This is a genomic window from Dietzia sp. NPDC055340 (genome assembly GCF_053645335.1).
Window position 1 is genome coordinate 57,672 of sequence record NZ_JBSHML010000002.1, and the last position, 57,671, is coordinate 115,342.

Sequence of the window (57,671 nt, forward strand, 5' to 3'; positions counted from 1 at the left end):
CGTGGGTGAGCTGCTGGCTGCGGCCCCTGTCGTCGTCATCGTCCGTCAGTAGGACCGACGGCGCCGAGCCTGCGCCCCCGCAGCGGCTCAGCGCGGCTCGCGGCCCAGCAGCCGGTCGGTCTCGCGCCGCTCCCGCTTGGTCGGCCGGCCGGCGCCCCGATCCCGCCTCGGCTGGGACGCCACGATCTCCCTGGGCGGCGGCGGGGGCGAAAGGTCGATGAAGCAGGTCGCGGCCACCGGCGCCCCCACCCGCTTGCTGACGGTCTCGACCACCTCGAGGATGCGGATCCGCCCCAGCGCGCCCGTGACCTGCACCCGGTCGCCGGGGACCACGCTCTTCGAGGGCTGCACCGCCTCGCCGTTGACCTTGACGTGCCCGCCCCTGCACGCGGCTGCCGCCTTGGTGCGGGACGGGAACAACCGCACCGACCAGGTCCATGCGTCCACCCGAACTCCCATGATCTGAGCGTATCCGTCTGCTCATCACCGGCCCACACGCCGGGCCACCCCCACGTCCCGTCCCGCGTGGGTTTACTCGAGCCAACGCCCTACCCGCGAGACCCATCGGATTGCGGAAAACCTATGGGATCCGATAGGTGCCGAATAACCCGATGGGTGCCGGCTGATGTCGTGGCCAACCGCGGACTCGTAGCAACCTTCAGACGGCACGAGAGCAGGTTCACGAGACGGCGGCGACAGCTCTTGCTCTCACTCGTGGGAGACTGACGTCACAAGTAGCGAACTCCCCTCTGGAGGCCCCGTGTCCGACGCCACCACCAATTTCGAGACCGTCACAGCTCCCGCCATCGACAGCACGACCGACGACGGCGTTGGCTCGGATGCGGCTGCTGTGCTCGAGCGGATCCTCGAGGATCGCCACAGTTGCCGAGCATTCACCCCGGAGCCGGTTCCCGAGGCGACGATCGAGCGGATCCTGCGAATGGCGCAGCGCACCGCGTCGTGGTGTAACTCGCAGGCGTGGCAGATCGACCTGGTGTCAGGTGATGCGACGGCCGCGTTCGGCAAGGCCCTCACGGACTACGTGGTGTCCAGCGACATGCGATCCGATCTCCCGGCACCCGAGCGCTATGACGGCGTGTACGGCGACCGCCGCCGGGCCAGCGGGTACGGGCTCTACTCGGCGCTGGGGATCGAGCGGTCCGATCACGACGCCCGCGCGCGTCAGATGCTCGAGAACTACCGGTTCTTCGGCGCCCCGCACGTCGCCATCATCACGTCCGACGCGGGGCTGGGCACCTACGGCGCGGTGGACTGCGGCGCGTATGTGTCCACGTTCCTGGCGGCGGCGTCATCGCTGGGTGTGGCGACCTGCGCGCAGGCCGCGCTGGCGTTGTACTCGGACGGGGTCCGCGAGCACCTGGGCATTCCGGAGGACCGGCTGATCGTGTGCGGAATCGCGTTCGGCCACGCCGACACCGAGCACCCCGCGAACGCGTTCCGTACCGAGCGTGCCGAGCTCGCGGATGTGGTGCGTCGGCACGACTGAGCCGGGACGGTGACCGGGGCCGTCAGTACCCGATCTGTCCGCGCGGAGAATCCGGCCCCTTGATGCCCTTGCGCACCTTGAGTCCGTAGTAGACGGTGGCGATCCCGGCGAGGATCGCCAGGACGATGAACGAGCTCGCTGCCCAGAAGGCGAGCGGTAGAGACACAACCGTCACGCCCAGCGCGATCGCGGTGTTCCGCGAATTCTTGCGGACCTGCTGCTTCCGGAGCTCGATCGAGTTCGGCTGGTAGGGCTGCATGCTCATGTACTCAGGATTCCATATCCCGGCGCGATACCGCGTTCTCGGTGGTCGCGACCCCTGCGGACTCCCACTCGACGCCCCCGGACGTACGGGCAGCGAGGATCGGTCCGAGCACCTCGAACTCGCCGGCCACGCTCAACCGCACCCGCCGCCCGTAGTCCACATCCAGCACCTGCGCCCCGGCCGCGCGGAGGGCCGACTCGAGTCCACCGGCCACGGCGTGGTCGACCTCGGCGACCCAGGCCGGCGTCTGCACGACCTCCACCACGCGTCCGGCCCGCCACGCCTCGTCCACCGCGTCCGTCACCGCCGCCGCATACGCCCTGGCCAGCCCGCCGGTGCCCAACTTGGTGCCGCCGAACCACCGCACCACCACCGCGCACAGACCGGTCAGCCCGCTGCCACGCAGTACGTCCAGCATGGGGGTTCCCGCGGTCCCGGACGGCTCACCGTCGTCGTTGGACCGCTCGATCCGGCCGGCGCCGTCCACGTCCACCAGGTAGGCGCTGCAGTGATGGCGGGCGGTCGGATACGTGGCCCGGAGCTCGGCGATCACGGCGCGGGCGGCCTCGTCGTCGTCGCACCTGCGCAGTACCGCCACGAACCTGGAGCGTTTCTCCTCGTACTCCCCCGTCACGTCCGATCCGGCGTTGAGGCGGAGAGCGCGGGGCGCGGTCTGGTCCATGCCCCCAGTATCACGGTCCGCACGGAGCCCCGCCCGACCGCCCGCGGCCCCGCACATCCTGCGCGACACTTGCCTACCCTGGGCCGTGTGACCTCCCCGCACCACGCGACCAACTCCCACCGCGATCCCTCGCCCGATCCTCTCGATGACGTCTTCTCGGTCTGGGCGCCGCACGCCCGAGCCGTCGGCCTGGTTCTCGACTCCGCCGACGCCACCCCGATCCCGATGCACCGCACCGACGACGGATGGTGGGCCTCGGACCTGCGCCGCGACGAGGGCAGGGACTACGGGTTCGTGCTGACGGGCGACGACGACGAGGGGAGCCCCGCCCGACCCGACCCGCGATCGACGCGGCAGCCCTCCGGTGTGCACGGGCTGTCACGGGTGCACCGCGTCGACCCGGCGCGCTGGACCGATTCGTCCTGGACGGGGCGGCAGCTGGCCGGGTCGGTGATCTACGAGATGCACGTGGGCACGTTCTCGGCCGGCGGGACCCTGACCAGTGCGATCGAGCATCTGGACGAACTGGTCGCCCTCGGCGTGGACATGGTCGAGGTGATGCCGGTGAACGCCTTCAACGGCGAGCACGGCTGGGGTTACGACGGCGTGGCGTGGTTCGCGGTGCACGAGGCGTACGGCGGGCCGGACGCGTTCCAGGAGTTCGTCGACGCATGTCACGCGCGCGGGCTCGCCGTGTGTCTGGACGTGGTCTACAACCACCTGGGGCCGTCGGGGAACTACCTGCCGGAGTTCGGGCCGTATCTGTCAGCGGCTGACGGACCCTGGGGGTCGGGGCTCAATCTGGACGGCCGGCATTCCGGCGAGGTGCGGCGATACATCATCGACAATGCGCTGCGGTGGTTCGACGAGTTCCATGTGGACGCGTTGCGGCTGGATGCGGTGCATGCCCTGCACGACGGCTCGGCGGTGCACCTGCTCGAAGAGCTGGCAGTGGCGACGGAGTCGCTGTCCACACATCTGGGGCGGCCGTTGTCGCTGGTGGCGGAGTCGGACCGGAACGATCCGCGGACGATCACCGCGCGGGAGGCCGGCGGTCTCGGACTGCACGCCCAGTGGGACGACGACGTGCACCACGCCGTCCACGCCGCGATCTCCGGAGAACGGCAGGGATACTTCTCGGATTTCGGCTCACTCGAGGCGCTGCGTCAGGCGCTGACGGGGGCGTTCGTGCATGCGGGGACGTGGTCGTCGTTCCGGGGCCGGGTGCACGGCCGGCCGGTGGACGTGGATCGCCTTCCGGGATCGCGCTTCGTCGCCTACACGCTCAGCCACGACCAGGTGGGCAACCGCGCGGCCGGCGATCGGCCGTCGATGAGCTTGTCACCGCAGCAACTGTTGGCCAGGGCGGCGATCGTGCTGTGCTCGCCGTTCACCCCGATGCTGTTCCAGGGCGAGGAGTGGGGTGCAGCGACACCCTTCTGCTACTTCTCCTCGCATCCCGAGCCGGAGTTGGCCGAGGCGGTGCGGGGTGGTCGGCGGCGGGAGTTCGCGGCGACGGGCTGGGACCCGGCCGAGGTGGCGGACCCGCAGGACCCGGAGACGTTCCACCGGTCGAAACTCGACCGCGCCGAGCAGACCGCCGAGCCGCACGCCGGGATCCTCCGGGCATACCGGGAGCTGATCGCCCTGCGGCGAGCCGAGCCGGAGCTCAGTGATCCGTGGCTGGGCTCTGTCCGCGTCGAGACGGGAACGGAGGCGGCGGACGACCGGTGGCTCGTCGTTCACCGCGGATCGGTGGCCCTCGTGGTCAATCTGGGTACCGAACGGTGCCGGGTTCCGCTGGACGGCGAGGCGCTGCTGGCCTCGGGAGCGGTCGCCGACACGGACTCGGTGTTCTGCCAGGCGTTCGGATTCGCGGTACTGAAGAAGGACGCCGGCTGATCGACGGGGTACCGCTTCCCGCCGTGCCCCCTCGAGAAGAGTGTTTGGAACATCTCTACTCGCGCAACGTGCGCGCAATGCTCTTCTCGACGAGGGGAGGGCTCGGGAGGACGGTTCAGGTGAGGTACTCGTACGCGGCGGTACCGGGCTCCAGCCGCTCGCATTCGATGCGCGAGGCATCCATCCGCTCGAGGAGGGAGTGCAGGCCCGTCGGCGAGCCGAGTTCGATGCCGACCAGGGCGGCACCGATCTCGCGGTTGTTGCGCTTGAGGTAGTCGAACTGGGTGATGTCGTCCTCCGGGCCGAGCACCTCGTCGAGGAAGCGGCGCAGCTGGCCGGGCTCCTGGGGGAACTTGACCAGGAAGTAGTGCTTGAGCCCCCGGTGGACCAACGAGCGCTCGATGATCTCGCTGTAACGCGAGACGTCGTTGTTCCCGCCGGAGACGATGCAGACGACCGTCGCGCCCTCGTCGATGTCCAGCTGCTCCAGCGCGGTCACGGCGAGAGCCCCGGCGGGCTCGGCGATGACGCCCTCGGTCTGATAGAGGTCGAGCATGGCGGTGCAGACCGCCCCCTCGTCCACCGTGAGGACCCGGATCCGATCCGTCATGGAGGAGATCACCTCGAACGGCAGCTCGCCGAGCCGCGCGACGGAAGCCCCGTCGACAAAGGTGTCGACCGTGTCGAGGGTGACGGGCTCCCCCGCCTCCAGCGCCCGGGTGAGGGAGGGGGCGCCGGCGGGCTCAACCGCGATGATCTTGCAGTCCGGCGCGTATTCGGCCAGATACGTGGCGATCCCCCCGACAAGGCCGCCGCCACCGACCGGTACCACCACGGCGTCGGGCGCCCGGTCGAGCTGCGCGAGGATCTCCGCGGCGATGGTGCCCTGGCCGGCCATGGTCGCGGGGTGGTCGAACGGCGGGACCAGAGTCGCTCCGGTCCGGTCGGCGTCGGCGCACGCGGCTGTCTGGGCGGCGTCGAAGTTCGCGCCGGTCACCACCAGCTCCACCCAGTTGCGGCCGTGGGACAGGATGCGATCACGCTTCTGCTTGGGCGTGTTGTTGGGCACGTAGATGCGCCCGTTGATGCCGAGCACCCGGCAGGCGAACGCCACACCCTGGGCGTGGTTACCGGCACTGGCCGCCACGACCCCGGCGCTGCGCTCGTCCTCGCCCAGTTGCGCCATCAGGTTGTAGGCGCCACGGATCTTGTACGAGCGGACGCCCTGCAGGTCCTCACGCTTGAGCAGGACCCGCGCACCGGTCTGCTCGCTGAGCCGCTCACTGATGTCCAGATCGGTCGACCTGATCACGTCGCCGATCCGCCGGGCGGCGGCGTCGATGTCGTCGGTTGTCACGGCCTGGTCGGTGGCGGCGTCAGTGGAGGTCACGACGACCAGTCTCCCACCGCCACCGTCGCCGCCGCCAACCGGTCAGCCCGTGAGACACCCCGGGCCCAGGAGCGCCTTGAGATCGCCCATGAGCGAGGAGGAGGTCTCGACCCGGAGATGATCGTCGAGCCGCAGCACCGTGGACGAGTCCCCGCTGACCAGCCGCAGGTGAACATCCGACGGACCAGGATGTCGGCCCAGGACTTGCTTGAGCGCGGTGACCGTCTCGATGGTGCACATCCGCGTGGCCAGCGTCAGTGCGAGCGGCGCTCCGTTCCCGCCGACCACCAGGTCCGGCACCTCGAGGGTGTCGCCGAACACCGAGACCCGGTCTTCGCGGATGTTGATACGGGCCTTGACCAGCACCACCGCGTCCTCCGCGATGTCCAGCGCCGCGATCCGGTAGGTCTTGGGGAAGAACAGGACCTCGACGCTCCCGTTGAAGTCCTCGATCGTGACGATCGCCCACGGCTCGCCGTTCTTGTTGACCCGGCGGTCGACGCCCGAGATGATCCCGCCGATCGTCACCGCGGTTCCGTGCGCGAGCTCGCCCTCGTGGATCGTCGCGATGGTCGTGTCTGTCTTGGCCTCGAGTGCGGCTTCGAGTCCGTCGAGCGGGTGCCCGGAGACGTACAGGCCCAGCATCTCGCGTTCCAGCGCGAGCTTCTGCTTGGTGTCCCACTCCTCGTCGGGCACGCGGACGGCGAACACGTCACCGAAACCGTTGTCGGCCCCGGTGTCGTCTCCCCCACCGAACAGGTCGAACTGTCCGACGGCCTCGGCCTTCTTCGTGGACATCACCGACTCGACGGCGTCCGCGTGGACGAGGAACAGGCCCTTGCGCGGATGTTCGAGAGCATCGAACGCGCCGGCCTTGATGAGCGACTCGGTGACCTTCTTGGTGCAGGCCGTCTGGTCGATCTTGGCCAGATAGTCCGAGAAGTCGGTGAACGCGCCCTTCGCCTCGCGTGCGGCGACCACGGACTCCACCACGTGCGCGCCGACATTTCGCACGGCGCCCATGCCGAAGCGGATGTCCGTGCCCACCGAGGCGAAGTTGGTGAGCGAGTCGTTGACCGACGGCGGCAGGACACGGATGCCCATCTGGCGACAGTTGGACAGGTACAGGGCGGCCTTGTCCTTGTCGTCACCCACCGAGGTGAGCAGTGCGGCCATGTATTCGGCCGGATAGTTGGCCTTGAGGTAACCGGTCCAGAAGGAGACCAGGCCGTATCCGGCGGCGTGCGACTTGTTGAACGCGTACGAGGCGAACGGCTCGATGGTGCCCCAGAGGGCGTCCACGGCGTCCTTGGAGAAGCCGCGCTCGAACATGCCGCCGGAGAACTTCTCGTACTCGGCGGCCAGGACCTCGGCCTTCTTCTTACCCATAGCCTTACGGAAGCCGTCGGCTTCGCCGGCCGTGTATCCCGCTAGCTCGCGGGAGATGGCCATGATCTGCTCCTGGTAGACGATCAGACCGTGCGTCTCGCCGAGGATCTCCTTGAGCGGTTCCTCCAACTCGGGGTGGATGGGCACCAGTTCCTGCTTGCCGTTCTTGCGATCGGCGTAGTTCCAGTGCGTCCCCATGCCCATCGGGCCGGGTCGGTACAGGGCGAGGGCGGCCACGATGTCGTTGAAGCCGGTCGGCTTCATCCGCTTGAGCAGCTCGCGCATACCGCCGGAGTCGAGCTGGAACACGCCGAGGGTGTCGCCCCGGGCGAGCAGTTCGTAGGTGGGCAGGTCGTCGGTGCTCAGGGTGTCGAGGTCGATCTCCTCGCCGCGGTTGAGCTTGATGTTCTCCAGACAGTCACCGATCACGGTGAGGTTCCGCAGGCCGAGGAAGTCCATCTTCAGCAGGCCGATGTCCTCACAGGAGGGGTAGTCCCACCCGGTGATGAGGGCCCCGTCCTGTGCGCGCTTCCACATGGGGATCACGTCGAGCAGCGGCTCGGAGGACATGATCACCGCACACGCGTGCACGCCGGCCTGACGGACCATGCCCTCGAAGCCGCGGGCGGTCTCGTAGATCCGCTTGACGTCCGGATCCGTCTCGAGGAGCTGGCGGACCTCGGCCGCCTCGCCGTAACGCTCGTGCCCCGAATCGGTGATGCCGGACAGTGGGATGTCCTTGGCCATGATCGGCGGCGGCAGCGCCTTGGTGATGCGGTCGGCGATCGCGTAACCGGGCTGCCCGAAGTTGACGCGTGCGGCGTCCTTGATGGCGGCCTTGGTCTTGATGGTGCCGAACGTGATGACCTGGGCGATCTTGTCCGCGCCCCATTTGTCGGAGGCGTAGCGGATCATCTCGCCGCGGCGACGATCATCGAAGTCGATGTCGATATCCGGCGCGGACGGTCGCTCCGGATTGAGGAATCTCTCGAACAGCAGACCGTGCTCGATGGGATCGATATTGGTGATCTTGAGCGCATAGGCGACCAGCGCGCCGGCGGCCGAGCCTCGGCCCGGCCCGACCTTGATCCCGATGGAACGGGCGTGCTCGATGAGGTCACCGACCACGAGGAAGTAGCCCGGGTAGCCCTTCCCCTTGATGACCTCGAGCTCGAATTCCGCGCGGTCGATGTACTCCTGCGGTACGCCGTCCGGGAAGCGCCACTGCAGGCCCTTGTGGACCTCCCTGGCCAGCCAGGTGTCCTCCGTCTCGCCCTCCGGCACGGGGAACTTGGGCATACGGTCCTTGGGCGTCCAGATGTCCTCGTAGGACTGCACGCGTTCGGCGATCCACAGCGTGTTGTCACACCCCTGGGGGACCTCGGAGTCCCACTGGGCACGCATCTCCTCGGCGGACTTGAGGAAGTACCCGTCCCCGTCGAACTTGAAGCGGTTCTCGTCGGCCAACGTCTTACCGGTCTGGACGCAGAGCATGGCCTCGTGGGCGTGGGCCTGGTCGCGGGTGACGTAATGGCAGTCGTTGGTGACCAGCGGCGGCATCCCGAGGTCCTTGCCGAGCTTGAGCAGGTCCTCGCGAACCCGACGCTCGATGTCGATCCCGTGGTCCATCAGCTCGAGGAAGAAGTTGTCCTTGCCGAAGATCGACTGCCACTTCTCAGCGGCCTCGTAGGCCTCCTTGATGTGCCCGAGCCGCAGCCGCGTCTGGATCTCACCAGACGGGCAGCCGGAAGTGGCGATGATCCCCTCGGAGTGCTCGGCGAGGATCTCCGCGTCCATACGGGCCCACTTGCCTAGTTGGCCCTCGTAGGAGGCCAGAGAGGACAGCAGGAAGAGGTTGCGCAGACCGGTGGCGTTCTCCGCCACCATCGTCATGTGCGTGTAGGCACCCGAACCGGCGACATCGTCAGCCTTCTGATGCTTCTCGCCCCACAGGACGCGCTTCTTGTTGAAACGTGACTCCGGCGCGACGTAGGCCTCGATACCGATGATCGGCTTGATGCCGGACTTGACGGCCTCCTTGTAGAAGTCCGACGACCCGTACATGTTGCCGTGGTCCGTCATCCCCACCGCGGGCATCCCGAGCCGGGACGCCTCCTTGAACAGGGGATCGATCTGAGCCATCCCGTCGAGCATCGAGAACTCGGTGTGATTGTGCAGATGCACGAACTGGGATCCGCCCACGCAGCATTCCTCCTAGGACTTGTCCGGCCCAGTCTAGGACGGATCTACGACAGCCTTCGACTTGCCGACGTACGCCCTGCGCGGCGACCTCCCTGCCAGCGTGAACGCCACGACCGCTGCCCAGATGAGGGCGAAACCGACCCACTGCACGGCGTCGAGCCGCTCCCCCACGACGATGAGTCCCCACGCCATCTGCAGCGCCGGGACGATGTACTGGAGCATGCCGACGGTGGCCAGGGGGATGCGCTGCGCAGCGAAGGCAAACAGCAGAAGCGGCACCACCGTGACCAGCCCGGAGGCGACGAGCATCGCCGTGTGCCCGGGGCCGAAGCCGGTGAACGTGCCCGCCCCGGTCGCGCCGAGCCAGAGGAGCAGGGCCAGGGCGAGTGGAGCGATCACCGCCACCTCGCCGGTCATGCCGATCACCGGGTCCACCCGCAGCTTCTTCTTGAAGACCCCGTACAGGCCGAAGCTCACCGCGAGAATCACCGAGAGGGTGGGAAAGTGACCGTAGCCGACGGTCAAGACGCCGACGGCGACGACGGCGAGGCCCACGGCCGACCACTGTGGGCGTGTGAGTCGTTCACCGAAGATGACCACCCCGAGCAACACACTCACCAGAGGGTTGATCGTGTATCCGAGGGCCGCCTCCGTGACGCGCCCGGAGTTGACCGTGAACACGTACACGCCCCAGTTGGCGGAGACGAACACCGCGGCGCCGGAGATCCAGACCCACGATGCCCGGTCCACGGCCCGCAGGTCGCGCCAGCGGCGCAGGAGCGTGAGCACGATCGCCATGACGATCAGCGACCACACGATGCGGTTGGCGAGGATCTCCAGGGCGCCCGCGGGTTCGAGGAGCGGGAAAAACGCGGGGAAGAACCCCCACAGGGTGTAGGCGGCCACGCCCGCGGCCATCCCACCGGCGACGGGCTTGTCGACGGCCGCCGGGCCCGTGCTCCCGCTCGCCCGCACTCCTTCATCGCCGCCGCTCACTGCCGACACCTGCTCATTCGCGCCACCTGCTCATCGCCGCAACCATAGCCGCGACACGGTGTCGGCCCGCCCCCGGGAACCGCCCCCGCGGACACCTCCGCCGCGAGCAGGGCCCGCGACTACGGCCGGGCCGCGGTCAGGCGGCCGACGTCGGTCAGGCGGCCGGCCTCAGTCAGGCGGCCGGCGTCGGTCAGGCGGCCGACGTCGGTCAGCTGGCGGGGACAGGAGCACTGTCTGGCAGCGGCGAGGCCGACCGGACGTGCTGCGGCAGAAGCGGCCGCACGGCGAAACGCCCCGACACCGCATCGGCGGGCAGTGCCTCGACCGCCCGGACGCCGGGCCGTCCGGTCACCGCGCGCAATTGCTCGGGCGTACCGCGGACGAGCAGCCCGACGATCGCCGGATCCCCGTCCCGGATCCGCGCGGCGGTCAGCGCGGACGTCTGCGCCCCGCGATCGGCGCCGACGTCTCCGGGCCCCGGCTCGCGACCCGCCCCGAGCCCGCTGACCACCCCGTCCAGGCCGCGACCGAACGCCGGCTCGCGCGAGGACTCCCCCGCCACCGGCTCGGCCAGGACGACCTCGGCCACCGGCATGGCGACGCCCTCCACCGGCACCTGCGCGATCAACCCGGACACGCGCGGCAGGCCCCGCGCGACAGCATCCGCGTCCGCCACCGACCAGGCCTGAGCCGCCGAGACGAGCGCCCAGTGGTCCGTATCGGGATCGGTGGACGGGTCCGGGGAGCCGGTGGTGTCGTCGTCGCGGTGGTCGTCTCCCGCCCCCACGTCGAGCGACGCGGCGGCGCGCTCCAGATACTCGGCCACGGGCTCGCCCGGATCGGGCCCCACGGCGTCACTCATCACGCCCGGCGCGCGCGGCAGTTCGGTGCGCAGCGCGGTGAGGATGGTGACCAGCGCCAGCACGATCACCACCCCCACTCCCGCGACCCTGGCCACCCGCGCGGCGACGGTCATGCCGAGCGCAACACGTCCAGCGCGTGCTGGAGATCGTCGGGGTAGGAGCTGGCGAAGTCGACGCGCGCGCCCGTCCCGGGATGCTCGAAGCCCAGTCCGACCGCGTGCAGCCATTGCCGCTCCAGCCCGAGTCGCGAGGCCAGGACGGGATCCGCGCCATAGGTGAGGTCACCCGCGCACGGATGGTGCAGTGCCGAGAAGTGCACTCGGATCTGGTGCGTGCGACCGGTCTCGAGCTTCACCTCGACGAGGGTGGCGGCCTGGTGCGCCTCGAGGGTGTCGTAGTGGGTGATCGAGTGCTTGCCGTCGGAGGTCACCGCGAAGCGCCAGTCCGACGACGTGTGACGCCCGATGGGCGCGTCGATGGTCCCCGACAGCGGATCGGGGTGCCCCTGGACCAGCGCGTGGTAGGTCTTGTCGACGGTGCGGTCGCGGAACGCGCGCTTGAGAAGGGTGTAGGCGCGCTCGGACGCGGCCACCACCATCAGGCCGGACGTGCCCACGTCGAGGCGGTGGACGATGCCCTTGCGCTCCGGCGGGCCCGAGGTGGAGATGCGGTACCCGGCGGCGGCGAGGCCGCCGATCACGGTGGGACCGGTCCAGCCGACCGAGGCGTGCGCCGCGACGCCGATGGGCTTGTCGACGACGACGATGTCGCTGTCCGAATACAGAACCGTCATGCCCTCGACGGGTTCGGCGACCACCGCGGGCTCGGCCCGGGGTTCGGGCATCTCGACTTCGAGCCAGCTCATCCCGGTGAGCTTGTCCGACTTGCCGACGGTCTGCCCGTCGAGCAGGACCTTGCCCTCCGCGGTGAGGTCTGCCACCGCGGTGCGCGAGATGCCCAGGAGTCGGGAGACGCCGGCGTCGACGCGCATGCCGTCGAGGCCGTCGGGGACGGGGAAGGTGCGGACCTCACCCATCGGTGGTCTTCTCGCCACCGTTGTCGGAGACCGCCGGGCGCTTCGGCCTGTCCGCCCGGTCCGACCGGTCCGAGGCCAGGGTGCCGTCGTAGTCGATGTTGCGGAACACCGCGACGGCGACGACGATCACGCCGGCCACGAGGCACGAGTCGGCCACGTTGAACACGGGCCACCAGCCGACGGACATGAAGTCCACGACATGGCCGCGCAGGACACCCGGGTCGCGCACCAGGCGGTCCACCAGGTTACCGGCGGCACCGCCCATGATCAGGCCCAGCCCCCACGCCCACCAGCGCGAGTGGACCCGGCGCGAGAACCAGATCAGCGCCAGCACCACGACAATCGCGACCACGCTCAGCACCGCCGTCAGTTCGGTGCCCATCGAGAACGCCGCGCCGGGGTTGCGGATGAGCACCAGCCGGACGTTCTCCCCGATGAGCTCGATCGGCCGGCCCGGCTCGAGACCGATCACCGCGAGGACCTTCGCGAGCTGATCGAGGAGCACGACCACCACACCGATCACCAGCATGACCGTCGGCCCTGCCGCGAAGTAGCCCGGCGCCGCGCTCGCGGGTGCCGGGCCGGGCGTGTGCCCCGTCGCGTCCGACCGCGTCTCGTTGGTGTCCGTCATGGGACCCAGTATCCCTGATGACGCCGCCGAGCCGGATGACGCGGGTGGGCCACCCTCTAGGCTCGGTGCCGTGGAACCGCGATCGCACAGTGCCCCCGCCCGCCCCCGCGCCGCCCGCCGTGGCCGTCGACTCCTCGCCTCCACCGTGGCGGCCTCGGCGCTCCTCGGCGCTGCGGCCTGCGGGGATTCCGGGCCCGAGGACCCCTCGACCGGCGCCGGCGGCTCGAGCGTCGCCGCGGACGACCAGTCCCTGGAACCCGAGGCGACGGTCGATCCCGGCCCCGCGCCTGTGGTCGAGGTCCTGGACGCCGGGGCCAGCGAGCGGCGCGTCCTGTCGTACGGGCCCTCCCGCGAGCCGGCGACGGTCGAGGTGTCCCAGTCGGGCACCGCGCGCACCGAGGTGCCGGGCGCCCAGACGCGCGTCGATCAGACCCCCGCGCAGACCCTCACCCTCGAGGGTCGTTCCGAGCCCGACGTGGACGGGGCCCAGCGCGCCGCGGTCACGGTCCGGGAATTCACCTCCACGGACGAGCTGCGTGCCGCCCAGTTCTCCACGGCCCCGGGGTTCACGGCGACATGGACGCGCAGCGCGGACGGCAGCATTCGCGAGCTGGGGCTCGCCGCACCCGTGGACGCCTCCGACGCCGCCCGTGCGGCGGTGGAGATCGCCGCCAACGCCATCTCGGACGCCACCGTGGTCTTCCCCACCGAGGCGATCGGCGAGGGTGCCCGATGGACGGCCACCCGTCAGGTCGACGACGCGGTGGCATCGACGCGCGTCGTGACCTACGAACTCGTCGAGCTCGACGGCGACCTCGCCACCGTCCGAACGGAGACCACCGCCCCGGACGCAGCGGACACCCTGACCGCCCCGGCCCCCGACGGCGGGCCCGGCGTCACCCTCGACGTGGAGACCTACGACATCACCGGCTCCGGCGAGCTGACCGTCGATCTCCGGGCGGCGCTGCCGGTCGACGGAAAGACCGAGTCCTCGACGAGAGCCGTGTACGTCGACCCCGAGACGGGGCAACGTACGACCTTCGACGAGAACTCGGTCCTGGAGTTCCGCAGCGTCGGCTGATCAGGCCGCCGCGCAGGTGGCCGGCGGCTCGAGGCCGGCGTTGGTGATCAGCGCGCAGGCGAAGGACTTCTGGAGCATCCAGTTGCCGCCCTGCTTGATGAACTGGGCCTGGACGTTGATGGGCTCCTGGCCGGGCTGGTTGATCACGGCGTTGGCGATGAGGGTGCCGGGGATATCGCCCTCGGCGACGCCCGTGATCACCACGGAGGCGCCCTGCTGCTCCTTGAGGGCCGCGATCTGGTCGAAGATCTCGGGCGCCTCGGCGCCACCCTCGACCAGGTTGACCTTCTCCTCCACCGGGACGTTCGGATCCGAGGCCTGGTCGAGTAGCACGGTGAGCTCCTCGGCGGTGGGGACCGCCGCCGCCTGCTGTGAGCTCGTGGTGGGTGCCGGGGCGGTCTCCCGGCCGCCGTTGTCGTCACCACCGCAGGCGGCCAGACCGCCCAGGGCGAAAGCGGACAGGGAGACTGCGGCGATGGTCCGTCGAAGACTCACGCGGGGTCCTTTCGTCGAATGTGCGGTTCCGGGTGGACGCTCCGGGCCCGGTGCGGTCCGAGGACCGCGTCACCGGCCCAACGAACACGGAGGTGCCATTGTTCCATCGACAGCGGCCCGGGTGGTTGACGACGGGCCGTGCGACCACCACTGTGGACCGGGTGAACAGCGCCGAGACCAGCACAGATGCCCCCCATGTCGTGATCTGCACCACGGGTGGCACGATCACGGCGTCGACAGCCGCTGACGGCGCGGTCGTCGCCGGGGAGTCGGACGCCGCCACCGAGGCGATGCTCGACGAGCTCCGGGCCGTACTCCCGGGCGGGATCCGGGTGAGCGCGCGACCCGTTCTGGACGGCGACTCGTCGACGTTCGGCCCCGCCGAGTGGGACCTCCTCGTCGCCGCCGTCACCGATGTCCTGGCCGACCCGTCGGTGACCGGGGTGGTGGTCTCCCACGGCACCGACTCGCTGGAGGAATCGGCGATCGCGCTGGATCTCCACCACAGCGATCCCCGCCCCGTGACGCTGACCGGGGCGCAGCTCCCCGCCGATCATCCGGAGGCCGACGGCCCCGCCAACCTGCTCGACGCCGTCCTCCTCGCCGCCGATCCGGTCTCCCGCGGGCTCGGGGTGCTGGTGGTGCTCGGGCGCGCGATCCTGCAGGCCCGGGGGGTGCGCAAGTGGCACACCACCGACCCCGTCGCCTTCGCGCGCAACTCCCCCGAGCAGCCGGTCGAGGACCTGCCGCCCGAGCTCGAGCGCCCGGTGCTCGACGGGCGCGCCCGGTTCGCCGACGTCCGGGTCGACCTGGTGGCCTGCCCGCCCGGGTCAGACGCCGCCGCGCTCCGGGCGTGCGTGGATGCCGGGGCCCGCGGGCTCGTCCTCGAGGGCTCGGGTTCCGGAAACCTGCCCCCGCTCGTGGCGGATGCGGTCGCGGAGCTGACGGACGACCGGCCCGAAATCGTGGTGGTGGCCGGCACCCGCGTTCCGCGGGGGGAGGCGACAGCCACCTACGGCGGGCGCGGCGGCGGTGCCGAACTCGCGAGCCGGGGCGTCCTCTCCGCCGGCTACCTGCGATCGGGACAGGCCCGGGTCCTGCTCGCCGCGCTCCTCAGCGTCACCGAGGCCGGCGACGCCACTTCCGATGGCGAGCGCGCCGCTGCCGCGACCGCGGTGCGGCGGCAGTGGTCCCGGTACCACCTCTACAGCTGACAAGAGCACCGGGCGCGCACCTCGGGACCGCGCGCGACGGAGCGGGACGAAGGCCGCGAGCGGCACGATCGGGCAGACCGGTCGGACGCCGGTCACCACCCGAGGGAATCCAGCGGATCAGCGGGCTCGAGGGCGGGATCGTCGTCGGCGAAGGTGCGCATGCGTCCCGGCCCGGTGGCCGCCGTCTCGAACCGCACCGACACCCGGCCGTGGCCCGAGCCCTGCACCCACCCGTGCCCGAACTCGGGATGCCGCACATCCGACCCGGTGCGGAACCGCTCGTCAGAGTCCTGCCGCCACGCACCGATCGTCGGGACCACGCCGACCGAGCCGCCGTTCTCGGCGCCGGCGCCCGCGAGGTCCCGCCCCACCGTGGTGATCCCGTCCGGCTCGGCGTTCTCGTCCAGCGCGCCGCCCGGCTCCTCCCCCGGGTCCGCGCTCTCGGATGTCACGGTGGTGCCCACCCCGACGATGTCGGGCAGCTCGTCGTCGTCGGATCCTGACCCTCCACCCACGCCTCCACCCGCCCGGTGGTCCGGCACGAACTCCTGCTCGAACAACGCGTCCTGATGGAACTGCGTCAGACCCGAGAGCCCCACGCCGAGCAGGCGGATCGCGCCGAACTCGACGGGGTCCGGGGCCAACGAGCGGGCCACCGAGATGATCGTCTCCAGCGACGTGGTGCCCTGCGGCAGCGTGTACGAGCGGGTGATCGACGTGAAATCGGAACGCTTGACCTTGACCGTCACCGTGCGGGCCGCACGCCCATCCGTGAGCAGGCGGCGGTGCGCGCCTTCCGCGGCCCGGCGTACGGCGGCCACCACCTGGCCGGCCGTGGTGAGGTCGGCGGCGAACGTGCTCTCGGCGCTGATCTGCTTGGCCTCGGCCCGCTCCTCGACGGGGCGGTCGTCGTAACCACGCGCGATGCGGGCGATCGCCGGGCCCACCGTCCGGCCGAGGGCGTGCACGACGTCGTCGTCGTCCATCTCCGCCAGGTCACCGATCGTCGCGATCCCGAACTGCGCGAGCCGCTCCCCCGCCACCGGGCCCACACCCCACAGGCTCCGGGCGGGAAGCGGCCCCAGGACGTCGGCGTGATCGCGGCGCGACACCACCGCGATCCCGTCAGGTTTCGCCAGGTCAGAGGCGATCTTGGCGTACTGCTTGCCGGCCCCCGCACCCACCGACGCCGGTAGCCCTGTGGCCTCGCGGATCGCCGTGCGCAGATCCTGCGCCCAGGCCCGCGTCCGATCGGAGTCCGCGCCGCGGAGCTCCGGGGGTTCGAGGAACGCCTCGTCGACCGACACCTGCTCGACCACCGGGGCGTGCTCGGCGAACACCTCGAACACCCGACGGCTCAGCGCGCGGTACACCGGCATCCGCGGCGGCACGAACACCGCCGACGGACCGACAAGGCGGCGCGCCTGATGCGACGGCATCGCCGACCGGGCACCGAAGGCGCGGGCCTCATACGAGGCGCCTGCCACGACGCCGCGGCCGCCGGTACCGCCGACCAGCACCGGCCGACCCCGAAGGGTCGGCCGGGTGAGCTGCTCACAGGACGCGAAGAACGCATCCATGTCCACGTGCAGGACCCACCGGTCCTGCCCCTCACCCACGAGGGAGTCCGATCAGACCCGAGACAGCGTCATCCTGACGCCCTCGGCGAGCTCGATCGGATCCCCGTCGGCCGAATCCAGGGCGTCGACCACCGCGAAGTCGGTGGCCAGCACCTCGCCCGCGATGAGCTGCGCGTGGCGGTCGGCCCACTCGCGTCGCTCTGCCGGGACCGCCATGCGCACCCGGATACGGTCGGAGATGTCGAGGCCCGCCGCACGGCGCGCCTCCTGCAGTTCGCGGATGCGGTCCTTGGCCCACCCCTCTGCCTCCAGCTCCTCCGTCACCGTGAGGTCCAGGACCACCAGGCCCGCGCCCCCGGGGAGCGCGGCGGTGGACTCGGGGTCGGCGGCCACGAGGCGGTGCTCGAACTCGCCCTCCTCCAGCGGGACACCGCCGGCCGTCACCACGCCGTCGACCTCCGTCCAGTCGCCGGTCTTGGCGGCCTTGATACAGGCCTGGACCTGCTTGCCCAGGCGGGGGCCGGCGGCGCGCGCGTTGACCGCGAGCTCCATCCGACCATGTGCGGCGACATCGCTGGTGAGGACGACGTTCTTGACGTTGACCTCATCAGCGATGATCCCGGTGAACGGCTGCAACCGCTCGGCGTCCGGCATGGCCACGGTGAGAGTGTCGAGCGGCAGTCGCACGCGCAGCTGCTTGGCCTTGCGCACCGAGGACACGGTCGAACACACCGCCCGCACGGCCTCCATCGCCTCGACCAGACCCGGGTCGCGGGGCAGCGAGTCCGCGGCCGGCCAGTCCACCAGGTGTACGGACTCCTCGCCCGTCAGCCCGGTCCAGATCACCTCGGACATCAGCGGCAGCAGCGGGGCCGCCAGACGCATGGTGGTCTCGAGCACCGTGTAGAGCGTCTCGAACGCGTCGCGCGAATCCTGACCGCTGGACTCGCCCGCCCAGAAGCGCGAGCGAGAGCGTCGCACGTACCAGTTGGTCAGGGCGTCGGCGAAGAGGCGCAGCTCGTCGCAGGCCGCCGCGATGTCGGTGATGTCCAGGGCCTCGGTCATGGCGTCGCGCGTCGACGCCAGCCGGGACAGGATGTACCGGTCCAACACATGCTGGGAATCGGTCCGCCAGGTCGCGCGCTCGGAGGCGTACAGCTGGAAGAAGCTGTACGAGTTCCACAGCGGCAGCATCGCCTGGCGCACGCCCTCACGGATGCCCTGCTCGGTCACCACCAGATTGCCACCGCGCAGGATCGGCGAGCTCATGAGGAACCAGCGCATGGCGTCGGAGCCGTCCCGCGAGAACACCTCGTTGACGTCCGGGTAGTTGCCCTTGGACTTGCTCATCTTGAGCCCGTCGTTGCCCAGGACGATGCCGTGGGCGGCGACGTGGGTGAACGCGGGGCGGTCGAACAGCGCCGTGGCCAGGACGTGCATGGTGTAGAACCAGCCGCGGGTCTGGCCGTTGTACTCGACGATGAAGTCGCCCGGGAAGTGGGTCTCGAACCACTCCTTGTTCTCGAACGGGTAGTGGACCTGCGCGAACGGCATGGAGCCGGACTCGAACCAGCAGTCGAATACGTCCGCCACGCGGCGCATCGTGGACCTGCCGGTCGGGTCGTCCGGGTTCGGCCGGGTCAGGTTGTCGATGTACGGGCGGTGCAGGTCGGTCGGTCGCACGCCGAAGTCCCGCTCGAGCTCGTCGAGGGAGCCGTAGACGTCCACGCGCGGGTACGCCGGGTCGTCGGACTCCCACACCGGGATGGGCGCGCCCCAGTAGCGGTTGCGGTTGATGTTCCAGTCTCGGGCGCCCTCGAGCCACTTGCCGAACTGCCCGTCGCGCACGTGCTCGGGCATCCAGGTGATCTGCTCGCGGTTGAGCTCGACCATGCGGTCGCGGAACGCGGTCACCCGGACGAACCACGCGGGCAGCGCCATGTAGATGAGCGGTTGTCCGGAGCGCCACGAGTGCGGGTAGGAGTGCTCGATTGTCTCGTGGCGGATCAGACGGCCGGCGGCCCGCAGGTCGCGCGAGATGGGCGCGTTGGCGTCGAAGACCAGCTGCCCCGCGTACGGCGGCACCTCGGAGGTGAACTTGCCGTCCGGGCCGACGGGGATCACCAGTTCGATCCCGGCGGCACTACAGGTCTCCATGTCCTCCTCACCGAACGCGGGGGCCTGGTGGACGATGCCGGTGCCGGACTCGGTGGTCACGTAATCGGCGGCCAGGACCACGTGGGAGTTCGGGTGCCCGGCGAAGAAGTCGAACGGCGGGGTGTACCGCAGGCCCACGAGTTCGGAGCCCTTGACGGTGGCCACGACCTCGGCGTCCTCACCGAACTCGGCCGCGTAGACAGCACGCCGGGCCTCCGCCAGGACGAAGGTGCGGCCGGCGAACTCACCGGTGGCCACGCGGACCACCGAATAGTCGATGTCCGGGTGCACGGCGGCCGCGAGGTTCGACGGCAGGGTCCACGGGGTGGTGGTCCACACCAGCGCCTCGGCGCCGTGGAACGGGCTGTCCTGCGGGGCCTCGAGCGGCAGACCGACGGTGACGGCCGGGTCCTGGCGCATCTTGTAGGCGTCGTCCAGACGGGTTTCCTGGTTGGACAGCGGCGTCTGCTCGTACCAGGAGTACGGCAGCACGCGGAAGCCCTTGTAGATCAGCCCCTTGTCGTACAGCTGCTTGAACGCCCACAGCACGGACTCGGTGAAGTCGATGTCGAGGGTCTTGTAGTCGTTCTCGAAGTCCACCCAACGGGCCTGACGGTGGACGTACTCCTCCCATTCGTCGGTGTACTGCAGCACCGACTTCTTGCACGCGGCGTTGAACTCGGCCAGACCCATGTCGAGGATCTGCGACTTCTCCGTGATGCCCAGCTGCTTCTCCGCCTCGAGCTCTGCGGGCAGGCCGTGGCAGTCCCAACCGAAGCGGCGGTCGACCTTGTAGCCACGCATGGTGCGGTAGCGCGGGACGACGTCCTTGACGTACCCGGTGAGCAGGTGGCCGTAATGGGGCAGGCCGTTGGCGAACGGGGGCCCGTCGTAGAAGACGTACTCCTCGGCGTCCGCACGGTTGCGGATGGACTCGCGGAAGGTGTCCCGGTCGTCCCAGCGGGCAAGGACCGTCTCTTCGAGCGCGGGGAACGACGGCGACTTCGCCATGCCGCCGCCGGTCAGGTCAAGGATCGGGTACGCGCTACCGGTGACGGCGGTTCCGGGGCTCTCGGCATCCGGGGTCGCGGATTCGGTACTCATCTGGACGGGACTCCTCGCGTACGGGGCCCGCACGAGTTCGCATCCGTGGGGCCGTCAGACCTGCGCTCGGGGACGATCCGGGTGCGACCAGCGCACCCGTCCGCGGTACCACCCCGTTTGACGACGACGACGCGACGCCCACTCGTGGGTCAGGCTGTGACGGGCCTTCCCGTTCGGTTCTACTGAGCCGTCCCGGAACAGGATCGGCCGTTCTTCCGAGCGCTCCCCGGTGATGGCCGGATCAGTGCGCGTCCGGATCGAGGCCGGATAGTTCCAGATCCTACCCGTCGGCGTTGGTGTCCGCCTCTTCCGCGTCAGCGATCGGCGCTTCATCACGACCGCCGCGGCCACGGATCAGGTCGACCAGCAGGAGGAGCAGACCGATCCCACCGACCGCGATGCATGCCCACGCCCACCCGATGTTGCCGGTGGCGACCGCCGCGACGAGGAATGCGAACCCGAGGATCGTCAGTCCGAGTGCGGCGACGAGCATCGTTCCTCCTGGTGCATTGTGGAGCGGGTGTCGGTGGCGGGGACGACGACACCTACCGGCGGTCGTCCACTGCCCTCGAATATACGTCGACCCCCGCACCCTGGGCAGGGGCGGGGGCCGAGGCCTCAGATCACCGGCCGGTCAGCGCGGTGCCCGGATTCCTACTTGCTGTCCTTGTCGGACGCGGAGCTGACGTCACCGGGCGTTGCCGGGGCGGCGGAACCGCTCTTACCCAGCTCATTGAGCTGGTTCTCGAGGTAGCTGGTGAGCCGGCTGCGGTAGTCCTTCTCGAAGGTGCGGAGCTGGTCGATCCGTCCCTCGAGCACGCCGCGCTGCTGGTTGATCGTGGCCATGATCTCGGTGTGCTTGCGCTCGGCGTCGGCCTGCAGGGCGTCGGCCTTGGCCTGCGCCTCCTTGACCTGCTGCTCGGAGCGGGCCTGGGCGTCCTTGACGATCCCGTCGGACTTGTTCTTGGCCTCGCCGAGGATGCGGTCGGCCTCCTTGCGGGCGTCACGGACCATCTTCTCGGAGTCGGACTTGGCGCTGCCGACCAGCCGATCCGACTCGCCGCGGGCCTTGGACATGAGCCCGTCAGACTCCTTCTTGGCCTCGCCGGTGAGACGATCGGCCATCTCCTGCGCCATGGCCAGCACGCGGGCGGCACGCAGGTGGGTGTCGGAGTTGGCCGCGCCCTCGTCTTCCGATCTGCCGAGCGACGGGGTGGCCGCGGCCGGCGTCGCAGCAGGCGTGGGCGCGGGGGCAGCCGGCGCGGCCGGGGCCGCAGCCTGCGGGGCGCTCGGGGCGCCGGAGTCAGCGGAACCCTTGTCGCTCTTGTCGCCGGACTTGCGGGCCTTCTCGAGGTCCTTGCTCAGCTCGTCGACCCGATGACGGAGATCCTCGTTCTCCCCCACGAGTTCCGCGAGCTCCTTCTCGACCAGGTCGAGGAACTGGTCGACCTCGTCCTCGTTATAGCCGCGCTTACCGATCGGCGGCTTGGAGAACGCGACGTTGTGCACATCGGCTGGAGTCAACGGCATGGGATACCCCTCGTGGTCGTCTCGGGTGCCGGTCCGGCGTTTTCGCACCGGACCCACGACATCATTACTACCTTAACGCGTGCCAATCTAGTCACAATCAGCCCGCGCGTCACCATGACCCCGCAGAGACTCAGGCGACGCTGAACATCAGGTACCGCAGGATCACCTGGATCACGATGATGATCACGAACAGTACGAGCACGGAGAGATCCAGCGAGATCTGCCCCAGCCGGACCGGCTTGATCACCTTCCGCAACGCCTTGACCGGCGGATCCGTGAGGGTGAACAGCCACTCCAACATCACGGCGACGAACCCCTTGGGACTCCAGCTACGGGAGAACGAGGCGATCATCTCGACGACGATCCGGGCCAGCAGCAGATACCAGAAGACCTGGGTGGCGATATAGAGGACCAGCAGGATTTCACGCACGACTCAACCCTACTGTCACCTCGTGGGAACGCGTCGGCCGGCGTCGGTCAGCGACGGAATGCACCGTTGACGGCGTCACGGACCTCGGCCTCGGTGAGGTCCATGCCGGCCGGCTGCAGCAGGAAGGTGCGCTCGCGATCGGCGACCTTCTCCATGCGGCCGTCCAGACCGAAGACGAGCCCGGCGGCGAAGTCGACCATGCGGCGCGCGTCACCGGAGGCCATCGTGGACAGGTCCAGGACCACGGCGCGACCGGCGCGGAAGTGATCACCCAGGCTCTTCCCGTCACCGAAGCCACGGGGACGCTCGACCACGGTCTCGGGCACGGTGACCAGCCCGTCCTCGATGAAGTCCTCCTCGGGGGCGAGGGCGACCGCTCCGCGGGTGGCGGGCACACCGCGCATCGAGGCGCGGGCGCCGGCCTCGGCGGCGTGGTAGCGCCGGGGCCGCGGCGCGACCTCGTCTGCCATGGCCCTGCGGGGGGCGGCGGCCCGATCGTCGATCGGGTCCAACTCCTCGAGGCGGGCACGCGGTGCAGGCTCCTCGGCGTACCGATCCGCGGCGTAGCCGTAATCGTCCCGGCGATCGCGTCCGATCGCGTCCAGGTCATCCATCTCGTGCATCGCGCGAGAGGCCCGGGGGTCGTGGTGCACGGGGCGGTCGTAGTCGTCCAGGTACTCGTCCTCGTACGCCGCGACGGGCGCCATTCCGAAGTACTCCTTGAACCGGGCGATTGCGCTCATCTTCCGGGACCTTCCTGGTAACGGGGTCGTCGCGGGCTAGGCGTCGTGGGAGACGCCTCCCACGAGGTTGGATCTCAAACTACTGGGCGGGGGCCGAGGATCGCCGTTCCGACACGCACGCAGGTCGATCCCGCGGCTATCGCGGCCTCGATGTCTCCGGACATGCCGGCCGAGAACCCGATCGCCCCGGGGTGCGCACGTCGCAGGCCTTCCGCGACCTCCGCGGCATCGGCGAAGTGCGCGGCCGCATCCCCCTCGAGTGGGGGCACCACCATCAGTCCGGAGAGGGTGAGGTGCGCGAGTCCGGCCACGTGGTCGGCGAGCGCGGGCAGGTCCTCTCGCGAGACCCCGCCGCGCGAGGTGTCGCCGTCGAGGCTGAGCTGGAGGAGGACGGGCAGCGGGAGCACGTCGTCACGCTCGTCGGCCAGTCGGGCCCGGCCGCGGTCGAGGCCGCCTGCGACCTTCGCCGAGTGCACGGAGTGGACCCGGTCGGCCCACCCGGCGACCGCGGTCGCCTTGTTGGACTGGATGTTTCCCACCATGTTCCACCGCACCGAGGAAGCGAGCCCGGCGTCGGCCGCCGCGAGGTCGGCGACCTTGGCGGCCGCCTCCTGGACCCGGTTCTCCCCCACGTCGCGCACGCCGAGCCGCGCGAGACGGATCACGTCGTCGACGGGATGGAACTTGGTGACGACGACGAGGTCGACCTCGTCCGTCCGGCCGGCAGCCGCCAGGGCGGCGTCGAGTCGTTCGCGGGTGGCGGCCAGTCGGCTCGCCAGTTCTTCTGTCCGGGGGTCAGTCACGACCACCTACCGATACGCCGACGCAGTGCTGCATGGCCCGTAACCTATCGGAATTACCGTCGGCCCGGCCAGACACGGCGGCCCGGCCAGACACCGCTGCCCGAAGCGGTCGCGATCCTGCAGGCGTCGTCGACACCTAGTCGCGCCAGATGACGGAGGCCTGTCGTCCGGTCCGGCCCTGCCGGCGATAGGAGAACAGGGACTCGTCGGCGATCGTGCACCGCGGATCGGAGTCGACCCTGCTCACGCCGAGTCCGGCGAGCTGCCGGGTGATACCCGCCCGGAGGTCGACCCCGGCGGTGCCGCCGACGGTACGGGTCCGACTGCCGGGCAACGCCGCCTCGACCTCGTCGGCGAGTTCGTCCGGGAGTTCGTAGTGCTCCCCCGCCGCGGCGGGGCCGAGCAGGACCGTGATTCGCTCGGCGCGGGCACCGAGGGAGGTCATGGCCCCGATGAGCGCGGGCACGATCCCACCGACGGCACCGACCCGTCCGGCGTGGACCGCACCGATCACACCGGCCTCGGAGTCCGCGGCCAGCACGGGCACGCAGTCCGCGGTGAGCACGGCCAGGGCCAGACCCGGCTTGTCGGTCACCAGACCGTCGGTGGCGGGGACGGGCCCGCCGGTCGCCCGGGTGACGCGGGCGATGCGGGTGCCGTGGACCTGATCCATCCACACGACATCGGAGGCGGGCAGACCGAGGCGGCGTGCGAGCCGCGCCCGGTTCGCCGCGACCGCCGCGGGGGCGTCGCCGACGTGGTCGCCCAGATTGAACGAGTCGAAATCACCGGTGGACGCGCCGCCACGACGGTCGGTGACCACCCGGCGGACGCGTCCGGTGCTGTGAGATGCCACTATCGGCCTCAGTGCCGCATGAACGGCGGGACGTCGATGTCGTCGTCCTCGTCACGCCGGCGGGACGACGGTGCGGGCGAGGACGAGGCCCCGGCCGAGCCGGCGGACGCCGGGTACGACGGCTCCTCGCGACGGCCGCCACCGAGGGGCGTCGAGCCGAGCTCGGAGGCTCCGCCGGTGTCCCCGGAGGCCCCGGGTACCGCATCCTCGTCGTCGAGATGGTGACGTCCGCGGCGCGGCTGGGCACCGCCCGCGGTGATCGGACGCGATCCGCCCTCGAACCCGGCGGCGATGACGGTCACGCGGACCTCGTCTCCCAGCGAGTCGTCCACGACGGTGCCGAAGATGATGTTGGCGTCCGGGTGTGCCTCCTCCTGCACGAGCGAGGCGGCCTCGTTGATCTCGAACAGTCCCAGGTCACTGCCTCCGGCGATGGACATGAGCACGCCCTTGGCGCCCTCCATCGTGGTCTCGAGAAGCGGCGAGTTGATCGCGGCCTCCGCGGCCTTGAACGCGCGACCCTCCCCCCGTGACGAGCCGATTCCCATGAGGGCACTGCCGGCGCCGGACATGACGCCCTTGACGTCGGCGAAGTCGACGTTGATCACGCCCGGGGTGGTGATGAGGTCGGTGATGCCCTGGACACCGTTGAGCAGGACCTCGTCGGCGGTCTTGAACGCCTCCATCATCGACACCCCCGCGTCGCCCAGCTGGAGGAGACGGTCGTTCGGGATCACGATGAGCGTGTCGCAGGCCTCGCGCAGCTGATCGATGCCGGAGTCGGCCTGGCCGCCGCGACGCTTGCCCTCGAAGGAGAACGGGCGGGTGACCACACCCACGGTGAGCGCGCCGAGCTTGCGCGCGATCGCCGCCACCACGGGCGCGCCACCCGTGCCGGTGCCGCCACCCTCGCCGGCGGTGACGAAGACCATGTCGGCCCCCTTGAGAACCTCTTCGATCTCGTCCTTGTGGTCCTCTGCGGCCTTACGGCCGACCTCCGGGTCGGCGCCGGCACCGAGCCCGCGGGTGAGCTCACGGCCCACGTCGAGCTTGACGTCGGCGTCCGACATGAGCAGGGCCTGCGCATCGGTGTTCACCGCGATGAACTCGACGCCCTTGAGCCCCTCGTCGATCATGCGGTTGACCGCGTTGACGCCACCGCCGCCGATTCCGACGACCTTGATGACTGCGAGGTAGTTATGCGGTGAGCTCATCGAGGCCCGGCCTTCCTTTGGGGGTGTCGTGCTCGGTTGCGTGCTGTCTCGACGAAAGTTCTGTGAACCTGAAGTCTCACCCTCTAGTTGAGGGTTAAACTTGCTGGTCAGAGGCCTTTTCCGCCGTCGGATCACACGGTAGGGGCAGCAGCCCCGTGCGTCCACGAAGCGCGCGGGCGTGTCGTGTCGACCGGTACGTGAAGGGGTCGTCCGGCCGGCTAGCGGGAGGTCGGCAGCGCCGGATTGGAGACGTTCCAGGTCTCGCCGGGCTGCTCGAGCACCATCTGCAGGGCGATCGCCTTCTCCTGGTCGCGGCCCGCCGCGCCCCATTCGACGATCCGGCCGTCCCCGAGCGTCAGGACGATCGAGGCCGGGGTGTCCACCTCGACCGCGGTGATCTCCTGTCCGGCCGTGCCCCGGACCGCGTCGAACACGGTCGCCAGGTCACGCACGATCCCCGGCAGGTTGCTCTGCGCCTCCTCGCCCACGGTCAGCAGCGGCGTTCCCGGCGGCGCCTCCCCCTCACCGAAGTCGATGCCCTGGGCGTCCACCAGATGCTGTGCGCCGTCGACGCCCACCACCACCAGGGCGGTCCGCTCGACCAGTTCGATCCGTAGGGCCGACGGGTAGTCGCGCGTCACCGTCACCTGGTCGACCCGGGGGATCCCCGCGACCCGGCGGGCCACCGCGTGGGTGTCCACCTGTAGCAGCGGGGTCCCGGGGGCCACCGCGGCACGCTCCACGACGACCTCCCCGGGGATGGTCTGCGGTCCGTTGACGTTGACCTCGCGCACCGCGAACACCGGGAGGAAGTACATGGCGATGTACGCGATGAGAATGACGACCAGGGCCACACCGAGCCCGATGTAGATGCGGTTGGTCCGGCGACGTCGACGCCGCAGCCTGGCGCGGACGGCCGGATCGGAGTGACGGACACGCTCGTCGGACTCGCGAACGGCGGCCGCGTCCCGGTGGCGGTCGGGGTCGTCGGTCAGCGGGCCCTCCCGTCCGGGATCAGGCCGGTCGACGGGGTCGTCGGTCACCGTCCGGTCCCCCTCACGACCCCTGCCCGGCGCCGGCGACGATGCGCGGGCCGAGCGTGGTGATGTCGCCGGCGCCGAGTGTGAACACCACATCGTCCGGGGCCAGCAGGCCGGTGACGGTGGACAGGGCCTCGTCGAGGTCGGCGGCCCTGTGCACGGGCGCGGTGACGTGACGGGTGATGAGCCCCGCGTCGACGCCGGGCTCGGGCTGCTCCCGGGCGCCGTAGACCTCGAGCACGACCACCTCGTCCGCCAGCGACAGCGCCCGGCCGAACTCCTCTGCGAAGATCCGCGTCCGCGAGTACAGGTGGGGCTGGAACACGGCCACGAGGCGTCCGCCGTCTGTCTCGACGATCTCGCGTGCCGCGCCGAGAACCGCGGTCACCTCGGTGGGATGGTGCGCGTAGTCGTCGAAGACGCGCGCCCGGCCGCCGTCCACCCGCGCCTCGCCCTTGGGCTCGAACCGGCGCCCCACTCCCCCGAATCCGGACAGCCCCGCCAGGAAGCCCTCGAGGTCGAATCGGTCGTGACCCGTCACCTCACGTGCGGCCAGCAGTGCGGCGAGTGCGTTGAGCGCCATGTGCTCGCCCGGCGTACCCACGTGCAGTTCGCGCCGGACCTCACCGTCGAGGGTGAGCCCGGCGCGGGCGCCGGTCGAGTCGACCGTGACCGTGTCGAGCGCGGCGGCGACGGGGAGGCCGGTGGCCGGGCCGGTGGTGGTGCGGTATCCCAGTACGCGCACGCCGGCCGCGGCGGCGCGGCGGGCGCGCTCGGTCGCGCCCTCGTCGTCGAGGCACACCACGAGCGCACCTGACGCGGGGATGCGGGCGAGGAAGGTGTCGAACACCTCGAAGTAGGCCTCGGCGGTCCCGAAGTGGTCGAGGTGGTCGGGTTCGGCGTTGGTGAGGATCACCACGTCGGGGTCGTAATGCACCAACGAACCGTCGGACTCGTCGGCCTCGGCGACGAACACCGGGTCCGCGCCGCCCCGGGCGTTGGTACCGAACTGCAGGACCGTTCCGCCCACGGCGAAGGACGGATCCGATCCGGCCGCGGCCATCCCCGCGATGAGCATCGAGGTGGTCGAGGTCTTACCGTGGGTCCCGCACACCATGATCGACCGGCCCGAGCGCGCCAGCTGCCCGAGCACCTGGGAGCGGGTCACCACGGGGATGCCGGCCGCACGGGCCGCGACGAGTTCGGGGTTGTCCGCGGGGATCGCGGCCTTGGAGACCACCACGATCTCGGGGGCCTGCCCCAGCGCGCCGAGCGCGTCACGGTGGTGGCCGACGCGGACCACCGCGCCCCGATCCCCGAGCGAGCGCAGCTCGACCGAGTCGCGCGCATCGCTGCCCGACACCGCCACTCCGTGGTCGAGCAGGATGCGGGCGACGGCGGACATGCCGGCGCCGCCGATCCCGATCATGTGCACGCGGTTCAGGACCGCGGGGACCGCGGCGTGGGCGGCGGGGATGTCGGTCACCGGGCGGCCTTTCCGGCGGCGTCGAGCGCGGCCCGGGCCACGACCTCCGCCGCGTTTCGGGAGCCGCCGCTGACGGCGGCCACGGACATCGCGTCGAGCCGGTTGCGGTCGAGTACGAGCGGCAACACCGTCGCCCGCAGGTAGTCGGGGCTCAGGTCGGTGTCGTCGACCATCAGGGAGCCACCGCCGGCGACGAGGTCCCGCGCGTTCAGCGCCTGCTCGCCGTTGCCGTGGGGCAGCGGGACGAACACGGCGGGCAGCCCGACGGCCGAGACCTCGGCCACGGTGATCGCGCCGGAGCGGCACAGGATGAGGTCGGCGGCGGCGTACGCGAGGTCCATGCGGTCCAGGTACGGCACCGTCACGTACGGCGCGCCGGCTCCGGTCACGGTCGGTGCGTCGTCGACGTTCTTCGGGCCCACCGCGTGGAGCACGCTGACGCCGGCGGCGGAGAACTCCTCCGCGACCGCGGACATCGCCGTGTTGAGCGAGCGGGCGCCCTGGGAACCGCCGACCACCAGCAGGGTCGGTGCGTCCGGGTCGAGGCCGAAGGCCTGACGCGCCTCGGCGCGCAGCTCCCGACGGGCGAGATTCGCGACCGACTGTCTGACGGGGTTACCGACCACCCGGGCATCGAGCCCCGAGTCGGTCACGGCCGCGAGCGTCGCCTCGGCGTACCGGGCGCCGAGCTTGTTGGCGATCCCGGCGCGGGCGTTGGCCTCGTGCACGACGATCGGCACCCGCCGGCCGCGACCGGCGAGCGGCCCGGCGGCGAGGTAGACCGGCACGCAGGCGTAGCCGCCGAATCCCACTACGACGTCGGCCTCGGTCCGGCGCAGCATCGCGCGCGCGCCGCGGACGGCCCTGAAGAGCCGCCCGGGCAGCCGGAACAGGTCGCCGTTGACGCGCCGCGGGAGCGGGACCGGGTCCACGAGTTCGAGGGGCACGCCGCGCTGGGGGACGATCTCGGTCTCCAGCCCGCGAGGGGTGCCGACCGCGGTGACACGGGCGGCGGGGTCCAGGACGGTGACGGCCTCGCCCACCGCGAGGGCGGGTTCGATGTGGCCGGCGGTCCCGCCGCCGACCACCAGGACCGAGGGCCCGCGTGTCGTACTCGTATTCATCGCTCCCTACCGCGGTGGATCGGACTTGGTCTGGGGGTCCCCGGGGTCGGCCGGGCGCCGGGGTCGGTGGCACGTCGCGGCTGGCGACGCTCCTCGTCGCGACCGCGCACGGGGCGCGCGTTGCGGCCGGTCATGGCGGTAGCGCCGCGCCGACGGTCGCGGGCGGCGTCGCCGGGTATCGGCATCGTCTCGTACGCCGGCGCCCGCGGCGCGCCGCGGGGTGGCCTGGGCACCGGGGCCGGCTCCGCCACGCGACGGCCGCCCCCGCTCCTGCGCGGCGCCGGGCCGCCGGGCCCGGAGGCCGGCCGGCGGGTCACCGGCTCGCCGTAGCGGCGGGCGCCCTCGCTGGAACGACCGGGGGCCGCCGAGGCGGGTACCGGACGCTCCGGGGTGTAGGGCTGCGGGTCTGGAAGAGAGAATCGACGACGACGGCGACGCTGCGGCGACGAGAGGATCGCGGAGATCGCCTCCGGCTCGTGCCGTGCACAGTTGGCCAGCAGACCGAGTGAGGTCAGGGTGACGACCGCCGAGGTGCCGCCGTTGGAGATGAGCGGCAGCTGCAGGCCGGTCACGGGCAGCAGGCCCACCACGTAGCCGATGTTGATGAACGCCTGCAGGACGATCGTCGCCGTGATGGTGCCTGCGAGCAGCCGACGGAACGGGTCGACCGACCGCATCGCGATCCGCATTCCGGCCCAGCCGAGCGTGAGGTACAGGGAGACCACGACCGCCGCGCCGAACCAGCCGAGCTCCTCGCCGATGATCGCGAAGATGAAGTCGTTCGTCGCCTCGGGCAGGTAGAACCACTTCGCACTGGACTGCCCCAACCCCACGCCGAACAGTCCGCCGTCGGCGAGGGAGAGCATGCCCTGATACGACTGGTAGGCCGCGCCCTGGGGGTTGGAGAAGTCGCCCCGGAGGGTGTCGATGTAGGTGCGGATCCGCTCGAAGCGGTAGGCGAACGTCACTGCGGACACCGCGAACAGGACGACGCCCAGTGCGATGACCAACAAGAAGTGTCGCGACGGGTACCCGGAGAACCACAGGACGCACAGGAACGCGACGGTCACCGCGGTCGCCATGCCCAGGTCTGGAGCCGCCAGCACCAGACCGGCCACCACCACGAAGCCGACCACCGCCGGGAACAGCAGGTCCAGCCAGTACCCCGTCCGGATGCGCTTGGCGACCACCGAGGACGCCCAGATGATGAACGCGAACTTGGCGATCTCGGCGGGCTGGATGGAGAAGAACCCCAGGTTGATCCAACCGCGCGAGCCGTTGATCTCGGACCCGATGCCCGGGATGAGTACCGCCACGAGCAGGCCGATCGAGACCAGCAGCATCGGCGTCCCCAACCTGCGTAACAGGTCGAAGCGCATCCGCAGCGCCGCCGCGAACCCGACCGAGCCGATGACCACAAACATCGCCTGCCGCAGGAAGATGTCGAACGGGGTGCCGCCGCCGGAGAAGGCGAGCACGTTCGAGCTGGACAGCACCATGCCGAGCCCGATCACGGTGAGCAGTGCCGTGACCACCATGACCACGTGGTACGAGGTCAGCGGAGCACGGTTGATCGCCACCAGCGGCGCGGCGATGCGGCCGAGCAGGTCAGGACGGGCCTCACGGTCATCGACGTCGCCGGTGGGCCTGTCGGCGGCGCGGTCGGCGTCGGTGCCGGGGCGTCGCCCACGGCGAGCGGGGTTCTCCAGTGCCATGCCCTACCTCCCGGCCACGCGGCCCACGGCGAGGACGAAGCTGCGCCCGCGGTGGCCGTAGTCGGTGAACATGTCCATCGACGCGGCTGCGGGGGCGAGCAACACCGTGTCGCCACCTGTGGCCATCCGTGCGGCCTCCGCGACCGCGCGGTCCATCGTCTGCTGCGGCTCGTCGGGAACCGCGACGACGCCATCGTCCCCTGATTCCAGCTGCACGACGGGCACGTCGGGCGCGTGTCGGGCCAATGCCTCCGCGATCCGGCCGCGATCACGGCCGATCAGCACGACACCGCGCAGCACATGCGCGACCTCGGCCACGAGCGGTTCGACGTCGGCGCCCTTGAGCAGGCCACCGGCGATCCACACCCGCCGCCCGCCCGCGAGCAGCGACGTGCGCGCCGCGTGGGGGTTGGTGGCCTTCGAGTCGTCCACGTAGTGCACGCCGTCGATCGTCTCGACCGGCGCCGCGCGGTGGGCGCCCACCTCGAACGCACGCAGGGCCGCGGCGACATGCTCCGGACGCGCCCCCACGGACAGCGCCACCGCCGAGGCGGCGAGCGCGTCGAGTACGCCCGCGGGGCCCGCCGGGGACACGTCGGCGGCCGGTAGGAGCGGGACGGGGTCGACGGTCTCGTCGTCGTCACCCCGGTGTGTCCCGAGACATGCGCTGAGGATCCCGTCCGTCACGCCCAGTTCGCCCGGCGCCGGTGCGCCCAGGCGCACCCCGATGTGCGTTGCCGCGGGCGCGTCGGCGAGCAGACGCGCGGCGATCTCGTCGTCGGCGCCGGCGATCGCCACGCGACCGGTGAGGACCTGCGCCTTAGCCGCGGCGTAGGCCGCCATCGACCCGTGCCAGTCCAGATGGTCCTCGGCCACGTTGAGCACCACGCCCACGTCCGGGCGGCAACTCGGCGCCCAGTGGAGTTGGAAGCTCGACAGCTCGGCGGCGAGCACGGCCACACGCGGTTCGGCGAGTAGCACGTCGGTCACCGGCAGGCCGATGTTCCCGCACGCGCGGGCGGCCATCCCTGCCTCGAGGCAGATCGCCTCGAGCATCGCGGTGGTGGTGGTCTTGCCGTTGGTTCCGGTCACGGCGAGCCACGTGCGGCGCGGGCCGAACAGCTCCGCGGCGTCGGCACGCCACGCCAGTTCCACGTCTCCCCACACCGGCACCCCCGACTCGGCGGCGGCGACCAACAACGGGGAGTCCGGACGCCACCCGGGGCTGGTCACGACCAGCTCCACGGGGCTCCGTCCGTCGCCGACGGCGAGCAGCTCGGCGGCGCGGTCGAGGTCGACCCCCGCGCACGTCACGCCCTCGGGCAGCGCCGCGCGAAGGCGCTCGATCGCCTCGGGCCGTGAATCGGCGACCACCGGGTCGGCACCCAGGGCGTCGAGGATCCGCACCGCACCGGGTCCGGACACACCGGCGCCCAGCACCAGCACCCGGGCGCCGGTCAGCGCGCGCACATCGATCTCGGCCACGGCCGTCATCTCCCCGACACCCCTCACACCGACGCCGCGAGCCAGTCGCCGTAGAACAGTGCGATCGCCAGGCCGCACGAGATCGCGACCAGGAGCCAGAACCGGATGGTCACCGTGGTCTCGGCCCATCCACCGTTCTCGAAGTGGTGGTGGATGGGGGTCATGCGGAACGGTCGGCGCCCCGTGGTCCGGAACGCGATCACCTGGATGAGGACCGAGACGAACTCGATGACGAACACCGCGCCCACCACGACCATGAGCAGCTCGGTGCGCGAGACCACCGAGACGCCGGCGACGATGCCACCGAGGAACATCGACCCGGTGTCGCCCATGAAGATCTTGGCCGGGGCCGCGTTCCACCACAGGAAGCCGAGGCAGGCGCCGAGCGCCGCCGAACACACCACGGCGATGTCGAGGGGGTCACGGACCTGGTAACAGCCCGACAGGTCCACGCCCTCCGCGGTGGAGAAGCAGGAGTATCGGAATTGCCAGAAACTGAACACGACGTAGGTGCCCATGACCATGGCCATCGAGCCCGCCGCCAGACCGTCCAGGCCGTCGGTGAAGTTGACCGCGTTGGACCAGCCGTAGACGAGGACGACGATGAAGACCAGGAACACGACGAACGGGAAAGTGACCGCGACGAAGTCCCGCACATAGCTCAGGGACTGGCTGGCCGGGGTGAGCCCGTCGGCGTTCCGGAACTGCAGCACGAGGATGCCGAACGCGACCGCGGCCAGGACCTGACCCGCCGTCTTGGACAGGATGCCCAGGCCCTTGTTCTGGCGCTTGAACACCTTGAGGCCGTCGTCGATCATCCCGACGACGGCCAGTGCGGTGGCGAGTCCGAGGATCAGCAGGCCGGAGGCGGTGAAGCCGCCGCCACCCACCGTCACCTGGCCGACGATGCCGGCCACGATGTACCCGAGCCACACCGCGGTCAGGATCGCTAGACCGCCCATGTTCGGCGTCCCGCGCTTGCTCATGTGGGACTTCGGGCCCTCGAGCCGGATCTCCTGGCCGTACCCGTGGCGGCGGAAGTAGATGATGAGCAGCGGAGTGAGGAAGATGCTCACGACGAACGCCACGACGCCGGCGACCATGATCTGTGTCACTGCTGGTTCTCCTCACCACGCGCCGCGAGCACATGCTCGGCGACACCCCACAAACCGACGGCCGACGAGGCCTTGACCAACACGATGTCCCCCGGGGCCAGGCGTTCGTCCAGGATCGCCGATGCCTCCTCGGCGGTGGCGACGTGGTCCGCCTCCGAACCCCACGAGCCCTCCTGCACCGCGCCCTGGAACATTGCCCGCTGCGGGCGGCCATGGCCGACGACGACGAGCTGGGACACATCGAGCCGGACCAGGAACCGGCCCACCAGATCGTGCTCGATCACCGAGTCGTCGCCGAGTTCCGCCATCTCACCCAGAACGGCCCAGGTACGGCGGTGGCCGCCGCCCGAGCGGGCCATCACGGCCAGGGACTTCAGCGCGGCCCGCATCGAGTCGGGGTTGGCGTTGTACGAATCGTTGATGACCGTGACGCCGTCAGCGGTCACCCGGACGTCCATCCGGCGTTCCGAGGCGGCCTCGGCGGTCCCGAGTGCGGCGGCGACCCGGTCGACACCCATCCCGCAGGCCAGGCCGACGGCGGCCGCGGACAGCGCGTTGCCGACCTGGTGTTCGCCGTGCACCCGGAGTGCGACGTCGGCCTCACCCTGCGGGGTGATCAGCCGGAAGGACGCGCGGGCCTCGTCGTCGAGGGACACCCGCTCGGCGCGCACGTCCGCCGACGACCCGAGGCCCACCCGGACGACGTCCGCGGACGTGCGGGACGCCATCGCGGAGACACGCTCGTCGTCGTCGTTCAGTACGGCGACACCACCGTCGGCGGCGGACGGGAGCGCCTCGACGAGCTCCCCCTTGGTCGCCGCGATGACGTCGCGCGAGCCGAACTCCCCCAGGTGGGCCGTTCCCACGTTGAGCACGACCCCCACCCGCGGCGGGGCGATGGCCGCGAGCTCGGTGATGTTGCCCGGGGCCCGGGCGCTGAGCTCGAGGACCAGGAAGTCGGTCGACTCGTCCGCACGCAGCGCGGTCCACGGGTGGCCGATCTCGTTGTTGAACGAGCCGGGCGGGGCGACCACGGTGCCCGCCGCCGTGAGCACGGCCCCGATGAGGTCCTTGGTGCTGGTCTTGCCGGACGAGCCGGTCACCCCGACCACGGTGAGACCGTGCTCGGCGACCAGCCGCTCGACGCTGGCGCGGGCCAGCGAACCGAGCGCCGCCAGCACCGCCGCCCCGGAGCCGTCGGTGTCGGCGGCCAGCGCCATGGCGTTGGTCTCACGCCGATTGACCTGCGGCACCACGATCTGTGGTCCCCCCGCACCGTCGACCTCTCTGGCCACCAGCGCCGCGGCCGCCCCCGATCGCAGGGCGCGCGCGACGAAATCGTGGCCGTCGACCCGCTCGCCGGGAAGGGCCAGGAACAGCCCGCCCTCTGCGACGCGCCTGGAGTCGAACTCGACGGTTCCGGTGACGGCAGTGGACGGGGCACCTCCGACCAATCGACCACCGACGATCTCGGTGATCTCACCGAGGGTGAGGTCGATCATGACGTGCTGTCCTCCGTCTCGCCCTCATGGGCGGTGTATCCAAGGCGTCTGACGAGTTCCTCCGCCGCCCGGGCGCGGTCGTCGAACGGGTACACGGTCCCGTTGATCTCCTGGCCCGTCTCGTGGCCCTTGCCGGCGATCACCACGATGTCTCCCGTGCGGGCCCAGTCGATCGCCGTCCCGATGGCGGCGCCGCGGTCGCCGATCTCCCGCACCAGCGTGTGTTCCCCGGCGGCGGATTCGGCGCCCGCCCGGACGGCGGCCCGGATCGACGCCGGGTCCTCGGTGCGCGGATTGTCATCGGTGACCACCACCAGGTCGGCGATGTCCGCTGCCGCCGCGCCCATCAGCTCGCGCTTTCCGGCGTCGCGGTCGCCTCCCGCACCGAGCACCACAGCGATCCGCCCCGTGGTCTGGGCGCGGACGGATTTGAGGACGGCGGCCACCGCCCCGGGCTTGTGGGCGTAGTCCACGAGGACGCGGAAGTCCTGCCCGCGGACCACCGGCTCGAGGCGGCCGGGGACCCGGACCTGCGTCAGCCCGACCGCCGCGGTCCGCACATCGACACCGAGCGCGTCGACGATCGCGAGCGCGACCAGTGCGTTGGCCACGTTGAAGCGCCCGAGGATCGGGAGCTCCACCTCCGTGGTGAACCCGCCCGGTCCGTGGACGGTGAACGTCTGGGTGCCGTACTCGGTGGTGACGGACTCCCCGGCCGTCCAGTCCGCGTCCGCCCCCGGCTCGGCCGAGACCGTCACGGCATCCGGGCGCATCTCCTTGAGACGGCGCCCCCAGTCGTCGTCGATCACCACGACCGCCTTCACGGCCGGCTTGACGGCGGAGCCGGGGTCCGCGGCTGCGTCGAAAAGCCGGCACTTGGCCCGGAAGTAGTCCTCCATATCCGGATGGAAATCGAGGTGGTCCTGCGAGAGGTTGAGGAACGCGCCGACCTCGAATCGGGTCCCGTCGACGCGGCCGAGACGCAGTGCGTGGCTCGAGACCTCGGCGGCCACCGCGCGGGCCCCCTCGGCGCGCATCCGGGAGAGCAGTGCCTGGAACTCAGGCGCCTCCGGGGTGGTAAGGCGGCTCGGGAGCACCCGATCGGCCACCCGGCTGCCGGTGGTCCCGATGAGTCCGGCGACGGCCCCGCTGCCCAGCAGCGCGGCCTCCACGAGATAGGAGGTCGTGGTCTTGCCGGAGGTGCCGGTGATCCCCACGACGTCGAGCTCGGCCGACGGGTCTCCGGCCACCAGTGCGGAGGCGGCGCCCAGCACCGAGCGGGGCTCGGGGTGGACGAGCACCGGCAGCTGCCCCGCGACGGCCGACAGGATCGCGATGCCCTCCGGGTCGGTCAGGATCGCGGAGGCCCCCGCTTCGATGGCGGTGGCACCGAACGAGGCGCCATGGACCCGGGCGCCGGGCAGTGCCGCGAACAGGACCCCGGGCCCCGCATCCTGGGCCCGGATGGCGGCGCCGACCAGGTCGACGTCGGCACCGTCCCTGTCGCCGAGTACCGCGGCATCCACCGCGTCGGCCAACTGTGCGGCTGTGATCATCGCCTGTTCTCGCCTTGCCTTCCTTGCTCGCGCCCTCCCGTGAACTCGCTACACGCTACCCTGCCGCGCTGCGGTCACTGCGCCTGCAGGATCAGTTCGCGGGCAGGCGCGGACGGCGGGATATTGTCCCTGTTGACCAGCCACGAGGCGATGTCGTGGAACAACGGTGCGGCGGAGGCGCCGAGTGCCCCACGCTGCGGCGCGTCGAGCATGATCGCGATCACATACTCGGGGTCGTCGGCCGGCAGGATCCCCGCGAAGGTGATCCAGTACCGCGAGTTGGAGTAGCAGGAGCAACCGGGATCGATCTGCTGGGCGGTTCCGGTCTTGCCACTGATCTGATAGCCGGCGAGAGCGGCCTGCGGGCCCGTGCCGGCCTGAGCACCCGGACCCGACTGGACGACCGCGCGGAACATGTCCCGCACGGTGCGGGCCGTCTCCTCGCTCACCACCCGCACCCCCTCGGGGCGCTCGGTCTGCACAGCGGCACCGTCAGGGCCGACCTGCTCTGCCACGATCCGGGGCGGGACCCGCACGCCGTCGTTGGCGATGGCCTGGTAGATTCCCGCCATCTGCAGGGTGGTCATGGACAGGCCCTGGCCGATCGGGAGGTTGGCGAACGTGCCGCCCTGCCAGTTCTGCAGGTCCGGCACGAGCCCCTCTGACTCTCCGGCGAGCGCGATCCCCGTCCGCTGGCCGAGCCCGAACTTCTCCAGGTACTCGGAGAACGGCTGCTTGCCCACCCGCTGGGCGAGCATCAGCGTACCGACGTTGGAGGACTTACCGAAGATCCCGGTGGTCGTATACGGGGTCGGGCCGTGCTCCCACGCGTCGGCGACCGTGACGCCCTCCATGCTGATGCTGCCGTCGACGGAGTGGACCTCGTCGGGGTCGGTCAGGCCGGCCTCGATCGCCGCGGCGGCGGTGATGATCTTCTGGACCGAGCCGGGTTCGAACGGCGAGGTGATCGCCGGGTTGCCGAGGTCGGCCCCGCGCTCGAGTTCGGTCCCGATCCCCACGGCCGGGTTGAAGGTGTTGTCGTTGGCCATCGCCCGGACCTCACCGGTGTGGGCGTCCAGGACGACGGCGGAGGCGTTCTCGGCGCCGGACGAGTCCTTGGCGGACTGGATGGCCTTCTGCACGTGCCACTGGAGGTCAGCATCGAGGGTGAGTCGGACGGTGTCGCCGTCCCGGGGTTCGGAGACGTTGCGCAGCGTGCCCGGGATGACCGTGTTGTCCTGGGCCCGGTCGAACGTCTGGCGCCCGTCCTCGCCGTCGAGGGCGTCGTTGAAATACGCCTCGATCCCCTGCAGTCCGATGAGCTTGCCCTCGTCGCTCTTCGTCGTGGCCCCCACGACGTTGGCACCGAGCGAGCCGCCCGGGTACTCACGGATGTCCACGCGCTCGGCGCCGATCATCGGGAACTTCTTGGTGATCTCGTTGGCCTGCGTGACGTCCACATTGCGGACCAGGTAGGTGAAGCCGCCGCCCGAATCGAGCTTGGCCTCGATCTCGTCCCGGTCGACGGAGTCACCGAGGACCTTCTCGAACTCGTCGGCGATGTCGTCGACCAGCTCGTCCCAGCCGGGCTTGGTGCTGTCGAGCTTGCGCCGCTCCTCGGCGTTGGCCTCCTCCACCTTCGGCTGGATGGACAGATCGCGTGCCTCGCGGGTGAAGGCGATCGGGTCGCCGCTGACATCCACGATCGAGCCGCGGGTGGCAGGCAGCACCTGGTGCACCTGCCGCTGGCTCTCCGCGCGGGCGGCCAGTTCCGTGCCGCCGATCGTCTGCACCCACAGCAACTTGACCAGGGCGACCACCATGATGATGGCGAACAGCGTCCGCATGAACGTGAACCGCCCATCGGTGGAGGCGGTGGTGCGGATCCGTCCGGACCGGTTCGGTGGCCGCCCGGTTCCCGGCGGCACGCCGCGCGGGGCGCCTGAGGGGCCCCCTCGGCCCGTTCCCGGGGTGCGTCGGTCGGTCATCGAGAGGCCTTTCGGGTTCTGTCGGTCAGAAGGGCTGTCCGGGCACGGGGGCCAGGGTGGCGACGTCGCCGGTGGTCGGCGCGGGCGCGGGGGCATCCGGTTGTGGCGCGGGCTCCGCCGGTGCGGCGGGGGCCTGCGGGACGGGGTCGGCCACGGGTGCCGGAGCCGGTGCCGCGAGCGGCGCCGGCGGGCCGGACATCGGCGGGTACGGGACGGGCGAGACCCCTCGGGGTGCACGGTCCTGGGGGGCCTGGGCGGGTGGTGCGTCGAAGCCGTCGCGTTCCGACGTCTTCGGCGGCTCGGACGCTACCGGAGCAGGTTGGAGCGGCTTGATCGGCGCGCCGAGCTTCGCCTCGGGCTCACCGACGATCTGGATGACCCCGTCCGACCCCCTGGTGAGGATCGGCGCGCTCGCGACCCCGACCATGCCGAGCTTCTCTGCACGTTGCGCCAGAACCTCCGCCGACCGGGCACGCTCGTTGGAGGCCTGGAGCGACTCCATCCGTTCGACCAGTTCGACGTTGGCGTCACGGGCGTTCTTGAGGTCGTAGGTGTCCTGGGTGGTCTGCGCGGACAGGAGGAGGGTGCCTCCGACGCCGGCGCCGATGACGAGGAGGAGTACGACGACGAAGGGCACTCTCGCGGCGAGTTCAGCTGCGCTGAGCCGTTCAGCGGGGACGACGACGGTGCGTCGACCGCGGACCGAGCGGGTGACCGGCTTGCGCTGCAGACCGACTGCGCGCCTCGCCGGTGCCGGTCCGTCGAGCTCAGGTCCAGCGGGTGCCGGGGCCGCGGTCCGGGTATCGGCTCCGGCCGTGTCGATGGTGCTCGTCATGGGATTCTCCCGTCGATTCGCCGGACGCATCGCACTCGGACCGAGGCCGAACGCGGGTTGTGATCGATTTCCGTCGGTGACGCCTTCTCCGCTCCACGGGTGACGGCTGCGAACTCCGGGCCGTGGCCCGGCAGCTCGACCGGAAGCCCTGCCGGGGTCCGGGACGCGGTCCGCGTGGACAGTTCGCGCTTGACGATCTTGTCCTCCAGCGAGTGGTAGGCCATGAACACGGCACGGCCTCCCCCGCGGAGGAGGTCGAGATACCCGGGTACGGCGTTCTCCACCGCCTCCAGCTCGGCGTTGACCTCGATCCGCAGCGCCTGGAAGACGCGCTTGCCCGGGTGTCCGCCGGTCCGACGCGCCCCCTGCGGGATGGTGTCGTAGAGCAACTCCACGAGCTCGGAACTGGTGCGTAGAGGGTCGGTGTCGCGACGGCGGACGATCGCGGCGGCGATCTGACGTGCGAAGCGCTCTTCGCCGTAGACGCGGAAGATCCGCGCCAGGTCGTCACGCGGATAGTCGGCCAGGATGTCGGCCGCGGTGGGCCCCGTCGTGGGATCCATCCTCATGTCGAGCGGCGCATCGACGGAGTATGCGAAGCCGCGGTCCGCCACGTCGAGCTGCATCGATGAGACCCCGAAGTCCAGCAGGATGCCGTCGATCACCGGACCGGCGTCATCCCTGGAATCTGCCGGGAGTGCGGCCAGCACCGCGTCGAAGTCGTCGAAACGAGCGTGCACCGGTGTGAACCGGTCACGGAAGGCGGTGAGCCGGCGGGTGGCCATGTCGAGCGCGGCCGGGTCGCGGTCGACCCCGAGCACCCGAAGGGTCTCGAACTCCGCGAGGAGATGGGAGGTGTGTCCGCCGAGCCCGAGCGTGCCGTCCACGATCACGGGACGGCGCTCCTCGGTGGTGGCGGCGTCGACGACGGGACGGAAGAGCTCGATGGTCCGCGCGAGGAAGACGGGAACATGCCCTGAGCGCGCGTCGTCGCGGTCGGCATCGGGCTCTGTTGCCATCTCGCCTCCTCGCATCCGGAATGGGTGTGCGCTCCGGTTGTGGTGGAGCCCCCTGGTCCCCGTCCGGTACCCACCTGGCGTTGGGGAAGTACGTCAGGGTGGTGCCGGGCAGGGGCCGGGGGGCTCCGTCCGTCGTGCGGTCGTTCCTCTTCTCGTGCCCTCTCCCCCGGATCAGAATTCGATCCCGAGGGAGGTGCCCTCCATCTCGGAGAACACGGGCAGGTTCTCTTCGCTGTAGCGGTCCCACGCGTCGGCGTCCCAGACCTCGAGACGCTCCCCGAGACCGTTGACGACGCAGTCTTTTCCGAGACCCGCGTACTTCCGCTGACTCGCCGGGATGGAGATCCGCCCCTGCGAGTCCAACTGCTGAACTTCCGCGCCGCTCACCAGGAGCCGGAAGAACGCCATGTGCCTCTCACTGAGGTTGGCGGTCGGCCGGACCTTTCTGACCAGTGCGTCGAACTCGTCTTCCGGGAAAACCGACAGCGTGTTGGTGAACCACCCACACACGACCACCCCGTCCGCCAGACCAGGCCTGAATCTGGCAGGGATCGTCAGTCGCCCCTTGTCGTCGAGCTTGGGACGGTGGGTCCCGTACCCGACAAAGGCTCGTTCGCGTCCGGAGTCGACGGGATCGGTGTCGGTCACCCGCCACCTCCTGGGGTTCAGGCCCTTCGATCTCCTTGCGTGCCCCACTGTACCCCACAATGCCCCACAAACAAGGCCTGAGCCCCACTTCGCCCCACTGGCGTGGGTAACCGCAGTTCACAACGCTAATTTTCTCGAAGCCCGTCTGCGGCGCCCGGCTGCGATCACGGCGACCGCAGCCAGAATCACGCTCCAGGAGTGACGAAAGGGACTGGAGCGACAATAAGGGCCTGTCGGGACATCAAGCGTGGGAGGAAGTGGGGAGGCGGGGCGGGCGCCCCGGAACCCCAGGTCAGGGCCCTTTTCTGGACTCTCGGTACCCGGGCCCCCGGTTGACACAAAATGGCGTGCATCGCCGCACGCCGGGGTGATGTCATCCGACCCGGCCGGCGACTGCTAGGGCCCACTCCGCCAGCTCACCCCGCCTGCTTGGTGCGGCCACAACTGCGGGGCCACTCCTCCCGGCACCGCGGTGACCTGCGGAATCAGCAGGAGACCACGCGCGCGTGATGCGCTACTTCTGTGCCCTCTCAACACGTACGCCGGGATGCGAGATGAAGCGGGTATCCGCCAGGTGGGGCTCGGTGGGGGCGGCCACGACCCGGGGCAGACTCCGCCCGGTGGGGATGAGTGGGGCAATCGTCGGCCGAGTGGGGACGCATGGGGCGTTCCCCGGCCGAGTGGGGACGCGTGGGGCGCAACCTCCGCTGCGGGCCGGGATCGGCATCCTCCTGCGCCGCCGCAACGGTCAGTAGCGGGGTTCGGCAACAGAAAGGAGGGGCGAGCGCGACTGCGCTCACCCCTCCCTGGAGGGTATTCCGGCGGCTATGGGCCCTGCTCGAAGCGACGGCGGAAACGGTCCTCCATGCGAGTGGAGTACGACCGGCCGTCTCCCCCGCCGGAGGACGAAGCCCGGCCGCCACCCGGCATGCGGGGGCCGCCGGCCTTCTTCGGACCGGCGGCAGTCGGCCCCGGCCTGGAACGGAGCGCGAGAACCCCCGCGGCGAACATCACGAGAAAACCGACGAGGCTGAGGACCGGGAAGCCTCCGGGCTTGAAATCGAGTGCCAGACCGCCGACGAGGAGGGCCACACCGAGGATGCCGAGTCCCACGACGAGTCCGGTGGGACGACGAACGCCGGTCGCGCCGGTCTTGCGAACGGACGACGCGAACTTCGGGTCGTCGGCGTAGAGCGCGCTCTCAATCTCTTTGAGCATGCGCTGCTCGTGCTCGGACAGGGGCACTTCGACCTCCTTCATGTGCTCGCGTAGACGAGCGCGGCCGGCTAAGTCGGTACGTACCGACCGGTTCGGGAATCAGCCGGTCAAGGCTCTCCCCATCATACGAGGGCAACGCCGTGCTGACCACTGGGATTCCCGGGAAGCACCGGAATCCCCCCGGCCGGCGCACTCGACCGATCAGGCAGCAGGACCGAGAACCCCCAGCCGCTGGTCCACCAGATCAAGAAAGCGGCCGACCGCCCACAGGAAATCATCGGCCATCCGGGGCTGCACAGTCCGAGGTAGTCCGTCCTCGACGGCGGCCGCCAGCGACGAGTATCCCCCGAACGCGGCCGCCCACTCACTCATCTCGGGCACTTCGACGGCGAGCCTGTGCCAGACGTCGGACGGGCCACGCTTCCTCGCGCCGGGGATGAGTAGCGCACCTGCGGCGGAGCGCGCGGCGCGGTACGCCTCCAGAAACCGGTCCCCGGGCGTGACGGCGGATATCGCCCGGCCACGATGCGACTCGGCTCGTTCGGCCCTCCCCAGAGACACCCGGGTGCAGCCTGCGCCGGCGACCCTCAATCCGGTGACCTTCTCCATGCCCACTGCACCACCCATCTCTGCCGTCTCTCCGCTTATGTCCGCACGCTATCGCCGGGGTACGACACAACCCGGGGCGCGCGACGCACGCTCGTGGTGAGATGGAGCGGATGGATACGGTGATCACCCGGCTCGACGCGGCCGACTTCAGAGATCGACTTCCCGAGGCGCTCGGGGTCTACGTCGACGCGATGGGCTACCCACCCCAGGTGATCCGCTCGCGGGCTGCGGCGTGGTTGGAGCACAGTCGCCGCGACGGCTGGTCCGGCGTGGCCGCGTTCGAAACCCCCAGGCGGCGGCTGCTCGGGCCGTCGCGGGGGCCGCTGATCGCCATCTGTTACGGCTACCGTGGCGCCCCCGGCCAATGGTGGTACGAGCAGGTCTCACGGGGTCTCCGGGGGCGGGACGGCTCACTGCCGGAGGACTACGTGGAACTGACCGAGCTTCACGTCGCACCCTCCCACCAGGGCAGAGGAATCGGCACGGCCCTTCTACGGGAGTTCCTCTCCGACCGCCCCGAGAGCACGGTCCTGCTGTCGACCCCCGAGGTCGAGGATGAGAGCAACGGGGCATGGAGGCTGTACCGCTCACTGGGGTTCGGTGACGTGCTGAGGTCATACCGCTTCGACGGCGACGCCCGGCCGTTCGCGGTGCTCTCCCGTCCCCTCCCTCTGCCCGAGCAGGAGGACTGAGTTGTCCACCGGTCATGACGTGGTGGTGATCGGTTCCGGCCACAACGGACTGGTCTGCGCCGCCTACCTCGCCGCTGCCGGTCTCGATGTCCACGTGGTGGAGAAGGACACGGTGATCGGTGGCGCGACGTCGACCGTCGAGCGCTACCCGGGTCATCTCACCGATCGCGGCTCGTCGGCGCATCTGATGATCCGCCACACGAGCATCCCCGAGGAGCTCGATCTCGCCTCGCACGGTCTGCACTACGTCGACTGCGATCCCTGGGGCTTCGCGCCGGCGCCGCCCGGGACGGACGAACCGCCGATCGTCTTCCATCGCGACCTCGACGCGACCTGCGCGAGCATCACCGAAGCCTGCGGAACGGCTGACGCACAGGCGTACCGCGCGTTCGTCAGTCGGTGGGAGGTGCTGGCCGGGCGGATGATGAAGGGCTTCGCGGTGCGACCGAGTGCTGCGGGCCTGGGTTCGGCGTTCCTCGGAGTGGAGGACTTCCGGGATCCCTTCGGGGCTGTCCAGACATTCCTGTCGTCGGGGGACGCGCTCCTCGACGCCACTTTCACCTCGGAGCGGCTGAAGGCCGCTCTCTCGTGGTTCGGGGCGCAGTCCGGTCCCCCGATGTCGCATCCGGCCACGGCCCCGATGATCGGGTTCGCCGCACTGATGCACACGATCCCACCGGGCCGGGCGATTGGTGGCTCCGGAGCCCTGGCCGATGCCCTCGCCTCGGTCATCCGCACGAATGGCGGCGCCATCACCGCCGGCGCCGGCGCAGCCGCGATCCGCCGGTCCGGACGCGGATGGCGCGTGGAGACCGAGGGGGGCCTCACGCTCTCCTGCTCCACCGTCGTGTCGGCCTGCCACGTCCACACCACGCTCGACCTCCTCACTGACGTGCTCCCGGCCTCGACGCTGGACGCCTGGCGGAGGCGGATCCGCCCCGGGTTCGGGCTGGGCATGGTCGTCAGGCTCGGCACCACCGACCTGCCGCGGTACCCCGGTGTCCCCGTCGAATCGAGCGCTCGCGGCCTCCAGTTCCTGGTGACGGATCGTCGCCACCTGGACCGTCGCCACGGTGTCGCCGCGGCCGGCGGGCTGGACGCGGACCCCGCGGTCCTCGCGATGAGTTTCAGCTCGCTCGATCCGTCACTCGCCCCCGAGGGCCGACACGAACTGACGTTGTGGTCGCAGTGGCACCCCCGCCACCTCGCGGACGGCCGGTCCTGGGCGGCGGCCGGCCCGGACGAAGCCGACCGGATCATCGCGGCTGCGGACCGGTTCGCGCCCGGGCTGGCCGACTCGGTCGTCCACCGCCACGTCCAGACCCCCGAGGATCTCGAACGCGAACTGGGCTTGATCGGCGGAAACGTGATGCACGTCGAGATGTCGCTGGATCAGATGTTGCCCATGCGTCCCCATCCGGACCTGCGCGGCTACGCGGTACCGGGGGCTGACGGCGTCTTCCTGGCGGGTGCATCGACCCATCCCGGTGGCGGTGTCATCGGGACCAGCGGCCGGACGGTCGCTCGGCTTGTCGGTCGGCGACTCGGCACGTCGACACGCCGCCGCCGCGGGGCACGGGCAGAATGACGGACGTGACCGAACCTCATCCGACCGCTACCGCACACGCCGCCGGTGGACGTAGCTCCCTGGCCCGGCGGCTGGCCGGTGTCACGGCACTGGTCACGATGCTGTTCGTCCTCACCGGATGCCTCCAGCTCAACGCGCAGATGAGCGTCCGGAAGGATGACACGGTCTCCGGCCGGATACTCATCGCCGCCGATCAGCCCGCGCAGGCCGCCGCACTGGAGCGACTGGGCACGCCGTCCGGTCTCGAGCAGAAGGTCCGGATCACCCCGTACTCGGCGGACGGATTCACCGGCAGGGAGATCTACTTCACCCAGTTGACCTTCGCCGAGATGGACACCCTCTCGCTCGCGGTGGACATCGAAGGGGCGCGCCCCTATTCCATGAGCTTCCGCCGCAGCGGTGACACCGTATCGTTCAGCGGCTCCGTGGACCTGTCGGGGCTCCCCGCCGATCGTGCGGAGTCGGCCACCACACGGGTCGATCTGACCTTCCCCAACCGCATCAGCGAGACGAACGGGACGATCGGGACCGGGAACTCCGTCAGCTGGACGCCGGCGCCGGGGTCCATCACACGGATGCAGGCGTCATCCTCCTACCCGGACCCCGCCGCGCGCGGATTCGCCGTGTGGATGATCGTTGGCATCGGCGCGGCGCTTCTGGTGTCGATCGGCACGGTGCTCGCCGCCCGCACCTCGAGGGCTCGCACGGACCGGCTGTCGCGCTGACCACTGCCTACGGGACGACAACAGCGCCGCGCCGGTCCGACCGGCGCGGCGCTCCTGTGGATGCGGGTGTCGGGGGTCAGGCGGTGCCGATCGAGGCGCCCACCGCGGGCACCATCGACAGGTTGGCCAGGACCTCGTGCGTGGCCCGCGAGAAGTTCAGGGTGTTGAAGTGCAGGCAGGGCACGCCTTCGGCGATCAGGCGCTCGCAGAGCTGCGTCGCGAACCCGATCCCCACCTCACGCACGGCGGCCCGGTTCTCCTCGGGGCCGTCACCGGCCGCGAGCCGGAGCTGCTCCGCCAATCCGGTCGGCAGTTCGCAGCCGGACAACTCCACCATGCGGCGCACCACCCGGAGACTCGTGACCGGCATCAGCCCGGGGATGATCGGCTTGGCACCCTGCTCCGGGTCGGCCTCGACGACTCGATCACGCAGCCGCAGGTAGTCGTCGACATCCCAGAACATCTGGGTGATCGAATACTCCGCCCCGGCACGCAACTTGCCGACCAGCACCTCCGTGTCGTGGTCCAGGTCGCGGGCGCGGTAATGCCCTTCCGGGAACGACGCCACGCCCACATGGAAATCGCCCACCTCGTGGATGAGACGGACCAGTTCCTCCGCGTAATGCAGACCCTCGGGGTGCGCTGCCCACTCCCCCAGCGGGTCCCCGGGCGGGTCCCCCCGGAGGGCCAGGATGTTGGAGACCCCGACCTCGCCGTACACGCGGATCATCTCGCGCAACTCGTCGACGGTGTGTCCGACGGCGGTGAGGTGCGCGATGGGCACGATGTCGGTCTCGCGGACGATGCGCTCAACCACTCGAACCGTGCGATCGCGCGTCGAGCCGCCGGCGCCATAGGTGACGGAGGCGAACGCCGCCCCGAGCTCGGAGAACACTGAGGCGGCACGCCAGAGCCGCTCCTCCGCCGCTTCATCGCGAGGCGGGTAGAACTCCACGGAGAACGGAACCCTGGGGGTGGTGGAAGCGGCGATGCGCTCCACGATGCACGGGTGCCGGCTGCCGTCCGTCGGGTCGAAGTCGGAGAGCTGGGTCACCGGACCAGCGTAGCCCGACACGTGCCCGGGACTGTTTCCGCCCGGAGACTAGGATTGACGACGACGAGGGCGACCGGACCGGACGCCCGGAAGGGATGGTGCCCGTTGGCCCCGACGACTCGCCCCGACGACGGAGACCGCGTCCTCACAGCGCTCCGCCGGCATCTCGACGGGCGGCGCGAGGTCGTGGCCGGTGTGGATGACCGGGTGGACCGTCTGGCCGGCCTCCTGTCGGACTTCGTGACCGACGGCGGCAAGCGGATGCGTCCGCGGTTCGCGCTGGCCGGATGGACCGCGGCCGCCGCCGACGGAGCAGCGGTCCCCGATGCGGTCGTGACCGCGTGCGCCGCCCTCGAACTCATCCAGGCATGCGCGCTGGTGCACGACGACATCGTCGACGCCTCCGACACCCGCCGCGGTCGGCCCACCATCCACCGCACCGCCGAGGCGCTGCACCGCGATTCCGGATGGGACGGCGATGCCGAGCGTTACGGGATCTCCCAGGCGATCCTCATCGGCGATCTGGCTCTGGCCTGGGCCGACGAGATGTTCGTTACCTCGGGCGTCAACCCCGGTGCGCTGTCCCGTGCGCTCGTTCCCTGGTACGCGATGAAGACCGAGGTCCTGTCCGGGCAGATGCTCGACATCCTCGCCGAGGCCTCCGGCGCGACCGACGAGGTCACCCCCGCTCGCGTCAATCGGTTCAAGACCGCCGCGTACACCGTTGAACGCCCGCTACACATCGGAGCCGAGCTGGCCGGCGCCGGGCCGGAGACGATCGCGGCGCTCCGCGAGTTCGGCGTGGCCGTGGGCCAGGCGTTCCAACTCCGCGATGACATGCTCGGCGTCTTCGGCGACCCGGAGATCACCGGTAAGCCGTCGGGCGATGACCTCCGTGAGGGCAAGCGCACCCTCCTCTTGGCCCGTGCCACAACCCTCTCCGCCAAAGACGACGCGGACTTCCTCCTCGGTGTGCTCGGGACCGAGATCGACGCAGCCCGGCTGGACCGGGCCCGCCGCATCCTCGTGGATTCCGGTGCGGTGGCCTCCGTCGAGGCCGAGATCGACACACTGACCACCCGTGCGCTGCACGCCATCGACACCGCCGCGATCACCAACCGGGGCCGGGAGAACCTGCGCGACCTGGCCGCGGCCGCCACCCGTCGGCAGGCGTGATCGTGCCCTCGGCCAACGAGCCCGACCCGGTGAACGGGACCTGGGCGCAGGCGTTGTCGTCGTCGTCATCCGAGTCGTCGGGCACGACATCGTCGGGAGCGGCACCGTCGGGAGCGGCGCCGTCGGCCACGAGGTCGGGATCCCGCCTCGCCGGACTCGCGGGCGCGACCTCCCGCTCGGCGCGTGCGGCGTTCTCCGGCCCCTCGGGGCCCGCCCTGTGGCGCGGCATCGTGGGATCGGTCGTCCTCACCATCGCCGGCTTCGGCGTGGGCGCCGTCCCCGTCGACGGCGGGCCCGCCGTCGCTCTGGGACTGCCCGGCCTGACCTTCGGCCACGGCGCGACCCTCGCGATGATCCTCTGCTGGCTGGGCGTGGCGCTGCTGGTCACCTCCTGGCTCGCGCTCGGACCCCGCGCGGTGGCGGGGCGTCTACCCGTCCGGGACGCCGCGTGGGCCACGGCGCTGTGGTCTCTGCCCATGCTCCCCGCGATCCCGCTGTTCAGCCGCGACGCCTGGTCCTACCTCGCGCAGGGCGCCATGACCGGCGCCGGCGTGGACCCCTACGAGTTCGGCCCCGAAGCCAACCCCGGCCCTTTCACCACCGAGGTCAGTCCCGACTGGCAGTCCACCCCCACGCCCTACGGCCCTCTACATCTGTCGTTGATGCGCATCGTCGTGGCGATGTCCGGCGGGCACCCGGCTGTCGGCATCCTGATCCTCCGGGTACTCGTCCTGGTCTTCGTCGCCGCAATGCTCGTGCTCATCGTGGCAGCCGCCCGCCGCATCGGCGTCAACGCCGGTGCGGCCGTATGGATGGCGGGCGCCTCGCCGCTGACCGTGATCCACCTGTCCGGCGGGCTCCACAACGAGGTCTTCCCGCTCGTCGCGTGCCTCGGCGCGGTGGTCCTCACCCTCGATCGACGTTATGCCTGGGCCGGGGTGGCGGTCGGATTGGCGGTCGCGTTCAAGGCCACCGCGGTGATCGTCGCCCCGTTCCTGCTGTGGATCGCCCTCGACGGTCGCCGCACCTCCCCCGCGCCGGGGAGGCCGGGCCGGCCGGGCATGCGCCCGCTCGTTGGCGCGATCACCGACACGGCGCTCGCGGCGGCGGTGGCCGCCATCGTCTTCGTACTGGCGACCATCGCCTCCGGCACCGGGTTCGGATGGGTGAACGCGATCTCGGTCTCCGACCGCGTCATCAACTACCTCAGTGCCCCCACCGCGGTGGCGCACCTCGTCCACGCGCTACCCGGCACCCCCGGCTTCGCCGACATCCTCGCGGTCTCCCGCGATGCCGGGCGGGTCGTCCTGGCCCTGACCCTGATCGCGATCTGGTGGTTCAGCCGCCGCGACACCCGCTCGGCGCTACGCGGCATCCTCGTGGGATTGCTGGCGTTCGTGGTCCTGAACTCGCTGGCCTGGCCGTGGTACCACGTCTGGGTGACGGCGTTCTGGTTCCTCGGCCGTCCCGGGCCGCGGACGACCACAGCAGCCGTGGGCGCCACGGTATTCCTCCTCATGGCGATCGGCCCCAACGGCTCGACGAGTCTCTACAGCCCCGCCATCGCCGGGGCCGCGATCGCCGCTTCTCTCGCCGCCTGCTGGTGGTGGTGGCGCGCAACCGCAGACAGTAGAAGTCCCGACGTCAGAACGCCATCGCCTGAGCGCGCCTCATGACCTCACGCGCCGCGTGACCATGCAGGGCGTCAGCCGGCCGGCCCGGAAGTGACTCGTCCTCCTCGAACAGCCACTGCAGGATCTCGGTATCGCCGAATCCCCCGTCTCTGAGGACCGCCACGAGACCAGGGAGGAAGCGCACCACCTGGTCGTCGTCGAAAAAGACCTCCGGCACCACCACGACGCCCGCGCGACGGACGGCGATCAGCGCCCCCTCGCGAAGCAGGTCGTGCACCCGGGTGACCGGGATTCCCAACCTCTCGGACACGTCGGGCAGGTTGACGGTCTCGACGTCGGCGGACAAGACGTCGTCACAGTGCGGAACTTTACTCACGCTCACCAGGTTAGTCGTCCGCCGCTCGTCGGGCACCACCGCGGCCGACTCCCCGCCGGACATACCGCTCGGGAGGCTGGAGGGGCAGAATGGACTGTATGAGCACTCTTGACGGGCAGATTCCACGGCCGGGCGCCCTGCTCGACGGGCGATACCGGCTGGATGCCGTGATCGCCCGCGGCGGCATGTCGACCGTCCATCTGGCCACGGATGAGCGGCTCGACCGTCACGTGGCCGTCAAGCTACTCGACCCGACCCTCGCGGGCGATCGCGCGTTCGTCGACCGCTTCACCCTCGAGGCGCGGTCCGCCGCCCGGCTGTCCGACCCGGGCATCGTTCAGGTCTTCGACCAGGGCGTCGAGGGCGATACCGCGTTCCTCGTCATGGAGCTCGTGCCCGGCGGCACCCTGCGCGAACTGCTCGACGAGCGCGGTCCCATGCCGCCGTACGCCGCCGCAGCGGTGCTGCGCCCGCTGCTCGGAGCGCTCCGCGAGGCCCACGAGGCCGGCCTGGTCCACCGCGACATCAAGCCGGAGAACGTCCTGATCTCCACCAACGGCTCCGTCAAACTCGCCGACTTCGGGTTGGTCCGCGCGGTCGCCGAGTCGCGGGCCACCTCGAGCAGCGTGGTCATGGGCACCGCCGCCTACCTCTCGCCCGAACAGATCTCCGGTGCCGACACCGACGGCCGCTCCGACCTCTACTCCCTGGGCGTGCTGGCCTACGAGATGCTCACCGGTGAGCCGCCGTTCAGCGGGGACAACAACATCGCCGTGGCCTACCGGCGCCTCGACACGGACGTCCCCTCCCCCTCCGACCAGGCTGACAGCGTGGCGGAGGATCTCGACCACCTGATCCTGCGCGCCACCCGGCGCAGCCCCCAGGATCGGTACGCCGACGCCGGCGAGATGATCAGCGACCTCGACCGGGCCGCGCGCGAGGGCCGGTTCCCGGAATACGTGGTCCCGGCGCCGCGGCAGTCGTCGTGGTCGCGGGCCCGGGCCAACGCCGCGCGGTCGGCTCCCGGTAGCGAGTCCGAGTTCGACGCCGCGGACCGCGAGAGCGGCGAGGCCCTCCGGCGGGCCGGCGGGCCCGTTCCCACACGCGTGGAGACCAGGGCGGTCCCGGCGCCCGAGGGACAGCCTCACGGCGATCAGCCCAGGGACGGCCCGCCGCCCGTGGCACCCGCCCCCGGGCAACCCCAGCACTGGCACGGCGCGGGCGCGGGCCCCTACCCCCCGGGCGAACTCGAGGTCGCACCGGGGCGGGATGAGATCCGGCCCCGGCGGTCACGGGGACTGTTATGGCTCATCGTGGTGCTGGCCGCCGCCATCGGTGTCGCCGTGGCGGGGTGGTGGCTCGGGTCGGGACGCTTCGTCGAGGTCCCGTCCGTGCAGGGCATGTCCGTGGGGCAGGCCACGGAGGCGGTCACCGCGGTCGGGTTGACGGCGGCGACCCGCGACGCGTTCAGCAACGACATACCGCCGGACGCGCTCGTGGGCACCGACCCCGGTACCGGGGAACGCGTCGTGCGCGGCGACACCGTCGACCTGCTGGTGTCCGTGGGGCGACCGGTGGTGCCCGACGTGGGGGCCGATCGGACCGTCGAGGCGGTGTCGGCGATGTTGCGCGAGCATTCTCTGGAACCCATGGCCGGGCAGACCACCCATTCCAATTCGGTGCCGATCGGCCAGGTGGTGTCGCTGGAGCCGGGCTCGGGTACGACCGTCGACGTGGGGACCCGGGTCGAGATGCTCACGAGCGCCGGGCCGGCGCCGGTGACCGTGCCGGACGTGGTCGGGCTCGAGGAGGATCAGGCGCGGGCCGCTCTCGAGGGGGCGGGCCTCACCGTGTCGAACGTGAAGAGGATCTACGACGGTGAGGTGGACAGCGGCCTGGCCGTGGGCACCGACCCGGACGCCGGCGAGGACGTGGCACGAGGTGACGGCGTCACGCTGTTGGTGTCCAATGCCCTGACCGTCCCCGACATCCGGGACGTGCCCGTCGACGAGGCGGCCGAGGTTCTCACCGAGGCCGGCTTCACGGTCGTGCGCGAAGCGCCCGTCACCGATCGCCGGATCGGCGACGGCAGGGTCGTCCGCACCGACCCGCCCTCCGGCACTCGCCTCGATCCGGAGAACGCCGTCCTGAGGATCGTGCCCTCGAATGCCGTCACCGTGCCCGTCGTGCTGGGTTCCCGCGCCTCGGATGCGCGCCGCACGCTAGAGGACGCGGGGTTGCGTGTGTCGATCGATACCGGCACCTCGAGCGGGATCGTCTACGGGCAGAGCCCCCTCCCCGGCCGTGTCGTGGCCCGGGGAACCGAGATCGAGATCGACGCGCTGGGCTGAGACACAGCCCAGCGCCGGCGGTCGATCCCTCAGCTGCGGAGCATCTCCGCGACCAGGTAGGCCAGCTCCAGCGACTGCTGGGTGTTCAGTCTGGGGTCGCACGCGGTCTCGTAGCGGCCCGCCAGGTCCAGGTCCGAGATGTCCTGGGCGCCGCCCAGACACTCGGTCACGTCCTCACCGGTCAGCTCGATGTGGATGCCGCCCGGGTGCGAACCGATCGCGTGATGGACCTCGAAGAACCCCTGGACCTCGTCGATGATGCGATCGAAGTGGCGGGTCTTGTAACCGTTCGACGTGGAGTGCGTGTTGCCGTGCATGGGGTCGCACTGCCAGATGACCTTGTGCCCGGTCGCCTCGACGGCCTTGACGATCGGCGGCAGCGCCTCGCGGACCTTGTCGTTGCCCATCCGGGAGACCAGCGTCAGGCGGCCCGGGCGGTTGTCCGGGTCGAGCTTCTCGACGTACTCGACGGCGAGCTCGGGGCTCGTGGTGGGACCGATCTTCAGCCCGATGGGGTTCTGGATCATCGACGCGAACGCCACATGCGCGTCGTCGATTCCACGGGTCCGCTCCCCGATCCACAGGAAGTGGGCCGACAGGTCGTACAGGCCCGGCTCGGCGTCTCCGGACAATCCGGTGCCGTCGTCGGCGAGACGCAGCATGGCGCGTTCGTAGTCCAGGACCAGAGCCTCGTGGGACGAGAAGATGTCCGCCGACCGGAGGTTCTCATCGGAGACGCCGCAGGCGTCCATGAAGCGCAGACCACGGTCGACCTCGGCCGCCAGCGCCTCATAGCGGGCGCCGGCCGGCGAGCCGGCGACGAACTCCATGTTCCACTCGTGGACACGGTGCAGGTCGGCGGTGCCTGACGCGGTCAGTGCCCGGACGAGGTTCATGGCCGCCGCCGCGTTGGCGTAGGCACGGACCAGACGCGAGGGATCGTGCTCCCGGGCGGCCTCGTCGGCCTCCAGCGCGTTGACCATGTCACCGCGGTAGGACAGCAGACCCGTACCGTCGCGGTCCGCGGAACGGGGCTTGGCGTACTGGCCGGCGATACGTCCGACCTTGACCACGGGCAGCGACGCGCCGTAGGTCAGGACGACAGACATCTGCAGCAGTGTGCGGATGACCCCCTTGATGTGGGGCTCGGTGTTGGCCTCGAAGGTCTCGGCGCAGTCGCCGCCCTGGAGCAGGAATGCCCGCCCGTGCGCCACCTCGGCCAGCCGGTCCGAGAGGTGCTCGACCTCGGAGGCGACACAGATCGGCGGGACGCTCTCGAGGACCTTGCGCATCGCCGCAGCGTGCTGGGGGTCCCACGACGGCTGCTGGAGCGCCGGCCGGGAGAGTGCGTCCGCCAACTTCCTGTCGAGCTCAGAAGAGAGCGGGGGCAGATCGGGAAGCTGTGCGATGTCGACGTCGACTGTCCAGTTGCTCACCTCGGCGAGAATACGCGACAGCGGCGACCGCCGGTCTCAGAGGCCCAGGTGGGGCGCTTTCGCGGCGATGGCGCGGAAGCGCATCAGGGCGTGCCGGGCGTCGGCCAGCGCGTCGTGCTCCCCGCCCGGATGAGAGGGCAGGTCCGGCTTGCCCGCCATCTCCCACAGCTGCCGGACGTCGCGGGTGAACCGCGGCATCGCCGCCGGGAGCGCCGTCATATCGCCCCACAGCTGGCACACCGCCACGTGGTCGTAGGCGCCGATCCAGGCCCACATCTCGACGCCACCGGTGGGCGGGGCGGTGACGAACTCGTACAGCTCGTCGCGGATCCGCGACCTGGACTTCCAGGCCGACGAGGACGGGTTGGGCAGCTTGGGCAGCACGTTGCGGCGCACCCACGGGCCCGCGGCACCGGCGTCGAACTCGGTCGACACGGCGTAGAACTCGCGCCCGTCCTCGGCGACGACACCCACCGACACCAGTTCGATGGTGGTGCCGTCCTCGATGAACTCGCAGTCGTAGAAGTAACGCACCGGGTCAGCTCTGCCCGTCGACCGGCTGGTCGAGCAGGTTGTGTCCGGAATCGCGGACGGCATCGAACTGCTTCTTCATGTCCGCGCCATAGACGCCACTGACATACTCCTGGCCGGTCAATGCCTGGATCCTGCGCATCAACTCGTCGGTGATCTCACGCTCGGCGGCGCGCTCCCCCTCACGACCGGCCCAGGGGGTGATGTCGAGGGGCTCCCCGACCATGACCCGGACCTCGGCGCGACGGCCCGGCCGCAGCCTGCAGATCGCGCGGATGTAGTCGCCGGTCCCGGTGACACCGATCGGGATGACCGGAACCCCGGCTTTCATGGCGAGGCGAGCCGGGCCGGTCTTGCCGCGGTAGAGCCGCCCGTCCGGCGAGCGGGTCCCCTCCGGGTAGATGCACAGTATCTCGCCCTTGTTGAGCACCTCGAGTCCCGCGTTCAACGCGGCCTGCGCGGCGTCCGCGTTGGTGCGGTCGATCGGATGCTGCCCCGACCCGGCGAAGAACAGACGACTCAGCATGCCCTTGATGCCGGTCCCGGTGAAGTAGTCGCTCTTGGCCAGGAACGTCACCCGGCGCGGCATGAGCAGCGGCATGAACAGCCAGTCGCCGACGGACAGGTGGTTGCCGACCAGCAGCGCCGAACCCTCGCGCGGGAAATTCTCCTTCCCGGTGACGACATGCCGGCTGGTCAATCGGAGGAAGGGTCCGATGAGTACGAACTTGAACAGCCAGTACAGCAACCTGGTCACCGTTCCTCGTGTCGATTGATCGTGTTGATCGCGGATATTACCCGGCCCGGCCGACGAAGCCGGACGGTACGAGGTTCGGGGGCCACAGATCCGGATCGGGCTCGAAACGCACCACCACGCGGCCGGTCGCGTCGTCATATCCCGAGCCGATCAGCACACACCGCGACAACAGTGCCGGTAGCGGCAGGACCGCCCGGAACCCGTCGTGGTCCAGCGTGAGCATGTCGCCGTCGACCGCGGCCGGGCCGGACGGCATGGTCGGGGACGGATAGGCGACGACGTAGGACCCGTCGGTGTCGGCCTCGATCTGCGGACGCACCCCGCCCCGTGCCAGCTCCGCCATCGCCACGGTCCGCTCGGGCGCCCGCCCCGCCACTGTCACCTCGACGGGTCCGGCGAGGAAGCTCGCCACGTCGGCGGCGAGCTGCGCCAGGCGGTGGGCCTCCCGCACGCGCACGTCGGCGAGATCCCCGGCGGCCATGGACGCGAACCGCACGTGCGCCGGCCACCTGGATTCGACGAACGACGCCAGTTCGCCCGCGGACGCGAGCCGCCGGACCGCGGCGAGATCGCCGTCGAGTTCCACCACCACCACGTCCCAGTAGCCGGCCGCCGTCGCCCGACGGGCGTACTCCCACCCCAGCACCGCGGAGAGCGGGGAGTCGCCCCCGGCCGCCAGCGCCGCCAGCAGGTCGTCGTGGGGATCCGCGGCACCGGACGTGTAGGCCTCGAGCCGCGCCATGGGGTCGTCGACGCGCACCTCAACGGTGCCGCCCTCGGTGCTGTCGAGTCGCGAATCCACCGCGTCCGGGTGTCCGGTGAGCACTAGCGCCGTCCCCCCGGTCCGCGAGATGACGTCGGCGGTCCGCTCCGCGCGGTCGGTGGGGTCGCCACCCATGACGACGACAACACGCGTGTCCTTCACCCGGCCTCGACTCTCCGCTTGAGTTCACTCAGAGCGCCCACCAGGATCCGGCGTTCCGCGCGCGTGCGCAGACTACCGATGACCGGGACCGCCAGCTCGATCTCGAGCTCGTAGTCCACCCGCGTCCCGCCCTCCACCGGCTCGAGCCGGTAGCTACCGTGCTGCGACCTCTGCAGTGCCGAGCTCACGAGGCGCCACTCGAGAGCCCTGCCGTCCTCCGACCACGAATAGGCGAGCACGTACTCGTCGATGATGGCGCCCGCCTCGAGTTCGAAACGGACGCGGTCCGGGTGGCCGTCCGGCCCGATCGACTGCACCTCGGCCAGCTGGATGAACGTGGACCATTCGGGATACGCGGGGAAGTCGGAGATCACGGCCATGACGTCCTCGGGCGTCGCCGCGACCACCGTGGAGTCCCGGGTCGGCCAGACCTCGGGCACGCCGTTGTCGTCGCTCATACGCTCTAGCTTCACACATCGGGCCCCGCGATGCGTCGTCACCGAGGTCTGACGGAGTTGCCCGGGCCCGGATCGATGCCGGGTGCCCGAGACGGCATGGACAGGCGGGGATAGTGTGAGGTGACAGACACACAGCGAACGTCTCCACCGGGAGGACCCTTGCGCGAATACGTCGCCGCACCCGCCAACTTCACCGTCGCCGAGGACTGGTCGTGCGTCCAGTCGGCATACGATCGCGCCGAGAAGACCCCGGACAACGTGGCATTCCAGCGGCCCGTGGGCGGCGAGTGGACCGACGTCACCAACCGGGAGTTCGCCGATACCGTCCGTGCCGTCGCCCGCGGCCTGGTGGTGCGAGGAATCCAGGCCGGTGACCGGGTCGCACTGCTCTGCTCGACCCGGTACGAGTGGAATGTCATCGATTTCGCGATCTGGGCGGTCGGGGCTGTCACCGTCCCCGTGTACGACTCCTCGAGTTCCGAGCAGATCCGCTGGATCATGGAGGATTCCGCAGCGCGACTGATCATCGTCGAGAAGGACGAGTACGCGGTCACCGCG

The 57,671-nt window shown here is 70.6% G+C and carries 52 protein-coding genes (2 of these 52 cut by a window edge); 12 read left to right on the plus strand and 40 right to left on the minus strand.

Going from position 1 to position 57,671, the window contains the following annotated elements; genetic code table 11:
* A protein-coding gene (locus ACWIFB_RS01430; protein ID WP_454057063.1) for a malto-oligosyltrehalose synthase crosses the window boundary here: on the plus strand, window positions 1-52 show its 3' portion. It extends 2,438 nt beyond the left edge of the window; 52 of the gene's 2,490 nt are visible here — the last part of the coding sequence; its start codon lies off the left edge, out of view; it ends in the stop codon at window positions 50-52.
* A 35-nt stretch (window positions 53-87) separates the two neighbouring features.
* Here ACWIFB_RS01430 and ACWIFB_RS01435 read toward each other — a convergent pair whose 3' ends face one another.
* Window positions 88-459 (minus strand): RNA-binding S4 domain-containing protein, encoded by a 372-nt coding sequence (locus tag ACWIFB_RS01435; RefSeq protein WP_454057064.1) that lies wholly within the window; start codon window positions 457-459, stop codon window positions 88-90.
* Window positions 460-805: 346 nt separating this feature from the next.
* Between ACWIFB_RS01435 and ACWIFB_RS01440 the strand changes: the two genes are divergently transcribed.
* On the plus strand, window positions 806-1,507 hold the full coding sequence (locus tag ACWIFB_RS01440) for a nitroreductase (protein WP_452101016.1): 702 nt from the start codon (window positions 806-808) through the stop codon (window positions 1,505-1,507).
* A gap of 22 nt (window positions 1,508-1,529) precedes the next feature.
* Here the strand turns inward: ACWIFB_RS01440 and ACWIFB_RS01445 are convergent, their stop codons facing one another.
* Window positions 1,530-1,772 (minus strand): LapA family protein, encoded by a 243-nt coding sequence (locus tag ACWIFB_RS01445; RefSeq protein ID WP_452101001.1) that lies wholly within the window; start codon window positions 1,770-1,772, stop codon window positions 1,530-1,532.
* 4 nt (window positions 1,773-1,776) lie between these two features.
* A complete protein-coding gene (locus tag ACWIFB_RS01450; RefSeq protein WP_454057065.1) occupies window positions 1,777-2,454 on the minus strand; it encodes an IMPACT family protein in 678 nt (225 codons plus the stop codon).
* A gap of 87 nt (window positions 2,455-2,541) precedes the next feature.
* Here ACWIFB_RS01450 and treZ point away from each other — a divergent pair, with 87 nt between their 5' ends.
* Complete coding sequence (gene treZ / locus ACWIFB_RS01455; RefSeq protein ID WP_454057066.1) at window positions 2,542-4,356, plus strand: malto-oligosyltrehalose trehalohydrolase; 1,815 nt, start codon at window positions 2,542-2,544, stop codon at window positions 4,354-4,356.
* A 115-nt stretch (window positions 4,357-4,471) separates the two neighbouring features.
* On the opposite strand, the gene ilvA is transcribed toward treZ, so the two are convergent.
* The 6 genes from ilvA to lspA all read right to left on the minus strand — a co-directional run bounded on the left by ilvA (window position 4,472) and on the right by lspA (window position 12,863).
* Entirely contained in the window at window positions 4,472-5,755 is a 1,284-nt protein-coding gene (ilvA, locus tag ACWIFB_RS01460) for a threonine ammonia-lyase IlvA (RefSeq protein ID WP_452099513.1), read from the minus strand.
* 33 nt (window positions 5,756-5,788) lie between these two features.
* Window positions 5,789-9,337 (minus strand): DNA polymerase III subunit alpha, encoded by a 3,549-nt coding sequence (gene dnaE / locus ACWIFB_RS01465; RefSeq protein ID WP_452099506.1) that lies wholly within the window; start codon window positions 9,335-9,337, stop codon window positions 5,789-5,791.
* 33 nt (window positions 9,338-9,370) lie between these two features.
* Entirely contained in the window at window positions 9,371-10,255 is an 885-nt protein-coding gene (gene rarD, locus ACWIFB_RS01470; protein WP_454057144.1) for an EamA family transporter RarD, read from the minus strand.
* A gap of 286 nt (window positions 10,256-10,541) precedes the next feature.
* Window positions 10,542-11,309: a hypothetical protein gene (locus ACWIFB_RS01475; RefSeq protein WP_454057067.1), complete on the minus strand. Its 768-nt coding sequence runs from the start codon at window positions 11,307-11,309 to the stop codon at window positions 10,542-10,544.
* Window positions 11,306-12,232, minus strand: a complete 927-nt coding sequence (locus ACWIFB_RS01480; protein WP_454057068.1) for an RluA family pseudouridine synthase — start codon at window positions 12,230-12,232, stop codon at window positions 11,306-11,308. The genes ACWIFB_RS01475 and ACWIFB_RS01480 overlap by 4 nt, the downstream gene beginning before the upstream one ends.
* On the minus strand, window positions 12,225-12,863 hold the full coding sequence (lspA, locus tag ACWIFB_RS01485) for a signal peptidase II (protein WP_454057069.1): 639 nt from the start codon (window positions 12,861-12,863) through the stop codon (window positions 12,225-12,227). The genes ACWIFB_RS01480 and lspA overlap by 8 nt, the downstream gene beginning before the upstream one ends.
* A gap of 70 nt (window positions 12,864-12,933) precedes the next feature.
* Between lspA and ACWIFB_RS01490 the strand changes: the two genes are divergently transcribed.
* A complete protein-coding gene (locus tag ACWIFB_RS01490; protein ID WP_454057070.1) occupies window positions 12,934-13,944 on the plus strand; it encodes a hypothetical protein in 1,011 nt (336 codons plus the stop codon).
* On the opposite strand, the gene ACWIFB_RS01495 is transcribed toward ACWIFB_RS01490, so the two are convergent.
* Entirely contained in the window at window positions 13,945-14,439 is a 495-nt protein-coding gene (locus ACWIFB_RS01495) for a hypothetical protein (protein ID WP_452099501.1), read from the minus strand. It abuts the gene before it with no gap.
* A 161-nt stretch (window positions 14,440-14,600) separates the two neighbouring features.
* Between ACWIFB_RS01495 and ACWIFB_RS01500 the strand changes: the two genes are divergently transcribed.
* On the plus strand, window positions 14,601-15,653 hold the full coding sequence (locus tag ACWIFB_RS01500) for an asparaginase (RefSeq protein WP_454057071.1): 1,053 nt from the start codon (window positions 14,601-14,603) through the stop codon (window positions 15,651-15,653).
* Between the two features lie 92 nt (window positions 15,654-15,745).
* Here the strand turns inward: ACWIFB_RS01500 and ACWIFB_RS01505 are convergent, their stop codons facing one another.
* From ACWIFB_RS01505 to ACWIFB_RS01615, 23 genes are all read right to left on the minus strand, one after another.
* On the minus strand, window positions 15,746-17,272 hold the full coding sequence (locus ACWIFB_RS01505; RefSeq protein ID WP_454057072.1) for a DNA polymerase IV: 1,527 nt from the start codon (window positions 17,270-17,272) through the stop codon (window positions 15,746-15,748).
* A gap of 12 nt (window positions 17,273-17,284) precedes the next feature.
* Window positions 17,285-20,494, minus strand: coding sequence for an isoleucine--tRNA ligase (gene ileS / locus ACWIFB_RS01510; protein ID WP_454057073.1), 3,210 nt, complete (start codon window positions 20,492-20,494; stop codon window positions 17,285-17,287).
* A 280-nt stretch (window positions 20,495-20,774) separates the two neighbouring features.
* A complete protein-coding gene (locus ACWIFB_RS01515) occupies window positions 20,775-20,987 on the minus strand; it encodes a hypothetical protein (RefSeq protein WP_454057074.1) in 213 nt (70 codons plus the stop codon).
* 161 nt (window positions 20,988-21,148) lie between these two features.
* The gene (gene wag31, locus ACWIFB_RS01520; protein WP_452099497.1) at window positions 21,149-22,024 is read right to left on the minus strand and encodes a DivIVA-like cell division protein Wag31; all 876 of its coding nucleotides are present in this window, start codon (window positions 22,022-22,024) and stop codon (window positions 21,149-21,151) included.
* Window positions 22,025-22,154: 130 nt separating this feature from the next.
* Window positions 22,155-22,454, minus strand: a complete 300-nt coding sequence (locus ACWIFB_RS01525) for a YggT family protein (protein ID WP_230929440.1) — start codon at window positions 22,452-22,454, stop codon at window positions 22,155-22,157.
* 47 nt (window positions 22,455-22,501) lie between these two features.
* Window positions 22,502-23,197, minus strand: coding sequence for a cell division protein SepF (locus tag ACWIFB_RS01530; RefSeq protein WP_295651402.1), 696 nt, complete (start codon window positions 23,195-23,197; stop codon window positions 22,502-22,504).
* A 74-nt stretch (window positions 23,198-23,271) separates the two neighbouring features.
* Window positions 23,272-24,000 carry a YggS family pyridoxal phosphate-dependent enzyme gene (locus tag ACWIFB_RS01535; protein WP_452099496.1) on the minus strand — a complete coding sequence of 243 codons (729 nt, stop codon included), beginning with the start codon at window positions 23,998-24,000 and terminating at the stop codon, window positions 23,272-23,274.
* 136 nt (window positions 24,001-24,136) lie between these two features.
* Entirely contained in the window at window positions 24,137-24,856 is a 720-nt protein-coding gene (gene pgeF, locus ACWIFB_RS01540) for a peptidoglycan editing factor PgeF (protein ID WP_452099495.1), read from the minus strand.
* An 8-nt stretch (window positions 24,857-24,864) separates the two neighbouring features.
* The gene (gene ftsZ, locus ACWIFB_RS01545) at window positions 24,865-26,070 is read right to left on the minus strand and encodes a cell division protein FtsZ (protein ID WP_344990067.1); all 1,206 of its coding nucleotides are present in this window, start codon (window positions 26,068-26,070) and stop codon (window positions 24,865-24,867) included.
* Window positions 26,071-26,288: 218 nt separating this feature from the next.
* A complete protein-coding gene (locus tag ACWIFB_RS01550) occupies window positions 26,289-27,113 on the minus strand; it encodes a cell division protein FtsQ/DivIB (RefSeq protein ID WP_454057075.1) in 825 nt (274 codons plus the stop codon).
* Between the two features lie 13 nt (window positions 27,114-27,126).
* Window positions 27,127-28,539, minus strand: a complete 1,413-nt coding sequence (murC, locus tag ACWIFB_RS01555; protein WP_454057145.1) for a UDP-N-acetylmuramate--L-alanine ligase — start codon at window positions 28,537-28,539, stop codon at window positions 27,127-27,129.
* Between the two features lie 53 nt (window positions 28,540-28,592).
* The gene (gene murG / locus ACWIFB_RS01560) at window positions 28,593-29,720 is read right to left on the minus strand and encodes an undecaprenyldiphospho-muramoylpentapeptide beta-N-acetylglucosaminyltransferase (RefSeq protein WP_454057076.1); all 1,128 of its coding nucleotides are present in this window, start codon (window positions 29,718-29,720) and stop codon (window positions 28,593-28,595) included.
* Window positions 29,717-31,435, minus strand: coding sequence for a putative lipid II flippase FtsW (ftsW, locus tag ACWIFB_RS01565; protein WP_452099491.1), 1,719 nt, complete (start codon window positions 31,433-31,435; stop codon window positions 29,717-29,719). The genes murG and ftsW overlap by 4 nt, the downstream gene beginning before the upstream one ends.
* A 3-nt stretch (window positions 31,436-31,438) precedes the next feature.
* Window positions 31,439-32,929 carry a UDP-N-acetylmuramoyl-L-alanine--D-glutamate ligase gene (gene murD / locus ACWIFB_RS01570; protein WP_454057077.1) on the minus strand — a complete coding sequence of 497 codons (1,491 nt, stop codon included), beginning with the start codon at window positions 32,927-32,929 and terminating at the stop codon, window positions 31,439-31,441.
* A 14-nt stretch (window positions 32,930-32,943) separates the two neighbouring features.
* Window positions 32,944-34,035: a phospho-N-acetylmuramoyl-pentapeptide-transferase gene (gene mraY, locus ACWIFB_RS01575; RefSeq protein WP_454057078.1), complete on the minus strand. Its 1,092-nt coding sequence runs from the start codon at window positions 34,033-34,035 to the stop codon at window positions 32,944-32,946.
* Entirely contained in the window at window positions 34,032-35,537 is a 1,506-nt protein-coding gene (locus ACWIFB_RS01580) for a UDP-N-acetylmuramoyl-tripeptide--D-alanyl-D-alanine ligase (RefSeq protein WP_452099488.1), read from the minus strand. Before ACWIFB_RS01580 ends, mraY begins: the two co-directional genes overlap by 4 nt.
* Window positions 35,534-37,093 carry a UDP-N-acetylmuramoyl-L-alanyl-D-glutamate--2,6-diaminopimelate ligase gene (locus ACWIFB_RS01585; protein WP_452099486.1) on the minus strand — a complete coding sequence of 520 codons (1,560 nt, stop codon included), beginning with the start codon at window positions 37,091-37,093 and terminating at the stop codon, window positions 35,534-35,536. Before ACWIFB_RS01585 ends, ACWIFB_RS01580 begins: the two co-directional genes overlap by 4 nt.
* A gap of 74 nt (window positions 37,094-37,167) precedes the next feature.
* Window positions 37,168-39,081, minus strand: a complete 1,914-nt coding sequence (locus tag ACWIFB_RS01590; RefSeq protein WP_452099485.1) for a peptidoglycan D,D-transpeptidase FtsI family protein — start codon at window positions 39,079-39,081, stop codon at window positions 37,168-37,170.
* A gap of 25 nt (window positions 39,082-39,106) precedes the next feature.
* The gene (locus ACWIFB_RS01595; protein ID WP_454057079.1) at window positions 39,107-39,916 is read right to left on the minus strand and encodes a hypothetical protein; all 810 of its coding nucleotides are present in this window, start codon (window positions 39,914-39,916) and stop codon (window positions 39,107-39,109) included.
* Window positions 39,913-40,935, minus strand: coding sequence for a 16S rRNA (cytosine(1402)-N(4))-methyltransferase RsmH (gene rsmH / locus ACWIFB_RS01600; RefSeq protein ID WP_452099483.1), 1,023 nt, complete (start codon window positions 40,933-40,935; stop codon window positions 39,913-39,915). The genes ACWIFB_RS01595 and rsmH overlap by 4 nt, the downstream gene beginning before the upstream one ends.
* Window positions 40,936-41,106: 171 nt before the next feature.
* Window positions 41,107-41,583, minus strand: coding sequence for a division/cell wall cluster transcriptional repressor MraZ (locus ACWIFB_RS01605; protein WP_452099482.1), 477 nt, complete (start codon window positions 41,581-41,583; stop codon window positions 41,107-41,109).
* Window positions 41,584-42,408: 825 nt separating this feature from the next.
* Window positions 42,409-42,828: a DUF3040 domain-containing protein gene (locus ACWIFB_RS01610; protein WP_452099481.1), complete on the minus strand. Its 420-nt coding sequence runs from the start codon at window positions 42,826-42,828 to the stop codon at window positions 42,409-42,411.
* Between the two features lie 174 nt (window positions 42,829-43,002).
* Window positions 43,003-43,428, minus strand: coding sequence for an SAV_6107 family HEPN domain-containing protein (locus ACWIFB_RS01615; RefSeq protein WP_454057080.1), 426 nt, complete (start codon window positions 43,426-43,428; stop codon window positions 43,003-43,005).
* Window positions 43,429-43,520: 92 nt separating this feature from the next.
* On the opposite strand from ACWIFB_RS01615, the gene ACWIFB_RS01620 reads away from it, so the two are divergent.
* The 3 genes from ACWIFB_RS01620 to ACWIFB_RS01630 are packed head-to-tail and all read left to right on the plus strand — an operon-like array spanning window position 43,521 to window position 46,415.
* On the plus strand, window positions 43,521-44,102 hold the full coding sequence (locus ACWIFB_RS01620; RefSeq protein ID WP_452099479.1) for a GNAT family N-acetyltransferase: 582 nt from the start codon (window positions 43,521-43,523) through the stop codon (window positions 44,100-44,102).
* A gap of 1 nt (window position 44,103) precedes the next feature.
* Window positions 44,104-45,690, plus strand: coding sequence for a phytoene desaturase family protein (locus ACWIFB_RS01625; protein ID WP_452099478.1), 1,587 nt, complete (start codon window positions 44,104-44,106; stop codon window positions 45,688-45,690).
* Entirely contained in the window at window positions 45,687-46,415 is a 729-nt protein-coding gene (locus ACWIFB_RS01630) for an LppM family (lipo)protein (RefSeq protein WP_452099477.1), read from the plus strand. Before ACWIFB_RS01625 ends, ACWIFB_RS01630 begins: the two co-directional genes overlap by 4 nt.
* 76 nt (window positions 46,416-46,491) lie before the next feature.
* On the opposite strand, the gene metF is transcribed toward ACWIFB_RS01630, so the two are convergent.
* Window positions 46,492-47,469, minus strand: a complete 978-nt coding sequence (gene metF, locus ACWIFB_RS01635; RefSeq protein ID WP_454057081.1) for a methylenetetrahydrofolate reductase [NAD(P)H] — start codon at window positions 47,467-47,469, stop codon at window positions 46,492-46,494.
* Window positions 47,470-47,574: 105 nt separating this feature from the next.
* Between metF and ACWIFB_RS01640 the strand changes: the two genes are divergently transcribed.
* Window positions 47,575-48,645, plus strand: coding sequence for a polyprenyl synthetase family protein (locus ACWIFB_RS01640; RefSeq protein WP_454057082.1), 1,071 nt, complete (start codon window positions 47,575-47,577; stop codon window positions 48,643-48,645).
* Between the two features lie 2 nt (window positions 48,646-48,647).
* Complete coding sequence (gene mptB, locus ACWIFB_RS01645) at window positions 48,648-50,321, plus strand: polyprenol phosphomannose-dependent alpha 1,6 mannosyltransferase MptB (RefSeq protein ID WP_452099474.1); 1,674 nt, start codon at window positions 48,648-48,650, stop codon at window positions 50,319-50,321.
* On the opposite strand, the gene ACWIFB_RS01650 is transcribed toward mptB, so the two are convergent.
* Complete coding sequence (locus ACWIFB_RS01650) at window positions 50,290-50,655, minus strand: Rv2175c family DNA-binding protein (RefSeq protein WP_230929462.1); 366 nt, start codon at window positions 50,653-50,655, stop codon at window positions 50,290-50,292. The two genes, mptB and ACWIFB_RS01650, sit on opposite strands and share 32 nt — an antisense overlap.
* A gap of 98 nt (window positions 50,656-50,753) precedes the next feature.
* Between ACWIFB_RS01650 and pknB the strand changes: the two genes are divergently transcribed.
* Window positions 50,754-53,006, plus strand: a complete 2,253-nt coding sequence (gene pknB, locus ACWIFB_RS01655; protein ID WP_452099472.1) for a Stk1 family PASTA domain-containing Ser/Thr kinase — start codon at window positions 50,754-50,756, stop codon at window positions 53,004-53,006.
* Between the two features lie 29 nt (window positions 53,007-53,035).
* Here the strand turns inward: pknB and ACWIFB_RS01660 are convergent, their stop codons facing one another.
* Genes ACWIFB_RS01660 through ACWIFB_RS01680 form a run of 5 tightly spaced genes read right to left on the minus strand, consistent with a single transcriptional unit; the run spans window position 53,036 to window position 57,113 of the window.
* A complete protein-coding gene (locus tag ACWIFB_RS01660) occupies window positions 53,036-54,442 on the minus strand; it encodes a class II 3-deoxy-7-phosphoheptulonate synthase (protein WP_230929464.1) in 1,407 nt (468 codons plus the stop codon).
* A 36-nt stretch (window positions 54,443-54,478) separates the two neighbouring features.
* Window positions 54,479-54,976, minus strand: coding sequence for a polyadenylate-specific 3'-exoribonuclease AS (locus ACWIFB_RS01665; RefSeq protein ID WP_452099471.1), 498 nt, complete (start codon window positions 54,974-54,976; stop codon window positions 54,479-54,481).
* 4 nt (window positions 54,977-54,980) lie between these two features.
* Window positions 54,981-55,730: a lysophospholipid acyltransferase family protein gene (locus ACWIFB_RS01670; RefSeq protein ID WP_452099470.1), complete on the minus strand. Its 750-nt coding sequence runs from the start codon at window positions 55,728-55,730 to the stop codon at window positions 54,981-54,983.
* A 37-nt stretch (window positions 55,731-55,767) separates the two neighbouring features.
* Window positions 55,768-56,655, minus strand: coding sequence for a hypothetical protein (locus ACWIFB_RS01675; protein WP_452099469.1), 888 nt, complete (start codon window positions 56,653-56,655; stop codon window positions 55,768-55,770).
* Window positions 56,652-57,113, minus strand: a complete 462-nt coding sequence (locus ACWIFB_RS01680) for an SRPBCC family protein (protein ID WP_230929468.1) — start codon at window positions 57,111-57,113, stop codon at window positions 56,652-56,654. Before ACWIFB_RS01680 ends, ACWIFB_RS01675 begins: the two co-directional genes overlap by 4 nt.
* 159 nt (window positions 57,114-57,272) lie before the next feature.
* On the opposite strand from ACWIFB_RS01680, the gene ACWIFB_RS01685 reads away from it, so the two are divergent.
* Window positions 57,273-57,671 carry the 5' portion of an AMP-dependent synthetase/ligase gene (locus ACWIFB_RS01685; protein WP_454057083.1) on the plus strand. The gene runs 1,401 nt beyond the window's last position, so 399 of the gene's 1,800 nt are visible here — the first part of the coding sequence; its start codon is at window positions 57,273-57,275; its stop codon lies off the right edge, out of view.

Excerpts from the sequence above, each read along its gene's own strand:
- ACWIFB_RS01530 (WP_295651402.1), bottom strand. The coding sequence starts at position 23,197 with ATGAGCGCAATCGCCCGGTTCAAGGAGTACTTCGGAATGGCGCCCGTC.
- ftsW (WP_452099491.1), bottom strand. The coding sequence starts at position 31,435 with ATGGCACTGGAGAACCCCGCTCGCCGTGGGCGACGCCCCGGCACCGAC.
- ACWIFB_RS01585 (WP_452099486.1), bottom strand. The coding sequence starts at position 37,093 with ATGATCACAGCCGCACAGTTGGCCGACGCGGTGGATGCCGCGGTACTC.
- murG (WP_454057076.1), bottom strand. The coding sequence starts at position 29,720 with ATGAATACGAGTACGACACGCGGGCCCTCGGTCCTGGTGGTCGGCGGC.
- rarD (WP_454057144.1), bottom strand. The coding sequence starts at position 10,255 with ATGGCCGCGGGCGTGGCCGCCTACACCCTGTGGGGGTTCTTCCCCGCG.
- ftsZ (WP_344990067.1), bottom strand. The coding sequence starts at position 26,070 with ATGAGCTCACCGCATAACTACCTCGCAGTCATCAAGGTCGTCGGAATC.
- wag31 (WP_452099497.1), bottom strand. The coding sequence starts at position 22,024 with ATGCCGTTGACTCCAGCCGATGTGCACAACGTCGCGTTCTCCAAGCCG.
- lspA (WP_454057069.1), bottom strand. The coding sequence starts at position 12,863 with ATGACGGACACCAACGAGACGCGGTCGGACGCGACGGGGCACACGCCC.
- pknB (WP_452099472.1), top strand. The coding sequence starts at position 50,754 with ATGAGCACTCTTGACGGGCAGATTCCACGGCCGGGCGCCCTGCTCGAC.
- ACWIFB_RS01680 (WP_230929468.1), bottom strand. The coding sequence starts at position 57,113 with ATGAGCGACGACAACGGCGTGCCCGAGGTCTGGCCGACCCGGGACTCC.
- ACWIFB_RS01445 (WP_452101001.1), bottom strand. The coding sequence starts at position 1,772 with ATGAGCATGCAGCCCTACCAGCCGAACTCGATCGAGCTCCGGAAGCAG.
- ACWIFB_RS01630 (WP_452099477.1), top strand. The coding sequence starts at position 45,687 with ATGACGGACGTGACCGAACCTCATCCGACCGCTACCGCACACGCCGCC.
- ACWIFB_RS01515 (WP_454057074.1), bottom strand. The coding sequence starts at position 20,987 with ATGCTCGTCGCCGCACTCGGACTGACGATCCTCGGGTTCGCATTCCTC.
- ACWIFB_RS01435 (WP_454057064.1), bottom strand. The coding sequence starts at position 459 with ATGGGAGTTCGGGTGGACGCATGGACCTGGTCGGTGCGGTTGTTCCCG.
- ileS (WP_454057073.1), bottom strand. The coding sequence starts at position 20,494 with ATGAGTACCGAATCCGCGACCCCGGATGCCGAGAGCCCCGGAACCGCC.
- ACWIFB_RS01480 (WP_454057068.1), bottom strand. The coding sequence starts at position 12,232 with ATGGGTGAGGTCCGCACCTTCCCCGTCCCCGACGGCCTCGACGGCATG.
- murC (WP_454057145.1), bottom strand. The coding sequence starts at position 28,539 with ATGATCGGGATCGGCGGCGCCGGCATGTCCGCCGTCGCCCGCATCCTG.
- ACWIFB_RS01620 (WP_452099479.1), top strand. The coding sequence starts at position 43,521 with ATGGATACGGTGATCACCCGGCTCGACGCGGCCGACTTCAGAGATCGA.
- ACWIFB_RS01615 (WP_454057080.1), bottom strand. The coding sequence starts at position 43,428 with ATGGGTGGTGCAGTGGGCATGGAGAAGGTCACCGGATTGAGGGTCGCC.
- ACWIFB_RS01580 (WP_452099488.1), bottom strand. The coding sequence starts at position 35,537 with ATGATCGACCTCACCCTCGGTGAGATCACCGAGATCGTCGGTGGTCGA.
- ACWIFB_RS01450 (WP_454057065.1), bottom strand. The coding sequence starts at position 2,454 with ATGGACCAGACCGCGCCCCGCGCTCTCCGCCTCAACGCCGGATCGGAC.
- ACWIFB_RS01595 (WP_454057079.1), bottom strand. The coding sequence starts at position 39,916 with ATGACGAGCACCATCGACACGGCCGGAGCCGATACCCGGACCGCGGCC.
- murD (WP_454057077.1), bottom strand. The coding sequence starts at position 32,929 with ATGACGGCCGTGGCCGAGATCGATGTGCGCGCGCTGACCGGCGCCCGG.
- ACWIFB_RS01590 (WP_452099485.1), bottom strand. The coding sequence starts at position 39,081 with ATGACCGACCGACGCACCCCGGGAACGGGCCGAGGGGGCCCCTCAGGC.
- ACWIFB_RS01475 (WP_454057067.1), bottom strand. The coding sequence starts at position 11,309 with ATGACCGTCGCCGCGCGGGTGGCCAGGGTCGCGGGAGTGGGGGTGGTG.
- rsmH (WP_452099483.1), bottom strand. The coding sequence starts at position 40,935 with ATGGCAACAGAGCCCGATGCCGACCGCGACGACGCGCGCTCAGGGCAT.